General features: G+C 67.0%; 51 protein-coding genes and 1 pseudogene (2 of these 52 only partly in view). 21 read left to right on the top strand and 31 right to left on the bottom strand.

Annotated elements, in window-relative coordinates:
- The 6 genes in view from ACI2KI_RS04355 to ACI2KI_RS04330 are tightly spaced (at most 2 nt apart) and all read right to left on the bottom strand, a layout consistent with a single transcriptional unit that may run on beyond the window.
- On the bottom strand, nucleotides 1-505 hold the beginning of the coding sequence (locus ACI2KI_RS04355) for a methyltransferase domain-containing protein (RefSeq protein WP_404618049.1). 719 nt of this gene lie to the left of the window's left edge; only the first 505 of its 1,224 coding nucleotides appear in the window; the start codon lies at nucleotides 503-505; the stop codon falls past the left edge of the window.
- Nucleotides 502-1,647 carry a glycosyltransferase family 4 protein gene (locus ACI2KI_RS04350; protein ID WP_404618047.1) on the bottom strand — a complete coding sequence of 382 codons (1,146 nt, stop codon included), beginning with the start codon at nucleotides 1,645-1,647 and terminating at the stop codon, nucleotides 502-504. The genes ACI2KI_RS04355 and ACI2KI_RS04350 overlap by 4 nt, the downstream gene beginning before the upstream one ends.
- Entirely contained in the window at nucleotides 1,644-2,867 is a 1,224-nt protein-coding gene (locus ACI2KI_RS04345; RefSeq protein ID WP_404618045.1) for a DegT/DnrJ/EryC1/StrS family aminotransferase, read from the bottom strand. Before ACI2KI_RS04345 ends, ACI2KI_RS04350 begins: the two co-directional genes overlap by 4 nt.
- Nucleotides 2,864-3,664, bottom strand: coding sequence for a glucose-1-phosphate cytidylyltransferase (gene rfbF, locus ACI2KI_RS04340; RefSeq protein WP_404618043.1), 801 nt, complete (start codon nucleotides 3,662-3,664; stop codon nucleotides 2,864-2,866). The genes ACI2KI_RS04345 and rfbF overlap by 4 nt, the downstream gene beginning before the upstream one ends.
- The gene (rfbG, locus tag ACI2KI_RS04335) at nucleotides 3,661-4,806 is read right to left on the bottom strand and encodes a CDP-glucose 4,6-dehydratase (protein WP_404618041.1); all 1,146 of its coding nucleotides are present in this window, start codon (nucleotides 4,804-4,806) and stop codon (nucleotides 3,661-3,663) included. Before rfbG ends, rfbF begins: the two co-directional genes overlap by 4 nt.
- Before the next feature lie 2 nt (nucleotides 4,807-4,808).
- On the bottom strand, nucleotides 4,809-6,311 hold the full coding sequence (locus tag ACI2KI_RS04330) for a lipopolysaccharide biosynthesis protein (RefSeq protein WP_404618039.1): 1,503 nt from the start codon (nucleotides 6,309-6,311) through the stop codon (nucleotides 4,809-4,811).
- A gap of 244 nt (nucleotides 6,312-6,555) precedes the next feature.
- Here ACI2KI_RS04330 and ACI2KI_RS04325 point away from each other — a divergent pair, with 244 nt between their 5' ends.
- Genes ACI2KI_RS04325 through ACI2KI_RS04310 form a run of 4 tightly spaced genes read left to right on the top strand, consistent with a single transcriptional unit; the run spans nucleotide 6,556 to nucleotide 10,860 of the window.
- Nucleotides 6,556-7,914 (top strand): glycosyltransferase, encoded by a 1,359-nt coding sequence (locus ACI2KI_RS04325; protein WP_404618037.1) that lies wholly within the window; start codon nucleotides 6,556-6,558, stop codon nucleotides 7,912-7,914.
- Nucleotides 7,911-8,837, top strand: a complete 927-nt coding sequence (locus ACI2KI_RS04320) for a glycosyltransferase (RefSeq protein WP_404618035.1) — start codon at nucleotides 7,911-7,913, stop codon at nucleotides 8,835-8,837. The genes ACI2KI_RS04325 and ACI2KI_RS04320 overlap by 4 nt, the downstream gene beginning before the upstream one ends.
- 47 nt (nucleotides 8,838-8,884) lie before the next feature.
- Nucleotides 8,885-9,820 (top strand): class I SAM-dependent methyltransferase, encoded by a 936-nt coding sequence (locus ACI2KI_RS04315; RefSeq protein WP_404618033.1) that lies wholly within the window; start codon nucleotides 8,885-8,887, stop codon nucleotides 9,818-9,820.
- On the top strand, nucleotides 9,817-10,860 hold the full coding sequence (locus ACI2KI_RS04310; protein ID WP_404618031.1) for a Gfo/Idh/MocA family protein: 1,044 nt from the start codon (nucleotides 9,817-9,819) through the stop codon (nucleotides 10,858-10,860). The genes ACI2KI_RS04315 and ACI2KI_RS04310 overlap by 4 nt, the downstream gene beginning before the upstream one ends.
- 3 nt (nucleotides 10,861-10,863) lie before the next feature.
- Here the strand turns inward: ACI2KI_RS04310 and ACI2KI_RS04305 are convergent, their stop codons facing one another.
- The 9 genes from ACI2KI_RS04305 to ACI2KI_RS04265 form a co-directional block, all read right to left on the bottom strand.
- Entirely contained in the window at nucleotides 10,864-11,730 is an 867-nt protein-coding gene (locus tag ACI2KI_RS04305) for a hypothetical protein (protein WP_404618029.1), read from the bottom strand.
- Nucleotides 11,724-12,809, bottom strand: a complete 1,086-nt coding sequence (locus tag ACI2KI_RS04300) for a Gfo/Idh/MocA family protein (RefSeq protein WP_404618027.1) — start codon at nucleotides 12,807-12,809, stop codon at nucleotides 11,724-11,726. Before ACI2KI_RS04300 ends, ACI2KI_RS04305 begins: the two co-directional genes overlap by 7 nt.
- Nucleotides 12,809-13,531 carry a polysaccharide deacetylase family protein gene (locus ACI2KI_RS04295; protein ID WP_404618025.1) on the bottom strand — a complete coding sequence of 241 codons (723 nt, stop codon included), beginning with the start codon at nucleotides 13,529-13,531 and terminating at the stop codon, nucleotides 12,809-12,811. The genes ACI2KI_RS04300 and ACI2KI_RS04295 overlap by 1 nt, the downstream gene beginning before the upstream one ends.
- Nucleotides 13,528-14,745, bottom strand: a complete 1,218-nt coding sequence (locus ACI2KI_RS04290; protein ID WP_404618023.1) for a glycosyltransferase family 4 protein — start codon at nucleotides 14,743-14,745, stop codon at nucleotides 13,528-13,530. The genes ACI2KI_RS04295 and ACI2KI_RS04290 overlap by 4 nt, the downstream gene beginning before the upstream one ends.
- Complete coding sequence (locus ACI2KI_RS04285) at nucleotides 14,745-15,926, bottom strand: glycosyltransferase family 4 protein (protein ID WP_404618021.1); 1,182 nt, start codon at nucleotides 15,924-15,926, stop codon at nucleotides 14,745-14,747. The genes ACI2KI_RS04290 and ACI2KI_RS04285 overlap by 1 nt, the downstream gene beginning before the upstream one ends.
- A 4-nt stretch (nucleotides 15,927-15,930) precedes the next feature.
- Nucleotides 15,931-16,794 carry a hypothetical protein gene (locus ACI2KI_RS04280; RefSeq protein WP_404618019.1) on the bottom strand — a complete coding sequence of 288 codons (864 nt, stop codon included), beginning with the start codon at nucleotides 16,792-16,794 and terminating at the stop codon, nucleotides 15,931-15,933.
- Nucleotides 16,787-17,848, bottom strand: a complete 1,062-nt coding sequence (locus ACI2KI_RS04275; RefSeq protein ID WP_404618017.1) for a Gfo/Idh/MocA family protein — start codon at nucleotides 17,846-17,848, stop codon at nucleotides 16,787-16,789. Before ACI2KI_RS04275 ends, ACI2KI_RS04280 begins: the two co-directional genes overlap by 8 nt.
- Nucleotides 17,832-19,346, bottom strand: coding sequence for an NAD(P)/FAD-dependent oxidoreductase (locus tag ACI2KI_RS04270; RefSeq protein ID WP_404618015.1), 1,515 nt, complete (start codon nucleotides 19,344-19,346; stop codon nucleotides 17,832-17,834). Before ACI2KI_RS04270 ends, ACI2KI_RS04275 begins: the two co-directional genes overlap by 17 nt.
- A 78-nt stretch (nucleotides 19,347-19,424) precedes the next feature.
- Nucleotides 19,425-21,104: a hypothetical protein gene (locus tag ACI2KI_RS04265; protein ID WP_404618013.1), complete on the bottom strand. Its 1,680-nt coding sequence runs from the start codon at nucleotides 21,102-21,104 to the stop codon at nucleotides 19,425-19,427.
- Nucleotides 21,105-21,230: 126 nt separating this feature from the next.
- Here ACI2KI_RS04265 and ACI2KI_RS04260 point away from each other — a divergent pair, with 126 nt between their 5' ends.
- On the top strand, nucleotides 21,231-22,121 hold the full coding sequence (locus ACI2KI_RS04260) for a hypothetical protein (RefSeq protein WP_404618011.1): 891 nt from the start codon (nucleotides 21,231-21,233) through the stop codon (nucleotides 22,119-22,121).
- Between the two features lie 44 nt (nucleotides 22,122-22,165).
- Nucleotides 22,166-23,017 carry a class I SAM-dependent methyltransferase gene (locus ACI2KI_RS04255; protein ID WP_404618009.1) on the top strand — a complete coding sequence of 284 codons (852 nt, stop codon included), beginning with the start codon at nucleotides 22,166-22,168 and terminating at the stop codon, nucleotides 23,015-23,017.
- Here the strand turns inward: ACI2KI_RS04255 and ACI2KI_RS04250 are convergent.
- The 3 genes from ACI2KI_RS04250 to ACI2KI_RS04240 all read right to left on the bottom strand — a co-directional run bounded on the left by ACI2KI_RS04250 (nucleotide 23,011) and on the right by ACI2KI_RS04240 (nucleotide 27,051).
- On the bottom strand, nucleotides 23,011-23,703 hold the full coding sequence (locus tag ACI2KI_RS04250) for a sugar transferase (protein WP_404618007.1): 693 nt from the start codon (nucleotides 23,701-23,703) through the stop codon (nucleotides 23,011-23,013). The genes ACI2KI_RS04255 and ACI2KI_RS04250 overlap by 7 nt on opposite strands.
- A gap of 158 nt (nucleotides 23,704-23,861) precedes the next feature.
- Nucleotides 23,862-25,604: an amidohydrolase gene (locus ACI2KI_RS04245; RefSeq protein ID WP_404618005.1), complete on the bottom strand. Its 1,743-nt coding sequence runs from the start codon at nucleotides 25,602-25,604 to the stop codon at nucleotides 23,862-23,864.
- A 16-nt stretch (nucleotides 25,605-25,620) separates the two neighbouring features.
- Nucleotides 25,621-27,051, bottom strand: coding sequence for an alginate export family protein (locus ACI2KI_RS04240; RefSeq protein WP_404618003.1), 1,431 nt, complete (start codon nucleotides 27,049-27,051; stop codon nucleotides 25,621-25,623).
- Between the two features lie 329 nt (nucleotides 27,052-27,380).
- Between ACI2KI_RS04240 and ACI2KI_RS04235 the strand changes: the two genes are divergently transcribed.
- On the top strand, nucleotides 27,381-28,697 hold the full coding sequence (locus ACI2KI_RS04235) for a tyrosine-type recombinase/integrase (RefSeq protein WP_404618001.1): 1,317 nt from the start codon (nucleotides 27,381-27,383) through the stop codon (nucleotides 28,695-28,697).
- 38 nt (nucleotides 28,698-28,735) lie between these two features.
- Here ACI2KI_RS04235 and ACI2KI_RS04230 read toward each other — a convergent pair whose 3' ends face one another.
- The 6 genes from ACI2KI_RS04230 to ACI2KI_RS04205 form a co-directional block, all read right to left on the bottom strand.
- Nucleotides 28,736-29,497, bottom strand: a complete 762-nt coding sequence (locus ACI2KI_RS04230; protein ID WP_404617999.1) for a methyltransferase domain-containing protein — start codon at nucleotides 29,495-29,497, stop codon at nucleotides 28,736-28,738.
- Between the two features lie 619 nt (nucleotides 29,498-30,116).
- On the bottom strand, nucleotides 30,117-32,885 hold the full coding sequence (locus ACI2KI_RS04225) for a PAS domain-containing protein (RefSeq protein WP_404617997.1): 2,769 nt from the start codon (nucleotides 32,883-32,885) through the stop codon (nucleotides 30,117-30,119).
- A gap of 196 nt (nucleotides 32,886-33,081) precedes the next feature.
- On the bottom strand, nucleotides 33,082-35,652 hold the full coding sequence (locus ACI2KI_RS04220; RefSeq protein WP_404617995.1) for an HWE histidine kinase domain-containing protein: 2,571 nt from the start codon (nucleotides 35,650-35,652) through the stop codon (nucleotides 33,082-33,084).
- Nucleotides 35,652-36,128, bottom strand: coding sequence for a biliverdin-producing heme oxygenase (locus tag ACI2KI_RS04215; protein ID WP_404617993.1), 477 nt, complete (start codon nucleotides 36,126-36,128; stop codon nucleotides 35,652-35,654). Before ACI2KI_RS04215 ends, ACI2KI_RS04220 begins: the two co-directional genes overlap by 1 nt.
- 413 nt (nucleotides 36,129-36,541) lie before the next feature.
- Nucleotides 36,542-37,312 (bottom strand): metallophosphoesterase, encoded by a 771-nt coding sequence (locus ACI2KI_RS04210; RefSeq protein ID WP_404617991.1) that lies wholly within the window; start codon nucleotides 37,310-37,312, stop codon nucleotides 36,542-36,544.
- The gene (locus ACI2KI_RS04205; protein WP_404617989.1) at nucleotides 37,296-38,075 is read right to left on the bottom strand and encodes a hypothetical protein; all 780 of its coding nucleotides are present in this window, start codon (nucleotides 38,073-38,075) and stop codon (nucleotides 37,296-37,298) included. The genes ACI2KI_RS04210 and ACI2KI_RS04205 overlap by 17 nt, the downstream gene beginning before the upstream one ends.
- A 266-nt stretch (nucleotides 38,076-38,341) precedes the next feature.
- Between ACI2KI_RS04205 and ACI2KI_RS04200 the strand changes: the two genes are divergently transcribed.
- Genes ACI2KI_RS04200 through ACI2KI_RS04185 form a run of 4 tightly spaced genes read left to right on the top strand, consistent with a single transcriptional unit; the run spans nucleotide 38,342 to nucleotide 41,591 of the window.
- Nucleotides 38,342-38,764: a DUF2231 domain-containing protein gene (locus ACI2KI_RS04200; RefSeq protein ID WP_404617987.1), complete on the top strand. Its 423-nt coding sequence runs from the start codon at nucleotides 38,342-38,344 to the stop codon at nucleotides 38,762-38,764.
- On the top strand, nucleotides 38,764-40,071 hold the full coding sequence (locus ACI2KI_RS04195; RefSeq protein WP_404617985.1) for a PQQ-dependent sugar dehydrogenase: 1,308 nt from the start codon (nucleotides 38,764-38,766) through the stop codon (nucleotides 40,069-40,071). Before ACI2KI_RS04200 ends, ACI2KI_RS04195 begins: the two co-directional genes overlap by 1 nt.
- Before the next feature lie 57 nt (nucleotides 40,072-40,128).
- On the top strand, nucleotides 40,129-40,860 hold the full coding sequence (locus tag ACI2KI_RS04190) for a cytochrome c oxidase assembly protein (RefSeq protein ID WP_404617983.1): 732 nt from the start codon (nucleotides 40,129-40,131) through the stop codon (nucleotides 40,858-40,860).
- A complete protein-coding gene (locus ACI2KI_RS04185) occupies nucleotides 40,857-41,591 on the top strand; it encodes a cytochrome b (RefSeq protein WP_404617981.1) in 735 nt (244 codons plus the stop codon). Before ACI2KI_RS04190 ends, ACI2KI_RS04185 begins: the two co-directional genes overlap by 4 nt.
- Here the strand turns inward: ACI2KI_RS04185 and ACI2KI_RS04180 are convergent.
- Nucleotides 41,587-42,048, bottom strand: a pseudogene (locus tag ACI2KI_RS04180) (c-type cytochrome); the annotation flags it as partial. The gene ACI2KI_RS04185 and the pseudogene ACI2KI_RS04180 overlap by 5 nt on opposite strands.
- 235 nt (nucleotides 42,049-42,283) lie before the next feature.
- Here ACI2KI_RS04180 and ACI2KI_RS04175 point away from each other — a divergent pair.
- The 7 genes from ACI2KI_RS04175 (at nucleotide 42,284) to ACI2KI_RS04145 (ending at nucleotide 48,088) form a co-directional block, all read left to right on the top strand.
- Nucleotides 42,284-42,664 (top strand): c-type cytochrome, encoded by a 381-nt coding sequence (locus ACI2KI_RS04175; RefSeq protein WP_404617979.1) that lies wholly within the window; start codon nucleotides 42,284-42,286, stop codon nucleotides 42,662-42,664.
- Nucleotides 42,654-43,604 carry a c-type cytochrome gene (locus tag ACI2KI_RS04170; protein WP_404617977.1) on the top strand — a complete coding sequence of 317 codons (951 nt, stop codon included), beginning with the start codon at nucleotides 42,654-42,656 and terminating at the stop codon, nucleotides 43,602-43,604. Before ACI2KI_RS04175 ends, ACI2KI_RS04170 begins: the two co-directional genes overlap by 11 nt.
- The gene (locus tag ACI2KI_RS04165; protein ID WP_404617975.1) at nucleotides 43,601-46,147 is read left to right on the top strand and encodes a cbb3-type cytochrome c oxidase subunit I; all 2,547 of its coding nucleotides are present in this window, start codon (nucleotides 43,601-43,603) and stop codon (nucleotides 46,145-46,147) included. Before ACI2KI_RS04170 ends, ACI2KI_RS04165 begins: the two co-directional genes overlap by 4 nt.
- Entirely contained in the window at nucleotides 46,144-46,443 is a 300-nt protein-coding gene (locus tag ACI2KI_RS04160; RefSeq protein WP_404617973.1) for a hypothetical protein, read from the top strand. The genes ACI2KI_RS04165 and ACI2KI_RS04160 overlap by 4 nt, the downstream gene beginning before the upstream one ends.
- Nucleotides 46,444-47,053: 610 nt before the next feature.
- Nucleotides 47,054-47,317 (top strand): DksA/TraR family C4-type zinc finger protein, encoded by a 264-nt coding sequence (locus ACI2KI_RS04155; RefSeq protein ID WP_292083116.1) that lies wholly within the window; start codon nucleotides 47,054-47,056, stop codon nucleotides 47,315-47,317.
- A gap of 123 nt (nucleotides 47,318-47,440) precedes the next feature.
- Nucleotides 47,441-47,656 carry a DUF6894 family protein gene (locus ACI2KI_RS04150; RefSeq protein ID WP_404617970.1) on the top strand — a complete coding sequence of 72 codons (216 nt, stop codon included), beginning with the start codon at nucleotides 47,441-47,443 and terminating at the stop codon, nucleotides 47,654-47,656.
- A 243-nt stretch (nucleotides 47,657-47,899) separates the two neighbouring features.
- The gene (locus ACI2KI_RS04145; RefSeq protein WP_404617968.1) at nucleotides 47,900-48,088 is read left to right on the top strand and encodes a hypothetical protein; all 189 of its coding nucleotides are present in this window, start codon (nucleotides 47,900-47,902) and stop codon (nucleotides 48,086-48,088) included.
- Nucleotides 48,089-48,513: 425 nt separating this feature from the next.
- Here ACI2KI_RS04145 and ACI2KI_RS04140 read toward each other — a convergent pair whose 3' ends face one another.
- The gene (locus ACI2KI_RS04140) at nucleotides 48,514-49,302 is read right to left on the bottom strand and encodes a Crp/Fnr family transcriptional regulator (protein WP_404617966.1); all 789 of its coding nucleotides are present in this window, start codon (nucleotides 49,300-49,302) and stop codon (nucleotides 48,514-48,516) included.
- A gap of 181 nt (nucleotides 49,303-49,483) precedes the next feature.
- Between ACI2KI_RS04140 and ACI2KI_RS04135 the strand changes: the two genes are divergently transcribed.
- Together ACI2KI_RS04135 and ACI2KI_RS04130 are read left to right on the top strand one after the other, a co-directional pair.
- Entirely contained in the window at nucleotides 49,484-49,714 is a 231-nt protein-coding gene (locus ACI2KI_RS04135; RefSeq protein ID WP_404617964.1) for a hypothetical protein, read from the top strand.
- A 45-nt stretch (nucleotides 49,715-49,759) separates the two neighbouring features.
- Complete coding sequence (locus tag ACI2KI_RS04130) at nucleotides 49,760-50,512, top strand: Crp/Fnr family transcriptional regulator (RefSeq protein ID WP_404618928.1); 753 nt, start codon at nucleotides 49,760-49,762, stop codon at nucleotides 50,510-50,512.
- Here the strand turns inward: ACI2KI_RS04130 and ACI2KI_RS04125 are convergent.
- A complete protein-coding gene (locus ACI2KI_RS04125) occupies nucleotides 50,509-51,018 on the bottom strand; it encodes a hypothetical protein (RefSeq protein WP_404617962.1) in 510 nt (169 codons plus the stop codon). The genes ACI2KI_RS04130 and ACI2KI_RS04125 overlap by 4 nt on opposite strands.
- A 177-nt stretch (nucleotides 51,019-51,195) precedes the next feature.
- Here ACI2KI_RS04125 and ACI2KI_RS04120 point away from each other — a divergent pair, with 177 nt between their 5' ends.
- The gene (locus tag ACI2KI_RS04120) at nucleotides 51,196-52,467 is read left to right on the top strand and encodes an NAD(P)/FAD-dependent oxidoreductase (RefSeq protein ID WP_404617960.1); all 1,272 of its coding nucleotides are present in this window, start codon (nucleotides 51,196-51,198) and stop codon (nucleotides 52,465-52,467) included.
- Nucleotides 52,468-52,839: 372 nt separating this feature from the next.
- On the opposite strand, the gene ACI2KI_RS04115 is transcribed toward ACI2KI_RS04120, so the two are convergent.
- The 4 genes from ACI2KI_RS04115 to ACI2KI_RS04100 form a co-directional block, all read right to left on the bottom strand.
- Complete coding sequence (locus ACI2KI_RS04115; protein ID WP_404617958.1) at nucleotides 52,840-53,028, bottom strand: hypothetical protein; 189 nt, start codon at nucleotides 53,026-53,028, stop codon at nucleotides 52,840-52,842.
- A 66-nt stretch (nucleotides 53,029-53,094) separates the two neighbouring features.
- Nucleotides 53,095-53,850, bottom strand: a complete 756-nt coding sequence (locus ACI2KI_RS04110) for a Crp/Fnr family transcriptional regulator (RefSeq protein ID WP_404617956.1) — start codon at nucleotides 53,848-53,850, stop codon at nucleotides 53,095-53,097.
- 85 nt (nucleotides 53,851-53,935) lie between these two features.
- Nucleotides 53,936-54,541, bottom strand: a complete 606-nt coding sequence (locus tag ACI2KI_RS04105; protein WP_404617954.1) for a cysteine hydrolase family protein — start codon at nucleotides 54,539-54,541, stop codon at nucleotides 53,936-53,938.
- 6 nt (nucleotides 54,542-54,547) lie between these two features.
- Nucleotides 54,548-54,664: the end of a methyltransferase gene (locus ACI2KI_RS04100; RefSeq protein WP_404617952.1), read on the bottom strand. It continues 1,434 nt past the right edge of the window; 117 of the gene's 1,551 nt are visible here — the last part of the coding sequence; the start codon falls outside the window, past its right edge — the gene reads right to left on this strand; it ends in the stop codon at nucleotides 54,548-54,550.

Genomic DNA, 54,664 nt, shown 5'->3' with positions numbered 1-54,664 from the left:
TGACGATGACCTGGGCCGGTCCGTAGCGCGCCAGGATTTCATGGGCCGAATCCCGGGTGAAATAGGCGTTGAAGACCTCGATGCCCCTGTTTCTCGCCAGTTCTGCGATGTTGGCCGAAGGGTCCACGCCCAGAACCTTGAGGCCCTGATCCTGGCAGGCCGACAGCAGCAGGCCGTCGTTGCAGCCGATATCGACCACCAACTGGCCCGGCGCGGTGATCAGTTCGTCCCGGAATCGCCCGGCCAGAGCGGCGAAATGCTTCGGCATCGTCGCCGAGGCGGACGGGACATAGACGTAGTCCACATAGAAGTCGGACGGCAGTTGGTCCGGCACCTGGATCAGGCCGCACGCCAGACAGGCGTGGGTGTCCAGCGGATAGCGGCGATCCGGCTGATCCAGCTTCTCGGGTCTCAGGAAGTCGTTCGCGGCGGGATGGTCGCCCAGCGGCAGATAGCAGAAGAGGTTGTCGGCGCCGCAGGCGCGGCAGGCGGCCATCGTGCTCATCTCACTTCACCCTGTAAGGCCGAGCCCATTGCGACGCTTCGCAAGACATCCAGCGTCTGACGGGCGTTTTCGCTCCATCGCAGCGACCGTCCGCGCTCGCGGCCCCGCCGTTGCAGATCGCGTCGCAGGTCGTCGTCCTCCAGCACCCGGCCGACGGCGTCGCTTAGGGCGTCTCTTTCGGGCGTGACCATCAGGGCGTGGCCGCGCGCCACCTCGCCCAGGCCGCCCCGGTCGGCCGCCACCACGGCCACTCCGCAGGCCAGGGCCTCGATGGTCGTCATCGACCACCCCTCGTACTCGGACGGATGCACGAAGACGCTGGCCGCAGCATAGACGGGCACGATGTCGGTGTGGTGCTCGATGACGCCGTCGGTCTGGACGACGTGATCCGTGATGCCGAGCTTCTCGCACAGGTCCGACAGCGGCAGGTCGGGCGGGCAGGGGCCGAACAGCAGCAGGCCGTGGGGAATGGCCTTGGTCGCCCGCAGCCGCGCATAGGCCTCCAGCAGCATGGGAATATTGCGCCGCGCCGAGCACTTGCCGACGAACAGGATGTAGGGCCGGTCGTGGCCGAAAAAGCGGGTGCGGACCGCCGACAGGACGGCCTCGTCCTCGACGGGGGCGAAGGCGTCGTCCGTTCCCTGATGCACGATGGCGATGCGCTCAGGGCGGACGCCGTAATGCTCGACCACCAGATCCCGCGTCGATTGCGCCGGCACGATCACCGCATCCGCTCGCCGCGCGCAGGCCCGGTGCAGCCGCGAATGGGTCTGGCGATAGACCCAGGAATGGGCGGCCGACTGCACCTCGTTGACGCTGTGGGTGGCCACCACCATTCGCCCCGGATAGGCGAGCGGCGCGGTATAGGCCGGGCAGAACAGTACGTCCTGCGACGCCGCCGCGCCGCGCAGACGCAGGGTTTCCCACGGCAGGCCCGACATGCCGGACTCCAGCAGGACCGGCCGGATGCGCGGGCTGAGCGCGGCCAGGTCTTCGTCCAGCGGCCGGCGCACGAACAGGGAGACGGTCTCGTCGCCTTCAAGCTGGGTCGCCCAGTGGCGCAGCATGTATTCGATATAGCGGCCGACGCCGAACCGCTGTCCGGCCAGGCGTTGACCGTTGACCGCGATGCTCAGGCTCACCGATGGCTCTCGGCAAAGGCGCGGAACTGCTCGTGGACATAGTCGATCTGGATGGGCGTCAGGCCGTGGTGACAGGCCAGCAGCATCCCGCCGCGCATGACGCGGTCGGCGTTGGCGTAGCCCTCGGGCGTCTCGCGCCGCTGGATGTCCTTGAAGCCCGGCTGGCGCAGGATGTTGCCGGTGAAGACAGTTCGGGTCTGGATGCCGCGCGTCTCCAGATGGATCTGAAGATCGCGCCGGGTGAAGGGGGCGTCGTCGCGGACGATGATCGGATAAGCCAGCCAGCCGGTGACGGCGTCGGCCATCTGACGCGGCAGGATCAGCCAGTCCTCATAGGCGGCGAAGAAGGCCGCGTGCTGGGCGAAATGGCGGGCGCGGGCCGCGACATTGGCGTCCAGTCGGTCGAGTTGGACAAGGCCGAAGGCCGCGCCCATCTCCGACGGCTCCATGTTGTAGCCGATGTCCGAGAAAACGAACTTGGCGTCGTAGGGGATGCCGCCGACATCGACGTTGAAGCGGTTCTCTATGGCCTCGGAGTCGTCGAACAGCGAGGAGTTGCGGCCCCAACTGCGCAGCAGCCGCGCCCTGTCGCGCCAGTCGTCGCGGTTGACGCACAACATGCCGCCGTTGCCGGCGCAGTTGATCACGTGCGAGCCGTAGAAGCTGGTGGTGCTGATGTCCGACCGGGTGCCCGTGCTGACCCCGCGCAGGGTGGCCCCCAGGGTATCGGCGGAATCCTCGATGACCAGCAGGTCATGGGCGCGGGCGATGGCGGCGATGCGGTCCCAGTCGGGCAGGTTGCCGATCAGGGAAGGGATCATCATGGCCCGCGTGCGCGGCGTGATCGCGGCCTCGATGCGCTCGACGTCGATGTTGAAGGTGTCGGGCTCCACGTCCACGAAGGCCGGGATCAGCCTGTTCTTGACCAGCGGCGCGACGGTGGTGGCGAAGGTCAGGACCGGGGTGATGACCTCGGCCCCCTCGGGCAGACCCAGCAGCTCGACGGCCAGGTAGTTGGCGCTGGAGCCGGAGTTGACCATCACCCCGTGCGTCTTGTCGAACAGGTCGGCGACGCGCTGCTGGAACCGGCCGACATGGTCGCCCATCTGGGTCGAGCCGCGCAGAACCGCGACCACGGCGGCGATCTCGTCCTCGCCGTGAACGGTCTGGCCATAGGGGACGCGCATCGCCGCGCGGGGAGGGGCGTCGATCTGGGTCATACGGCGCTCCGCAGTTGGGGGCTTTCGACCGGCCGCCGCCGCCAGGGCGGGTTGCCGCTGCGCCACAGCTCCTCGAGCAGGTTCTTCTCGCGCAGGGTGTCCATGGGCTGGAAGTAGCCCTCGTGCCGATAGGCGACCATCTGGCCGTCTCGCGCGATCTGGTCGAGGGCGTCGCGTTCCAGCGACGACTGCGGCCCCTCGATATAGTCCAGCACCTCGGGCTCGAAGACGAAGAAGCCGCCGTTGATCCAGTCGTTCGCCGTCTGGGGCTTTTCGGAGAAGCGGGTGACGGTGTCGCCGTCCATCTCCATCAGACCGAACCGGGCCGGCGGATGCATGGCCGTCACCGTGGCCAGCTTGCCGTGGGCCTTGTGGAAGGCCACCACCTCGTCGATCGGCACGTCGCTGAGCCCGTCGCCATAGGTGCACAGGAATGTCCCGTCGCGCAGGTGGTTGCGCAAGGACAGCAGCCGCCCGCCGGTGAGGGTCTCCAGCCCCGTGTCGATACAGTGAACCCGCCAGTCCGGGGCCCCTTCGCCGATGAAGGTGCGCTCGCCGCTGCGCAGGTCCATGGCCCAGTCGGAGTGGTCGAAGTGCAGGTTGCCGAAATACTGCTTGATGACCTCGCCCTTGTAGCCGCAGGCGATGACGAACTCGCGGAAGCCATGATCGGCATAGGCCGACATGATGTGCCACAGGATCGGATGGCCGCCGATCTCGACCATGGGCTTGGGCCGCAGCGAGGTCTCCTCCGCCAGCCGCGTTCCTAGTCCGCCCGCGAGAAGCACGGTCTTCATCGGACCCACCCTGACGCTGCGCTGAGGGCGTGGGCTTCAATGCCGGCGAGGCGTGGACTGCTTGCGGTTCGTCCCGTCACATGACTCGCCAACGCCGCGTCCACGGCGGCGGTCGAGGAGACGACCATGTCGCGCCCCCCCAACCAGTCTGCGTACCAGGTCGCCGTCGCCTCGACGGCGGCGGGCGTATCCAGCCGCGGCCGCCACCCGAGGATCCGCGCGGCCTCGCGGGAGTCGAGCGCCAGGCGGCCAGCCTCGGGCATCGTTGGTTCGGGCGCCAGGCGCCAGTCGACGGCGTGACCGGTTGCGGCGCCCCATAGGTCGAGCAGGCGGCGCACGCTGATCTCGCCGTCGGCGGGACCGAAGTTGAGGGCGGCGGGCGCGGCCTCGGGCGTCGTCATCAGCCGCTCGGTCAGCAGCAGATAGCCCCGCAGCACGTCCAGCACGTGCTGGAACGGCCGCGTCGCCTCGGGCTGGCGCAGGCTCAGGGTCGCGCGGGACCGGATCGCCCGCACCAGGTCCGGGATCAGCCGCTCCTCGCCGAAGTCGCCGCCGCCGATGACATTGCCGGCCCTCGCCGTGGCCAGCGGCGGCAATTCGCCCGGGAAGGACGCCCGCCAGGACGCCACGGCGATCTCGCAGGCCGCCTTGGAGGCGCTGTAGGGATCGGCGCCGCCTAGCGCAGCCTGCTCGGTGAAGGGGCGGCCGGCGCCGTCGTTGCGGTAGACCTTGTCAGATGTCGCCACGAGCAGGGCTTGAACGCCCGTCACGCCTCGCAGCGCCTGCATCAGGTTGATGGTCCCGCCGACATTGGTCGCGAAGGTTGACGCCGGATCGCGATAGCCGCGCCCGACGAAGGCCTGCGCGGCCAGATGCAGCACGACATCCGGCTGCGTCGCCCGAACGAAGGCACAAAGCCGCTCGGCGTCGCGAATGTCGAGCTGTTCATCGCCGACGAGGAGGGCGGGCAGGGCCAGCGCCTGGTAGGCGGTCGGTCCGTCCTCCGGAGCCAGGGAAGCGCCGATCACCTCGGCGCCGAGGCGATGGAGCATCAGGCACAGCCAGGCGCCCTTGAAACCGGTATGCCCGGTGACCAGCACCCTGCGACCTTCCCAGAGGCCGGGCGTCAGCGATGCGTTCACACTCAAGCCCTCCGCCCGGTGAATCGTCTGACCAACGCCAGCGTGGCCGTGTCGTTCCTTAGAAAAATCAGCCAGGTCAGGGCCAGGCAGATAGTGGCGAACAGCGCCCTGGCGCCGAAGCCGGTCAGGCTGAACTCCGCCCCGCGCATGAACAGGACGCCGCCCGCTGCGATGACGACCATCATCCAGGCGACGCGGCCATGGATTTGCGGTGTCAGGCTGACCCCGTGCTTCCATTTCAGACGGACCAGAATGGCGCCGGCGTAGAGGGCCATGCCGAGAGTCATCGCCGCCGGCGCGCCGATCAGACCCATGCGCGGCAACAGCAGTTCGGTCAGCAGCGCCGACCCGCCAAAGCCGATCAGGGCAAGAACCGGCACGGAGACGAGATCGTCCAGGCCGATGAGAAGCTGCAGGCAGATGTAGGAAATCTGCGTCAGGCACTGCCACAGCACGAAGCTGAACAGGATGTAGGCGGCGGGCGTAAACTGGTCCGTATAGAGGATGCGGATGATGGTCTGAGGGAAGCAGAGGATCGGAATGACCGCCAGGATCATGACCGGCAGCAGGCTCATCATGAAGCGCTCGCAGGCCGCGACCTTGTCTGTCGTCGGGGCTCTGCGACTCAGGATCGGGATCAGGTAGAGGTTGATCAACGGCGTCAGCACGGCCCCGGCCGTCAGGGCGATGCTCATTCCGCTCTGGAAGAAACCCGCGGGCGCTTCGCCCATATGGGCCAGCACCAGGTAGCGGATCAGGAACAGGCTTCCCGCCGACAGGACCATGGTCAGGTAGAAGCCGGCCGAGGCCGGGAAGTGCCGCAGGGCCTCTGCGAGGCCGCCTTCGCCACGCCGTCCCATGACCCAGCGCACGCCGACGTCGCGGAACAGGAACAGGCCCGCGCCGACGGTGCTCAGCAGGCCCGCGATCGCCGTCCCGGCGTACAGACCGTTCAATCCGTCCAGGGCGACGCCGATCACCGCCCCGGCCGCCAGGGCGAAGGCGACGGCGAAATTCATCATGGCGGCGCCGACAGGCCGCTGCGCCGCCGCCAGGGTGTTGGCGGCCAGGATCGCCAGCATGGCGGCCGGAACGCACAGGGCGGCCACCTTCAGATAGGACAGATAGGGCGTCAGCTCCCGACCGATCCACTCGGGCCTGAACTGCAGGATCAGCAGGAGGATCAGGGTGCTGAGCAAGCCCGCCATCAGGATCGCCTTGGCGAACCCGGTGGCGACGCGCTGGAACTGCCCCTGACCCTCGCCATGGGCCTGGGCCATGTATTTCAGGCTGGCGAAAGGCATCCCCAACGCGCCCAGCTGGACCACGGTCATGATCAACTGGTCGATGGTGGCCGCCACGCCGAAGCCGGACGGCGACAGCATGACCGCCAGGATCTTGGCCCGGCCCAGCGCCACCAGGGTCATCAGAATCTGCAGGGCCGCGATCCATCCCAGCGGACTGCCCCAGCTTCGTCGGCCTCGCTCGTTCGACGCTGTCGTCATCGGCGTGACACCCCTCAATGGGTTCGGCGTTTCTCTCGCCGGACCTTCACTGAACGCCCGAAATTCGATGACTGCAACTAGACCGTAACTCAGGCGTATTGAGCATTGAGCGTGGAGTGGTGGCGGCAGGTACTTATTTTACAAATAATGAGCCGATGAATGCTCGGCGTCGCGATGATCGGCGTCTGATTTCGCCGGCGGATGGTCGAGACCGGTGGATAGTCATTCGGATGAAGAGGGACGAATGCACGCGGATCGCGGACTGTTCCGTGGCCGTGACGGCCTTGAGCGCGCAGGGATGGCCGTGCGGAAAGGACCGCGCGCCGTCCGACGCAAGAGCGCCCTGCCCATCGGTCTGTCCGACGCCCTGATCACGGCGGCTTTCGGCGTCGGCATTGTTGTTGTCTGGGTTCTGCTGGTCATTCGCCTGGGTTGGGTCGGCGGCTTCTTCGCGGGTTGGATCGTCGCGCCTGTGACGGGTGTGGCCTCGGCCCTGCTGATGGCGGTCTGGACGATCCCGCTGCGCAACGAGGACGTGCTGAGCTTCAAGCGGCGGCGCCGCCATTTCGAACCCGACGCCTCGGCGTCAGCCCGGCGCAAGAGCATCTCGGTCGTGATGCCGGTCTATAATGGCGAGCCCTACCTGAGGATCAGTCTGCCGCCGCTGATCGCCATGCTGGCCGACGGCGCCCTGGCCGAGGTTCTGCTCATCGACGACGGCTCGACCGACGCCTCGGCCGCCTACGCCAGGGAACTCGGCGCCACGGTGATCGGGTCTGGCGGACGCATGGGGCCGGGCGCAGCGCGCAATCTGGCCATCGCGAACGCGCGCGGCGAGATTCTGTGGTTCGTCGATGCCGACGTGGTAGTCCACCCCGGCAGCGCCCATTACATCCAAAGCGCCTTTTGCGCGCCCAATGTGGTCGCCGTCTTCGGCTCCTATGACGATCGGCCTGCGGCGCCCAATTTCGGATCCCAATACAAGAATCTGGTGCACCACCACTATCACCAGCACGCCGACATCGACGCCTCGACCTTCTGGTCCGGCTGTGGCGCGGTCGACAAGGCGGCCTTCGCCGAGGTCGGCGGGTTCGACGCCGAAACCTTCCGGATGCCGTCCGTCGAGGATGTCGACCTGGGTTACAAGCTGCGTCAGGCCGGGGGCGCCATTCGTCTCGACCGTCGCCTGTTGAGTACCCATCTCAAGGTCTGGTCGGTGACCGAACTGGTCAGGACCGACATCTTCCGCCGCGCCATCCCCTGGGCCCGGATGATGCTGAAGCGTTCGGAAATCCTCGACGATCTGAACGTCGGCACCTTCGAGCGGCTGCGGGCGCTGCTGGCGGCCTTGCTGATCTTTGTGACGATCGCGGCGGTCGCGGGCTGGATCAGCCCATGGTGGCTGGCGCCCATGCTGCTGACCATCCTGACGGCGAACTGGCACCTGTTCCGGCTTTTCTACCGCCGCCGCGGCCTGCTGTTCGCCGTCGCGGGACTGCTGTTCCATCAGGTCTATTATCTCTACAGCGCCGCCGCCTTCGTCGGGTGCTGGCTGGAGTTCAGGCTTTCCGGGCGCTCGGCGCGAACGGCGGAGGCCGCATGATTGCGCCGCATGACGCCGAGCCTGCGCCGCACGTCGCCGTGCTGATCGGTCTGGTCAGCACTGAGGACGGCGATCGCATCCTGGAAACGCTGGCCGCGCTGGCGAACGACGGCGACCATGCCTGCGAGGTGGTTCTGATCGACCGCCGCCGGGATCAGGTCAGCGTCGAGATCGCCCGACGGTTTCCCGGCGTCCTGCTGCTGCCTTGCCCCGCCGACGAAACCCTGCCGGCCATGCGGGCCATGGCCCTGTCGCATAGCCGGGCCGCCATCGTGGCGGTGACCGAGGATCATTGCGTGCCCTGCCAAGGCTGGCTTGGCCAGATCGTCGACGCCTTCGACGCCGACCCTGGTCTTACGGCCGTCGGCGGGCCCGTTCAGAACGGCGTCGTCGATACGGGGCTGGATTGGGCGACTTTTCTTTGTGAATACAGCTTCTTCTCGCTGCCTCTTGATGAAGGAGCGACGGCGGTCCTGCCGGGCATGAACGTCGCCTATCGCCGCGCGGCCCTGACGGCCTTGCCGGCCCAGGCCCTGACCGACGGCTTCTGGGAGACGACGGTTCACCCGCGCCTGCAGGAAGCGGGCGGGCGCTTTCAGCTGCGAAACCGCATGGTCATGTTCCACTGCAAGCGCTTTTCGGCGGGGCTCTTTCTGCGTCAGAGGTTCGTCTATTCGCGCTACTACGCCGGTTTGCGCTTCCCCGCCTGGCAGACGGCGAAGCGGGCCGCCGCCGCCGTGGCTTCGCTGGTCCTGCCGCCGGTCCTGCTGCTGCGTATCGTGCGCTCCTGTCTGGCCAAGGGGCTGCGCGGTCCGCTGCTGAGGGCCTTGCCGTCCCTGCTGCCCATGGTCTGCGTCTGGGCCGCCGGCGAGTCCTGGGGCTATGTCCGGGGTCCAGGGCGCGCCCTGGCCGAGATCGAATGACCGGGCGGATCGCGTTCTGTTGTCCCGCGTGTCGCGGGCCGGTGTCGATGCAGGCGGACGCCTATCGCTGCGACGCCTGCCGTCTCAGCTTTCCGATCCTGTACGGCGTTCCTGATTTTCGTCTGCGTTCCGACCGCTATCTGAGCCTAGAGCATGAGCGCTTGAAGGCCGCGCGGCTGGCTGACTTCGCGCGCACCCACAGCTTCACCGACCTGCTGACCTTCTACTATTCGATCACCGACGACGTGCCGCCCGAACTGGCGCGGCGGTATGCGGACTACGCCCGGGGCGGGCCAGAGCGCGCCGGTGCGGTCCTCGCCGATCTGGCCCCCCTGACTTCGCAGGACCGGCTTCTGGACGTGGGGTGCGGGGCGGGAGGCATGATGGTCGCCGCCGCGCGGCAGGGCGTCGAGGCGGTCGGCGTGGATATCGCCCTGCGCTGGCTGGTCATCGCCCGCAAGCATCTGGAAGGCTGCGGCCTGGAAGCGGCGCTGGTGTGCGCCGACGCCGAGGCCCTGCCGTTCGCGGATGGCGGCTTTACGCGGGTCGTCGCGGTCGACGTGGTCGAGCACGTCCGCGACCCCGAAGCCTTCGTCGCCGAATGCGGGCGGCAACTGACCGGGGCCGGGCGGTTGTGGATCAGCGCCACGAACAGGTTCTGGCCCGGCCCGCATCCGTCCGTGGGCCTGTGGGCTGCAGGCTGGCTTCCCGCGTCCGTTCGCAGCGCGAGGCTGCGCCGGCTGCGAGGCGTGGACTCGCTGCGGTTCGTCCACCTTCTGTCGCCCTTCCGCGTCATGCGGGCCTGCCGCGAACGCGGCCTTCGCATCCTCAGTCGTCGGCCCCGCGCGGCGCCGGGCGGGCAGGGCGTCGCGCGCCGTCTCTACGCCGCTCTGGCGCGCGCGCCGGGCTTCAGCGCCTTGCTGTTCGTCGCCGGCCCGGCCTTTCAGATGATCGCCGCCCGTCCTCAGGGAGACCGTCCATGAAGTTCGGATTGATCGGCGCCGGCGGCATAGGCGCCGTCAGGGCGGCGGCGCTGAAGGCGTCCAAGGCTTGCGATCTGACGGCGATCAGCGATCTGGACGAGCCGCGCGCCCGCGCCCTGGCTCCGCAGGCTCGGTTCCATGCCGTGCCTGACGCCCTGTTCGACGATCCGGCCGTCGAAGCAGTGGTGATCTCGACCCCGCCGCAGTTCCATGAGGCGCTGGCCGTCGCGGCGCTGGACGCGGGCAAGCACGTCCTGGTCGAAAAGCCCATGGCCCCGACGCTGGAGGCTTGCCAGAGCATGGTTGAGGCCGCCGAGCGCAACGGGCGGCTGCTGACCGTGGGCTTCAATCACCGCTATTTCGACGCGGTCAAACGGGTGCGCGAGGCCGTCGTCTCGGGCGCCATCGGAACCCTGACTCACGTCAAGGGCTTCACCGGCCACACCGGCCTGTCCGAGTTCAAGGCCGCCTGGATGTACGACCCCGCCGTCATGGGCGGCGGGGCCCTGGCCGACAACGGGGTGCATATGCTGGACCTGTGCCGTCACCTGATGGGCGAGGCGGTCGAGGTCTATGGTCACGCCTCCAGCAGCGTCTGGAACCTGGGCGCGGCTGAAGACAACGCCTTCGCCCTGATGCGGTCCGATGCGGGCGTGGTCGGCAGCCTCCACGCCAGCTGGAGCGAATGGAAGGGCTATCGTTTCCACATCGAGGCCTATGGCGATCGCGGCATGGCCCGCGCCTACTACGCCCCTATGATGTCCACCGTCATTCAACTGGACCGAACGGGCGGCAAGAGGCGGACCGAGCGCAACTTCTATCCCGCCGCCATCGTCCGCGAGCGCCTGTCGGGCTGGCAGAGCACGGTGATCCGCGCCTTCGTCGAGGAATTCGCCGACTTCGTCGAAGCCGCTGAGGGCCGCGCGGGCAGCGGGCGTCTGGCCACCGGCTTCGACGGTCTGCGCGCGGTCGAGATGGGCAAGGCGGTCTACGCCAGCGGCCCCAGCGGACGGGCGGTGGCGCTTTCGTCGCGCGGTTGACCTTCAGTCGATCAGGCTCTCGTCCCCGCCGCGCCCGGTCAGATAACCGACGAATTCGCCAGCCGACCAGCCTGCCTCGACCCACAGCAGATGCGGCCAGAAGCGCCAGAAGGCGCCGCGGCAGGTCTCGACGCGGCGGGCGTGGCGATGGATCCGCGTCAGCCTGAGGAAGGGAAGAATCGGCGTGAACAACGCCGCCGCCAGCCGGGGCGGGGCGCCGGGCTGCGTCAGCCGATGCGCGGCATAGGCTCGGCCATGCCGATACCGCCGACGGCGATAGGGGCCGAGCGCGAAGGTCTTGTGGTGGATGACCAGGCAGTCCGGGGCCAGTTCAGGCGTCATCCGCCCCAGCAGCGCGGTCTTGACGAAGCCATGGGCGGCCAGCTCCGTCGGGTCGCCTGTCGCGGTTCGGGGCAGGATCAGATTGGCCCCGGGCACCTCGGTAGTCGTCGTTATGATCTGGTGATGAAACTGAACATATTCAGTTAGATATCCTATTACTCTCACGTCTTGCGCGCTGTATGCCGGCTCGACGGGGCCGAAGAAGGCGGCAGGGCTGTCGTCCAGTCGATCCAGCACGGCGTCCAGCCAGCCCGGCGCCGGGACATACTGCGCGTCCAGAATGGCGACGTAGCGCGCCATCGTGCGGCCTATGCCCGTCTCCCACAGTCGAAACACCGAGAGCGTCTCGGCCGCCAGGTGCAGGCGCACTCCGTCGGGCGGCGGGGGATGGAGCCGGGTCGTGCCGTCGCCGAGGATGTGGACCTCGACCTCCGGCCGGTCCAGGACGCCCGACATCTCCAGCATGCGGTTCAGCGCCGCTGCATCGCAGACCCCCTTGGCGGCGAACAGCAACGCCAAGGTCACCATTCGCCGCACCGGATCGCGGCGCCGGGCTCGGCCTCATAACAGGCCAGCAGCAGCCGCAGCGTGTGGCGCGCGTCGTCCAGCGTATAGGGCGGCGGGCGTCCAGCGTTGATCGCCTCGATGCTCATGCCCAGCAGCCGGGCGGTGGCGTCGGCGAACAGGTCGAGCGGGGCCGTCGCGATCCGCTCGCAGGCCTCGCCGCGATAGAGCCTGGCCGTCCCGCCCATGGCCATGTCCAGTTCGACAAAGGGCCGACGCGTGCGGGGGCGCAGACCCGCCTTGACCTGCATCCGGCCGCCCAGACGGGTCTCGATGGCCGCCTCGGTCCCGTCCAACCGGATATCGAGGTAGCGATGCCGCCCGCGCGTCAGCCGGTCCAGGGTGATCTGGGCGAAGCGATCCTGAGAAAACTCCAGCTCCAGCAGGTTGAGATAGTCCGGCCCGCCGGACCGACCCGGACGCGGCATCCGCGCGCGCAAGGCCAGGGGGCGCTCGCCGTAGAAGAACTGGGCCAGGTCCAGAACATGGGTGCCGAACTCCTTCAGCGTCCGCTGCGGATCGGCCCCGCGCCAGCCTTCCTCGGTCTCGGGGGTGACGACGAAGCTCTGCTGGATCATGACAAACTGCAGGTCGCCGAAGCCCGGTTGAGCCATGCGCCGCTTCACCTCCCAGTGGATCGGCATGAAGGGGAACTCGCTGTTGACGACGACCTGCCGTCGCCGTTCAGCGGCCAGGGCGGCGATGGCGTCGGCGTCGTCCAGCGTTTCGGCCAGCGGCTTCTCACAGAAGACATGGCAGTCCGCCAGCAGAGCCCGGCGTGTCAGTTCGACGTGCGACGCTGGCGGCGTGGCGACCACCACCATGTCGGGGCGGGTCTCGGCCAGCATCTGATCGACCGACGAGAAGCCGGGCAGATCCAGGGCCTCGCCGCCGCCCTGGACGTCGTAGGCGCCGACGATCTGGACGTTCTTCAGCTTCTTGAGGGCGGGCAGGTGAATGGTTCGCCCCGCCTTGCCTAGGCCGATAATGGCGATCCGTTCTACGGCTTTCTCGACCAACTTATTGTTTTCAGAATAGGTCATTACGAGCGATTCCGAATCTGACGAATGAGGCGACGCAAGCCGATGTATCCGTGCCCGAAGGTGTGGTTCATCTGCCGTATCAGCCAGGGATGTCGGAGGTAGTGGCTGTCGAGGCGCGGCAACTGGGCCGCGTCGTCCTCATCCCCTAGATCGGCCAGTCGGGTGGTGAAGCTTGCCCGATAGCGTCGCCCGGCCTCCCCTCGAGCGGCCCCATTATGGAAGCCATAGGGGTAGGCGAAATAGCGCGGCCGTCGCCCCAGTTGGTCGGCGATGATCCGGTCGGCTGTCTCCATCTCCTCGGTGATCTGCGACAGCGACAGAGCGCGCAGGTCGGGATGGCGGTGGGTATGGCTCTCGATGCACACGCCGCCGTCGTGCAGAGCCTCGATCTGATCCCAGTTCATCATCGCATAGCGCGGCGCGGTCGCGGGCTGGCCCGGCCAGGCGTTGTCTTGGCCCACATAGGCGGTCGGCAGGAACAGGTGAGCGGGGGCGTCAAACGCTTTTAGGATGGGCAGGGCCGTCTCATGCACGCTGGCCAGTCCGTCGTCGAAGGTCAGGGCCACGCCTTCCTGCGTCGCCGGATCGAGCAGGGCGTCCAGCGTCAGGATCGGCGTCCCCATCTCTTGCAGGGTCTCTATCAGCGCCCGGAAGGCCTCGGGCGGATAGGACAGGGGCGAGCGCGCATGGTCGACGGCATGGAAGGTCAAGACGGCCTTCATGGGCGCGATCCTTCCGCCCGCTTACGTTCCAGAACACGCGCGATCAGCGCCTCATAGCCATCCAGATGCCGATCCAGCGTGTGATGGGCTTCGTATCCGGCGCGCGCCGCCGCGCTATGACGTTGACGCAGTTCCGGCTGGGTCGCCAGGTCGCGCAGCAAGACCTCCAGTTCGGCCTCATTGCGATAGACCAGCCCGCCGCCGGTCCGCTGGACCGTCTCGACCGCCCCGCCGGCGCTGGCCGCGACCAGGGTGGGCGTGCCGCAGGCGGCGGCTTCGACCACCCCCAGACCGAAGGTCTCGGGCGCCAGAGACGGCAGGATCAGGGCGGCGGCGCGGGCATAGTGCCGGGCCAGTTCGGCCTGGGGCAGGGGGCCGAGGAAGCGGATGTTGCGGCTGGCCGCATAGGCCTTCTCCAAGGCCGCGCGCTGGTCGCCGTCTCCGATCACCAGCAAGTCGAACTGCGGCAGGCGGGCGAAGACGCGCAGCAGCGGCTCCACCCCTTTTGAGGCCGTCACGCGGCCTACGATGATGAAGGTCGAGGGCGAGACCGGCGGGGCCTTGGCGAGGGTCGGAAAGGCGGAGAACAGCGGCAGAACCTCGATCACCCGTCCCAGTGCGGCGTGCTTTTCGGCCGTGAAGGCGCTGGGTGCGATCAACTGGTCGACATGGTCCAGAGCCTTGCTGATCAGCGGGCCGTAACGCCACAACTGCGGCGGCACGCGGGACTTGAGGCAGCAGCTCAGGCAGGTCGGCCCGTCGCAAGCGCGATTGCGCGCCTTCCAGAAGATGTGGGTGGGGCAGATCAGCCAGTGTTCGTGCAGGGTGTAGAGCGTGACCGGGGCGTGGCTATAGGCCAGGGCGCCGGGGCCGCCGACCAGCGAGATGTTGTGGAAGTTGACCACGTCGAAACGGCCCTCGCCGAGCAGGCGCTTCAAGGCGGCGGCCTTCAGCCCCGGCCGACCCGTCTGCTGGGTGATCAAGGGCGACAGCGGCCCCCCTCTACTACGCAGGCGGTGCACCCGCACGCCGGGATCCTCGATGATCGGTTCGTCGGGCCCCCGGCCGCCTAGCAGGTCATAGGCATCCTGACAGTGGATCACCTCGACTTCATGGCCCCGCGCGGCCAGTCCCCGCGACAGGTTGCGCACATAGGTGGCGTCGCCGCCGAAGCTGTAGGGAGGATAGAAGGTGGTGACCATGCCCAGGCGCATCAGCGGACCCGCCCGAACCGTTCCAGAACGTCGAGGGTGGCCGCCGCCGCCGCCGGCCAGCTGAGTTGCGCGGCGCGGATCAGGCTGGCGCGCCGCAGCTGATCCATCAGGGCTGCGTCGGTCGCGGTTCGGACGATGGCCTGCGCCATGTCGTCGACGTCCAGCGGATCGAAGAAGACCCCGGCCGCGCCGACCACTTCGGCCACGGCGCCGCCTGCCGTGGCGATGACCGGGGTGCCGCAGGTGATGGCCTCGGCGGCGGGCAGGCCGAACCCCTCGGACAGGGCGGGCATGGCGACCACATGGGCGGCGCTGTAGAGGCTGACCAGGTCCTCGTCCGGGACGAATCCGGTGAAATGGACGCGGTCCTTCAGGCGGGCGTCGCCGTCGATCAGGGCCTTCAGCTCCTCATGGTTGGAGTGGAAGCCGTCGCCGTTCGGGTCCCCGACGAAGACCAGGCAGAGGTCGTCCAGGGCCGGATCGGCCGCGGCTTTCGCAAAGGCCTGGGCCAGCCGCAAGAGGTTCTTGTGAGGAGCCAGACCGCCGACATAGACCAGCAGCCGATCATCCGGCGGCAGGGCCAGACGGGTCCGCATTTCGTTCAGGCGCGCCGGGTCGCAGGCGCGCGCGAAGATCGGGTCGGCGGCTTCCAACACCACCTCGATCTTGCCGCGCGGGATCTTCAGATAGCGCACGATCTCTTCGCGCGCGGCCTCAGATACAGTGGTGAAGCCCGCCGCCGTGCTACGCGCCAGCCAGGTCTTCAGGTTCCAGAAAAAGCGACCGACGCGGTCGGGAAAGACCAGGTCGGAATAGTGCTCGGCGATGGCGTCATGGAAGGTGATGACCGTCGGCGCGCCGCCCCTGGTCGGGAACCAGGAATAGACCGCCGGGAAGTAGAGAACGTCTAGCGGATGGGCCGATGTCGCACGCTGAAATTTCACCATATCCAATAACTTACGCCGACCTTCCGCCACGGCGGCCGAGGTGACGGTGGCGCTGGTTTCGACCCGGATCACATGGACCCCGGGCCGGATCATCTCGGGCGCGGGCTCGCGGTCGATGAACAGGTAGATCTCATGTCCCCGGCTGTCGGCGAGGATGGCGGTAATCAATTGTCTTGTGAAACGTCCGAAGCCCCGACGGTTCCACCAGCAGGTTGCGTCGATCCCGATCCGCATGGGATCAGGTCCAGCTTTCGGCGGCGTCGCCGACGCTGCCGGTCAGGTAGCCGGTGAACTCGCCTGCGGACCAGGCGGTGCTGAGCAGGCATAGCCATAGAACCGCGCCGGGCCAGACGTTCAGCCGCTGCGGACGATCACGCAGCGCCCGATGGATCATCGCCGCCGGCAGCAACAGGCAGCCGGCGGCATGGCCGAGGCGGCGAACCAGGAGCGCCTTGGGAAAGCGGCGTCCCGCGAACAGGCGTCCATGCTGGAATCGCGTCCGCAGACGCGCGCCCTGCTCATGTTCGGCGGCGTAACAGACCGACATGGCGTCGCTGGTCCGCACTGTCTTGCCGGTCTCTTTCAGGCGGCGGAACAGGTCGCCTTCGATAAGGCCGCCCGTCTGGTCGTCCAGCAGCGGCAGGACGGCGTCGCGCGCGACGGCGAAGGCCAGGCCAGGCAGGCCCGAGGCCGGGTCCTGCTTCATCTCGTTTGGAGAGAAGCGAGCATATTCGCTTAGGCCCAGAGCGAGGCCGCGGGAGGACAGGCTTGGCGAGATGGTGATCGGCCCTGCGACGGCGGCGGTCCCGTCCATGGCGAAGGCGGCGCTCAGGCCTCGACGCCAGTCCGCGCCCGGCACGGCCGTGTCCTCGATGAAGGCAACGTAGGGCGTCCGGGCCGCAACCAAGGCCTTCATTCTAAGCATGGGAACCGTGGTCTTGGCGTCGTCGGCCGTGTCCGAAGCGCCGCGACCGACGACGACGATCCGGTCTGCCTGACGGGCCAGCGCGGTCAGGCAGGCCTCAAGCGCAGCGCCGCCGACCAGAGAAACGACCACCACGGTCAGGTCGTCAGGCGAAGGGGCTTCGGGGCGCTCAAACATCGTACACCTCCGCCCCCGCGCGCCGCATGCCCGCCAGAACAGCGTCGCCCGCCACGGCGCAAGCCAGGGTCTCGTCCAGAGAGATCGGGCGCTGCCCAGGATCGGACAGGGCGTCGTAGAAGCGCCGCGTCAGTGTTCGCAGGCCTGGGTAGGCGAGATCGCGGCGCAGCACTCGACCCGTCAAGGCGGCGGTCGCGCCGGCCAGTCCCTTGGCCCCGCGCTCAAAGGGCGCGACGACCTTGGACGTTCGCGAGACGCGTCCGCTCAGAACGACGCCGTGACCGTGAAAGCCGTCGATCTCGATCAGGCCCTGATCGGTGTGGATGCGGGTCTGAAAACAGGTGGGGCGCGCGCTCAGGCTGATGGCGATGGTCGTCGTGGTCGCTCCCAACTGCCCGATGACGCTGACCTCGCCCGCCCGGGCGCGATGGACGATCCAGTCCACCGCGTCGATGGCTTCGTCGGGCAGCAGCCGTTGCAGGATGGACAGGGGGTGGGGCAGGATTTCAGCGGCGACCGCGTCGGCTCGGCCTTCGAACCGGCCGAACGCCCCCGCCGAGCAGAGGGTGAAATCGATCCGTCGCGCGCCCCCGGCCGCGGGGATCCGCGCTCTGGCCCGCTCGACGCCGGGCTGAAACGCGTACTGGTGCGTCGGGCATATGTAGAGGCCGCGCGCATCGGCCGTCTGGATCAGGGCGCGGGCGATATCGGCGCCCGGCGCCATCGGCTTTTCGATGAAGACGTGGGCCCCGCGTTTCAGCAAAGACGTCGCCAGGGCGGCGTGGCTCTGGACGGGGGTGCAGACATGGGCGGCGTCGATGCGCATGGCCTCTGGAACCAGCGTCAGGTCGGTCAGGGCGCATGCGCCAGGCGCCGACCGCGCAAGGGCGTTGGCCGCCGCTTTGTCCTGATCCACCACAGCCATGATGCGGGCGCCGGCCCGCCGGGCGGCGTCCATATGCCAGCGGCCCATCGGGCCGGCCCCCACGATCAGGGTCTGGGGCGCGCCGTCGGGGGGCGCGACGCGCGGCTGCGGCTCAGCGGTTGGCCTCACCCACCAACTCCCGTCTGACCCGCTGCGGCGTCAGCCGCACGCTGCTCAGGGCCTCCTGCGCGCCCGAGACGCCGGCTTCGGAATACTCGGCGTCCTCGTTGACACCCCAGACGTCATAGAGACGCTTGCCGGCCAGGATGTTCTGGACCGTCAGCATCGCCGTCATCATGGCGTGGTCCTGATTGTTGTACTTGTGCATCCCGTTGCGCCCGACCAGGTGAAGCGTCGGGTATTCGCGGTCATAGTCCTCGCGCACGGCGTCGACGGCCTGCTGATAGGTGTCGTCGTAGACAGGATAGGCGCGGGGCTGGCGAACCACGGTGCCGTCGATGACGTCGGCCGGATCGACCAGGCCGATCTGGCCGATCTCCCGCTTGGCCAGTTCGATCAGGTCGGCGTCGTCGGCGCTCCACAGGCCGTCGCCCTCGAAGCAGAAATACTCCAGCCCGACGCAGGCGAAACCCTCGGGCGCCATGTGCGGCGACCAGGACAGGAAGTTCTGCACCCGCCCCACCTTGAGGTCGGGATCGTGGATATAGACCCAGTTGTCGGGGAAGGTGGCCGAGGCCCGCGCAATCAGGGCCACGGTGAGGAAGTCGCGATAGCGCAGGGTCTGGGCCTGGGCGTCGCTGCGCGGCCGGGGGGAAATGGCGGCGGACAGTTCGGTCAGCGGGGCCGAGGAGACGATGTGCGCAGCGGTCAGGGTCTGTGGGGCGCCGTCGGCGGTGGTCACGGTCGCGGTCCAGTGCGCCCGGTCCGCATTCCACGACAGGCCGGTCAGGCTGCAGCCCATTCGGACCTCGCCGTCCTGCGCCCGCACCTTGTCGGCGGCGGTCTCCCACATCATGCCCGGCCCCTTGGCGGGATAGCGAAAGGACTCGATCAGGGTCTTGGCTCCACCCGATGCCTGTTTCAGGCCCAGCGAGCGATTGACGCCGTCAATGATGGCGGCGCCCAGGTCCAGCCCCTTGATCCTCTGCGCCGCCCAGTCGGCCGAGATCTCGTCGCACGACATGCCCCAGACCTTTTCCGTGTAGGTCTTGAAGAAGATCGAGAACAGGCGCTCGCCGAACTGGTTGCGCATCCACTGGTGGAAGGTCTGCGGGTCGGGAATAGGCTGCATCCGGGCGCCCAGATAGGACAGCATGCAGGCGCTGCTCTTTAGAACGCCGAGGTTGGTCAGCGCCTCGAAGGCCCGCAGCGGATAGCTGTAGAACTTGCCGTCGTAATAGATGCGCGACAACCGGGGCCGCTCGATCATGTCGTCGGGCAGGATCTCGTCCCACAGTTCTACGACCTCGCGGCTTTTGGAGAAGAAGCGATGCCCGCCGATGTCGAACAGGAAGTCGCCGTGGCTGACGGTGCGGCTGATGCCGCCGACATAGACGGGGTCACGCTCGACGATCACCACGTCGCGGCCGGCCTTGGTCAGCAGATAGCCGGCCGTCAGACCCGCCGGGCCGGCGCCGATGATAAGCGTCTCGGTATCCAATGACACGCGCCGCTCCTCCCATTCGCGAGCCGAGGCTCGCGAAGTCTCCCGAGGGCATAACTCGGAGTTTCAAAAAGCGTTGCCTTAGCTCTTGAAACGAGGCGACAGCGCCGCCTGCGCGCGGGCGGTGGTGCGCTCGGAGCGTTCGTATTCCGGCGCGCATCCGGGCAGGCTGGGGTCGGGGGCTTGCGGTGCTTCGCCCACGGCCGTCGGCGTCATCGTCGCAAGATAGAGCCAGACATTGGTGTCCTCGGCGGCCAGGTCGACCTTGGCGTCCAGGCCGCGCGCGCGCCACTCGACGTCGTTGCCCTGAATGTTCCATGGCTCCCGGCCATAGTCTGTGATCAGTATCCACAGCCGATGCTCGGGCGCGACGACAGGCAGTTCATCGATCACGCAGTTCCAGCGGCCCGACGTCAGTCCGCGCACCCATTGAACACCCGCCAACCCGGCCTCGCCCTGATAGGTCAGGAAGGCGGGGGCCGAGGTTCGGGTCACATAGACCACGTCGCCCGGTCGCGCCTCGCGAGCCAGGGTCTTCAGAACGGGCTGCATCTCCTGCATGGCGAAGGGCGGGCTTCGGCTCAGTTCGCCGGCCAGAGCCCAGGCGGACGGGCCGACGGCGGCGGCGAACAGCACCGCCCCTGCGGCCAGGCTGCGCATCCTCACCGCGATTTGCGAAAAGCCGATCCCCGCCAGCAGTATGGTGGTCGGCAGCAGGAAGAGGGTCAGCCGCTCGAACAGGGGATAGAGCTTCAGCCCCGATCCGATCACCGCCGCCGCGGCCGGCAGCAGCAACAGGAGCAGCAGCCAGGATTGTCGCCGAATGCCGTAGATCACGCCGGCCAGGATCAGGCCCGCCACCGCGAACTGCAGCCCGCCGAAGAAGTAGTAAAGCATCTCCTTGGGCGCGGTGACATACCAGGCCAGGGCCTTGAGCGAGGTCGGAGGCAGGGGGGCGAAGTAGTTGGTCTCGAAGAAGGCGCGCGATACACCCGACGTGACCGAGGTGCCGGCGGCCTGCGGGGCGGCGAAGACCACATAGGCGAAGGCGAAGGCGGCCAGCCACGCCACGCAGATCCCCGTCGTGGCCGCCGTCGCGCGCCAGTCCTTTTCGACGGCCTTTCTAATGAAAACTGCGGCTCCGGCGCCGAACAGGACATAGACAGTCGGGAAGGAGAAGAAGGGCGCGACGGCGCCCACGATCAGAAAGGCGGCCCAGGTCCACCAGCGCGCCGCGACGGTGGTCAGCAGATGATGGCCGATCGCCAGGATCAGGCAGGCGAACATCACGTCCAGGGCGTAGGGCTTGGCGTCGCCGGTGAAGCGCACGAAGACGACCGAACAGACGAACAGCGAGATGGCGCAGAGGAAACCCAGGCCCCGCGTGGTCCGCGCCGCCAGATGACGGAAGGCCACGAGCGCGGCGATCCCGGCCAACAGCGACAGCAGGCGCAGGTCGTACTCGTAGCGCCCCGTCAGTCCGTCCAGCAGCTTCTCGCCCAGCAACCATCCCACCGGCGCGACCTGGCCATAGTCCAGCGGCCCCAGCAGTTCCTGGGGCGACAGGTAGCGGATGTTGAGCGCGATGAAGGCCTCGTCCTGACGCAGCGACCGGGCGCCGAGGACATTGTAGATCTGGGCCAGGGCGCCGACGGCCACGATGATCCACGACAGCAGGGATAAGAGGCGGTCCTGCGGTGAACCCGCCAGCAGGCGCTCCCAGACCGTGTCTTGCCTCGTCGCTTCGCGAGCCTCAGTCATGGCCACCTCGCTCCGTCCGGGCATCTCGCCTGAAGTCCGGCGCAATGCGGTCGACGGAACACAGCTATACGGGAACGTTTTACTTGGGAAGCGCGGGGTGTAGCGTCCCGCTTCAAGGGAGGTCCGATGGACGCGATGATGACGGCTCCTGCGCTGACCGTGGTGATCGCCGTCAAGGGCGGGCAGGCCAATCTGTCCGCGATCCTGGACCGTCTGTCTGACGCCGACCCTCGCACGGTCGAGGTCCTGTTCTGCACGGCGGGGCCAGCCTCCGAGGCCCTGACGTCGCCCGGCGCGCGACACCGCGTCATCGAGGCGGAGGCGGCCGCGCTTGTTCCCCATCTGTGGCGCGACGGTCTCGTCGCCGCGCGGTCCGATCGCGTGGCCCTGACCACGGCCCAGTTCGTGCCGCCCGAGAGCTGGATTGCCGGGCTTCTGGCCGCCGACCTGGATCAATGGGCGGGCGTCGGCGGACCGATCGAGAACGACGCCGAGGTCAATACCGTGCGCTGGGCCGTCTATTTCCTGCGCTACTGGAAGTTTGCGCCGCCGCTGCCTCCGGGACCGGTCGAGGAGATCGCCGCCGACAACGCCGTCTATGATCGGCGCGAAGTGATCAAGCATCCCGACCTGCTGGCGCGGGGCTTCTGGGAGCCGTCGTTTCATGCTCGCTTTCGCGCCGACGGTCGGGGCCTGGGCCTGGATCCGCGCCTGCTCAGCCTCTATCGCGGCCATGACAGCGTGGGCGAGTTCTCGCGTCAGCGCTTCGCCCACGGCCGGACCTTCGCCGAGACGCGGGGGCGGGCGAGACCGCGCGCCAACGCCGTCGCCTACCTGCTGGCGACGCCGCTTTTGCCGCCGCTGCTGATCGGGCGGATCATGAACCGCGCCTTTCGCCGCCGACGGCTCGCGGTGCGCTTTTTTCAGGCGCTGCCGTGGCTGCTGGTCTTCGTTACGGCCTGGAGCGCCGGCGAGGCGGCGGGCTATCTGAAGGCGGCGTTCGGCGCGCGCGACTAGGGCGAATTGGAACCAAACAGCGGTCAAGGTTCTTGGCAGTTCGAATGGACATGACCCCGACCCAGGACGAGATCTACACCCCCGGCTACTACGACCGGATCGGGGCGCTGGAGCATACGCATTGGTGGCACCTGGGCGCGCAGAGGGTGGCCAAGACCCTGCTGGCCTCGGTGCGGGCGCCCAGCTTTCCTGCGGTTCTGGACGCGGGCTGCGGCGCCGGGGGGATGATGGCCTGGGCCCAGGCCGAACTGGGCGCAGTCTCGCTGTCGGGAGTGGATGTGTCGCCGGACGCGGTGCGGACCTGCGCCGGACGCGATCCCGACTGGTCAGTGCAGCTGGGGTCGGTCATGGACCTGCCGCTGCCCGATGCGGGGTTTGATCTGGTGATCTGCAACGACGTGATCCAGCACCTTCCCACCAACGGCGGCGACCTGAGCGCGCTCAAGGAAATCAGGCGGGTGCTGAAGCCGGGCGGGCTGCTGATCCTGCGCACCAACTCCCGTCAGGGCATGGGTCAGGACCCGGCCGCTCAGGATCATGACTACAAGCGCTACATCCGTCAGGAGGTCGTGGATCTGATGGTCCAGGCCGGGTTCGCTGTGCGCCGCGCTACCTATGTCAACGCCATCGGCGGAGCGCATGAAACCCTGCGGCGCTTGGTGCGCCCGCCGCGTCCTCAGCATCATCATCATCATCATCATGACGTCGCGACCGGCGATCAGCCTCAGCGCCACCTGTATGAAGGCCTGACCATGCGCGATACGGCGAAGGAGAAGCCGGCCCTGAATCGGATGCTGCTGGCTCTTTTCGGCGTCGAGGCGGCGATCCTCAAGGGGCAGGGGCGCAGCCTGCCGTTCGGCCATTCCATCGTGGTCGTCGGCGAAGCGCCTCAGTAGGAGCCGCGACCCGAGGTGACGGCGGGCAGGGTGGCCACGATGATCTTCAGGTCCGTGCGCAGCGACTTGTTGCGCGCGTAGAGGACATCGCAGGCCACCCGCCGACGATAGGTCATGTCGTTGCGCCCGCTGACCTGCCACAGGCCGGTGATGCCGGGTCGCACAGCGCAGTAGTATTGGAAATAGCCGCCGTAGCGCTCGATTTCGCCGACCACGATCGGGCGCGGGCCGACGATGCTCATGTCGCCCTGCAGCACGTTCAGCAGTTGCGGCAGTTCATCGAGGCTGGATTTGCGCAGGAACTTGCCTAGCCGGGTGACGCGCGGGTCGCGATGCAGCTTGTGGTCGCGTTCCCAGGACTCTCGAGCATTGGGGTTGGTCTTCAGCAGATCCGTCAGCACGGCGTCGGCGTTGCAGATCATGGATCGGAACTTCAGACAGCCGAAGATCTGCCCGTCCTTGCCGACCCGGGCGTGGCGAAAGATCGGCGCGCCGCCGTCGCTCAGATAGATGACGGCCGCGACGACCAGCAACAGGGGGGCCAGCAGCACCAGCGCCGCCGCCGCGACCATGATGTCCAGCAGTCGAACCCACTGTCCGTCGCTGATTGAGGGCGCGCGCAGGGGCGGGATCCGCCCTAGCGGACGAACACTGACACCTTGGCTTGCAGAAAGACCCAGATCCATGAGAACCCACCCAGCACGCGACGTTAATGAATTCTTAACGTCGCTTTACCGGCAAGGTTCAGATTGCATTAAATACCTGATTTTTATAAAATTTATGCCAAAATTCGCGAAGTCAATCGTGAATAAAATGGGGTATATGGCGCAGTCCTCAGGCCCCTCTAGCGGCGCCAGACCTCGCGGCCCTCCTTGAATGTGGCCTGGACCTTGATCGCAGCCAGCTTGTCGTGGTCGACGGTCATGGGGTCAGCATCCAGCAGGGTCATGTCGGCCAGCTTGCCGACGGCCAGCGAACCCTTCCTGTCGTCCTCATAGTGCTGCCAGGCTGCCCACAGGGTCATGGCCTTGAGGGCGATGTCGACCGGCACGCATTCGTCAGGGCCGAGGATGTCGCCCGAGCGGGTGCGGCGGGTGACGGTCGCCGACAGCACGCGCATGGCGTCGGGATTGGCCACCGGGGCGTCGTGGTGGCTGGTGAAGCGCATGCCGCGGCGCACGACCGAGGCGCAGGGCGAGATGAACTCGGCCCGACGGGGGCCCAGCACCGAGTCCCGGTGGAAGTCGCCCCAATAGAAGGTGTGCATGGGGAAAAGGGACGGCACGATGCCGAGCGTCTTCAACTCGTCCAACTGATCCATGCGGACGGTCTGGCCGTGAATCAGGACCGGGCGACGGTCCTTGGCGCCGTGCCGGCGGGCGGCGTCGCGCACCGCCCCGATCAACAGGTCGATGGCGGCGTCGCCGTTGGCGTGGACCTCGATCTGCCAGTCGTTTTTGAAGGCCAGCTCGATGGCGTCCAGGGCCTGTTGCTCGGTCACCGCCGGATAGCCGCGATAGGAGGCGGGCTTGCCGTCGGGCGGTATGTAGTAGGGCTGCGACAGCCAGGCGGTCTTGCCCTGGGGCGAGCCGTCCAGCGTCAGCTTGACCCCGCCGATGCGGAACTTGCCGACGTAGTTCTTGCGATAGAGCGGCGTGGCCATGACATCGGTCGAGGTCAGGATGTCGGGGAAGGACAGGATGTCGATCGGCAGTTCGCCGCGCTCGGCTATCTGGGCCATCAGCTGGCAAGAGCCGGTCGAGGAACGCCCGTCCTGGGCCGTGGTGTAGCCGAAGCTGGAATAGAAGCGCGCGCCTTCGCGGATCATCTCTATATTGGCCTGAACGTCGAGGCGCGTGAACAGGGCGCCCATGACGGCGAAGAGGGCGGTCTCCTCCATGACCCCGTTGGGCTCCTGCGAGCCGTCTTCGCGACGGAAGGCGCCGCCGTCGGGGTTGGAGGTCGAGGCGCTGATCCCGGCGGCCTTCAGGGCCGCGCTGTTGGCGGCGCCCAGGTGGCCGGACTGATGCAGGAAGAGGATCGGCACGCTGTGGGATATGGCGTCCAGCTCGGTCCGCGTCGGATGGCGGTGCTCCTTCAACTGGGAGTCGTCATAGCCGAATCCGATGACCAGCTGGGTGTCGCGCACCAGCTGTTCGTGGGCGTTCATCCAGTCGCGGGTGATGCGTTGCAGGGCGGGAATGTCGTCGCCCTGACCGTCCGGCGCGGGCAGCAGGTTGGCGTAGCGGGCCTGCAGCCCCACCATTGATACGTGGCCGTGGGGGTCGAAGAAGCCGGGCAGCAGGGTGCGGCCGTCCAGATTGACCACCTGGGCGTTGCGGCCAGCGGCGGCGCGGGCCGCGTCCAGCGAACCGACTGCGGCGATGACCCCATTGCGCACCGCTACGGCTTCGGCGGTCGGCATGGCGTCGTCGATGGTCAGGATGGGGCCGCCAGTGAAGATCGTGGCGGACGAGGCGCGCGATTGGGCCATGGCGGAGCGTCCCCCGATCAGGGTTGCGCCGGCCAGGGCGCCCGCGCAGACCAGCAGGCTTCGGCGGTCGGTCGGCGGTGCGAGCAGGGTCATGGGCGCCTCGTTCGGTTCAGTAGTTTGCGATCAGATTGACGTAGGCGCCGGCCCAGACGGGCGCGTCGTCCACAATGGACTTGATCCCCGCGCCGGGCACGGAGACGGAAAAGCCCGTCGTCAGGAACAGGTTAGGTGACACCACGCGGAAATACTCGACGTAGAGATCGTCGGAGAGATGGCGGCGGGTGACGCCGGTGATGGGCGAGTTCACGCCGTTCTGCTCCTCGATCCGCGTGGCCTGGCCGAACTGGACGGGGCTGCGCAACTGGTCAGCCTCGATCCGGTGCAGGCGCGCGGTGAAGGTGTCGCGCGGCGTCGGCGATATGCTGGCCGCGACCTGCCACGAGTTCACGTTGGAGTTGATGAAGACCATCGACGACTTGGTGCCCGTCGACCAGGCTGAGGGGTTGCCCTCGTAGTAGAGGGGGTCGAACCGCTCCAGCCGATCAGTGTCGGGGTCGTCGCCGGAGAAGGTCTGATAGCCCACGGTGAAGGTCGGTTTCCAGCGGCGCCCGGAGAAGGCGTAGCCGACCTGGGCGCGGCCTGCCCAGGCGCGCATGTCGATCCGGTTGCTGCGCTCGAACGCAAGGTCCGCCGCCATGAAGGCGTTGGGCGCGCCCATGAGGGGGGAGCGAATATAGAGGTTCACGAACTGAAGGCCGTCGCGGGCTCCGGGAATGATGGTCGGCACGCCGACCCCGCCGGGCGGGGCCTTGGGGTAGGGGGCTTCGGACCTGATCACCTTGCCCGCCGTCACGCCGATGACGGCGTTGGGGTTGGAGTCGTAGCGGAAGTCCACGCCCGCCAGCCGGTTGCGGCTGTCGTTGTCCGGCGATTCATTGGGGTCCAGATAGAAGGCCGTGCCCTTGAAGCCGGCGTGGCTGACCTCGCCGAGGGCGGCTAAAGCCCAGGCCTTGCGCGGGCCGAGCTTCAAGGCGCCGCGCGAAAATCCGCTGGACCCGCCGGCCTCGATCAGCATTCCGGTGCCGGCCTTGAAGGCGCGCGGGCCCACGGACAGATCAAAGCCCGTCTCGGCGCCCTGATAGCGCCAGCCCAGGTAGCCTTCCTCCACCGTGGCCCGCCCGGTGTCGCCCGCGTCAAAGGCGTCGGTGCCCACGGTCATGGAGGCCACGCCCGACAGGCCGCCGTACAAGGTCGCCTGATCGCTCATCCGGCGCTCGAACGTGACGCCCGGCTTCAGATAGGCCTCGAACCACTCGGCCTTGGGGTCGAAATCCTTGACCCCGGCCACGGTCTCGGCGAACCGCCAGAACAGGTTGTGTTCGGCGACCAGGTTCACCCCACCCTGAAAATGGCCGGTGACCGTCAGGTCGTCGCTCTTGTGCAGAATGAGAGACTCGGGCGCTTGGGCGAGCGCTGGAGACGCCGCTCCCAGAACAAGGATGCAGCCGATCAGATCAGCCCGGAGAACGCCTCGACGCATCGACAGCTCCTCTCCCCCGCAAGCACGCTACAGCGAAAGCAGTCGGCTCGATAGGCGCGTCGGACGCAGGACGTTCGGTGATAGCGCTTGGGATAAGAGAAGATGGTGGACGCGACAGGGATTGAACCTGTGACCCCCTCGGTGTGAATCCTATTTTAGCGGTTTCAGGCCGGTTCAGCCGGTTTCAGTTTTTGAAGCAAGATATTGTTTTTGCGTAATTTATCTGCAATTGATCATTTCAGGTGTTTTCAGGCAGTTTCGTATTGGGCGCCCCCCTAACGCCCCCCTTGGTGTAGTAATGAGGGGGTCAGAAGTGATTTGAGGGACAGATGCCTCGGGATCCCGTGCGTACAGATCGTCAGATCGCCGCCCTGAAGCCGCGCGATGCGCGGTATGAAATGGCCGTCGCGGACAGCCGCGGCCTGTACGTCCGCGTGTGGCCTACGGGGGCGAAAGGCTTCGAACTTCGATACACTGCCGAGAACGGCAAACGGCGTCGTCATGTGCTGGGCGCCTATCCGGACATCACCCTTGCCGAAGCTCGTCGTCTGGCCGCTACAGCCCGGGTTGCCGTCGCAGGCGGGACAGATCCGGCCGCTGCCCGCAGTGCGCGTCGGGAGGAAGCCAGGACGGGTGACACGCTCGAAGATCTGGCTGAGGCCTACTGGAGGGCTGCCGGAAAGGGACTGCACGGCGGACGACGACGTCCCAAGCAGGCGAGGACCATCGAGTCCGAACGTTCGCTTTTCCGCCGCTACATAAAGCCGGTTCTCGGCGACATGAAGTTCGCCGCCGTCAGGAGGACGGATATCCGCATCTTCATGCGGGACCTGGCGGCGGAAAGCGGCCTGGCCCCGGCCAGTCTCGCCTCGGTCGGGGGCGTCCTGATGAGCGTGCTGGGCTTTGCGGTCTACGAGGATCGCCTTGAAGCCAATCCGGCCTACGGACTGACCAGGCCCCTTGCGCTCACGCCCCGCGAGCGGATGTTCGATGACGAGGCGCTGCGGGTTCTGTGGAACGAGGCCTCGCTTGCGTCATCGCCCCGCGCGCCCGGCGAGAAGACGGCCGGCATGCATGCGCGTCTCGATGCGCCCACGGGCCTGGCGATCCAGTTCCTTATGACGACTCTGACGCGCCGGTCTGAAGTCGCCGAGGCGCTTTGGAGCGAGATCGATATGGCCAGCGCCGTCTGGACCATCCCTTCGCATCGCACCAAGGCTCGACATGTGCATGTGGTTCCCCTTCCAGACGAAGCCCTGGCCGTGTTGCAGCGAGCGCGTTCTCTGTATCCGAAGAGCGCTTGGGTCTTCCCGGCGCCGCGCAACAGGACTGGTCCTGTAGATCCCCGCGCTTTGACCAGGGCGGTCGTCCGCACCTGCAAGCGTCGCAACCTGCCCGCCGGTTCGCCACACGACGTGCGGCGGTCAGGCGCCACGACCCTTACCGGCAGGTATGGGGTAGGGCGTTTCATCGTCGGTCATCTTCTGGGGCACACCGTGCGGGACGGCGCCGCCGTCACGGCGGTCTATGATCGTTACAGCTACATGGCGGAGAAGCGGGCGGCCCTTCAGACCTGGGCCAGCCATCTCGCCAATCTGAAACCCTCCGCAGAGGCCGGTGGAGCGTGCAAGCCAAGCTGGGGTTAGAGCGTCACGCGCGCCGTGACGTCTCCGAGGGCGCCGGTCTAGGCCGGACGCCGGGCTTCGAAACTGATGATCTGGTCGTCCCGATCCGGCGCGCGACCCTGTTGATACCCGCCGCAGGCCGCCACGTCCGTGAAGCCTGCGGCCCTCAAGGCCAGTTCGAACTCATGGACGCCCCACCAGCGCAGCTTGAACAGGTCCAGCTCGGTGGCCGCCAGGACGCCGTCCCGCCAGTGTTCATAGCGAAGGTGGGACAGGGTGGTCTGGGCGATGTAGTCGGTGTCCACCCGGCGGGCGGTCAGGGTCAAAAGGTCGCCGGAGTCCGTCGTCCAGGACCGGACGGACTCGGAGCTGTCCAGAAAGCCGCCGATGGGGTCGAGGTCGAGGATCAATCGACCGCCTGGGGCGAGATGATCGTAAAATCGTCTCAGCACGGCGGTCGCCGACGCCGTACTGGTGATCAGTTGAAACGAACCGGCTGGAATGATGATCGCGGAAAAGCGGGTGGGCGAGACAAAGGTCTCAAACGACCGCTGCGTCAGCCGGGCGGAAAGCCCCCGCTTGCGGCACTCGTCCCGGCAATAGCCGAGCATTTCAGCCGAGGCGTCGAAGCCTTCCATCTCAAATCCCGCCTCGATCAGGGGAATGAAGAGGCGTCCGTTGCCGACCGCGGGCTCCAGCACGGGTCCGCTGTCGCACTCGAGCAGCCGCGCCCGATAGAACGCCTGATCTCCGAACGAATGCCCCACCGGCTTGTCCAGGTCATAGACCCAGGAGGCGAGTGTTCCGTATCGATTATGCATATTCAGGCTCCTGCGATCTGTCGTGGCGCGTGACCTGTATCGGGGTCAAGGGGCGCGCTGGACGAGGCAAGTCGCAGGCGCTGGTCCGCGCGCCGCTATTGAGCGGGAGAGTTTGGAGCGCACAGGTCTGATGCCAACGCCATTGATGCGACGGATGCACCCTTGCTTGCGGTTGCCTGATCTGATGCCGTTCCGACCTATCGGTACACGATATTGTTTCATGGTGTCGTGGAACATCGCGCTCATCCAAGGTCTCATTCGGACCGTATCCAGCGCCCGCCGCGGACTTGCTCCCGCGCGGGTGCAAGATTGCAGTTTCCGAGTTTGTTGATGACCCATGCGTCCCGCTTGACCGAACTTCGCCGCCTCCAGCTCAATGCGGAACAGATGGCGAGACTGTCGCCCTTCAAGGCCGACCGCGAGAAGTTCGGGCGGATCGCGGAGCGTTACAGGCAGGAGGCCGAGGCTCTTAAGGGAAGGGGCGGGCCGCCCGCGCCTTCCCGCAACAGATGAACGGCGGCTGCGGCGTCTCCACCGCCCTCGGCATCGCCGTCGGCGTTCAGGGATGCGTCTGAGTCAGGGAACGGGGTCAGGGAAAGGGCGCGGTGCGTTGATGCGGTCACGTCTCGATCATGGTCGTGACCTTCGACGCCAGGTCCGTCATCGCGAACGGCTTGGTCATGACCTCCATGCCCGGTTCCAGCAGTCCATTGCCCACGGCGGCGTTCTCCGCATAGCCCGTGATGAAGAGGACCTTGAGGTCCGGACGCCTCATGCGGGCGGCGTCGGCCACCTGTCGCCCGTTCAGGCCGCCAGGCAGACCGACATCTGTGATCAGGAGCTCGATCCGGTGCTCGCCTTCCAGAAGGCGCAAGCCTGAAGGCCCGTCGGCTGCTTCCAGCGTCGTGTACCCATGCTCACGCATAATCTCGACGACAAGGCTGCGCACAGACGCCTCGTCATCGATGACAAGGATGGTTTCGCCATGACCAGAGACGGGGTTCGGACCCGCCGCCACCGGGTCAGGCTCGGCCGGGGCGCCGTGATAGCGCGGCAGGTAGAGGCACATGGTGGTGCCCATTCCGGGTTCGGAATAGACGCGGATCTGACCGCCGGACTGCCTGACGAAGCCGTGGATCATGGATAGACCCAGCCCGGTGCCCTGTCCGATCGGCTTGGTGGTGAAAAAGGGTTCGAAGATCCTCTCGATGATCTCGGCGGACATTCCTGAGCCGGTATCGGTGACGCAGATGGAAATATATTGGCCAGGAGGCAGGTCGCGCTCGCGGGCGTGACGATCGTCGAGCCACTTGTTCGCGGTTTCTATCGTCAGACGGCCGCCTGCAGGCGCCATGGCGTCGCGTGCGTTGATGCACAGATTGAGCAAGGCGTTCTCAAGCTGCGATGGATCAATTTCACTCAGCCACAGACCGCCGGCGCCGACGACTTCAAGGTCGATATCAGGGCCGACCGTACGGCGGATCAGATCCTCCATCCCGCCGATCAGGCGGTTGGCATCCGTAGGGCGAGGGTCCAGGGTCTGGCGACGAGAAAAGGCCAGAAGGCGCTGGGTGAGGGTGGCCGCCCGCTGGGCAGCGCCCTGCGCCGCTTCAACATAGCGCCCGATTTCGGCACCGCGACCCTGCGCCATCCGTTTGGAGATCAACTCCAGGCTGCCGGAAATCCCTGCGAGGAGATTGTTGAAGTCGTGGGCTATGCCGCCCGTCAGTTGGCCGACAGCCTCCATCTTCTGGCTCTGACGCAAGGCGGCATGAGCGGTCTGCAGTTCTTCCGTCCGCTCCTCGACACGGGCTTCAAGCGAGGCGTTGAGATCCGCCAGAGCGCGTTCAGCCCGTTTCCTCGCCGTGAGATCCTGGAAGAGAACGGCCACCTGACGACCTCCGGCTGGTCCGACCTTGAAGGCGGCCAGTTCCAGCCATCGACCTGTGGCTTCCAATTCCTTTTCAAAGCGGATCGGCCGGCCTGTCTCGAGGACGCCCCTATAGAGCGAAACCCAGCTGTCGGCCTCGGCCGGCACCATGTCGCGGACCCGGCGGCCGACCACGTCGCCGATCCCGGCGTGTTCGGCGTAGGCGGCGTTGGCTTCGACATGGACGTAGTCGCTGAGAGGCCCGTCGGGCCCGTCTATGAACTCGATGACGCAAAACCCCTCGTCCATGGTGTCGAACAGGGTCTGGTAGCGTTGCTGGCTTTCGGAGCGCTCGGCCTCGGCGCGAAGCCGTTCCAGGACGTTGCGGGTTCGCGCCGCCACATCCTGCAGAAAATCCAGGTCGATCTGGCTCCATGCGCGGGAGCGGGCGTCCGTGACGAACAGCATGGCGACCAAGTGGTCGCGCTCCAGCAGGGGCACGGCGGCGAAGGCGTGTATGCCCGTCGCCGTCAGGCCGGCGGCCTTTCCGCGCATGAGGGCGTCCTGGGCGACGTCGGCCACAGCGACGGCGCGCCCCTGGGCCAGGATCTTGAAAATCTCGGGATGGTCTCGCGGCGACCAGGCCTGCTTCGGCGCCTTGCCGCCCTTGTCGAGCGAGACGTAGGCCGCCGCCAGGTCCAGGGTTTCGCCGACGATGCGGGCGGCGGCGGCCGAAATCAGTCCGGGGTCGTCCAGGGCTGTGAGCTCGTCATGCAGGCGGAGCAGGGCGGCTTGCCGGATTTCGACCTGCTTGCGCTCGCTGATGTCGAAGCTGACGCCGGGAAGACGGCGGAGTCGCCCCTCGGCGTCCAGCACGCACCGGCCCTCGGCGACGACCCACACCGTTCCTCCGTCGGACTGGACCAGACGGTATTCCGCGCTGAAGGCGGAGCGCATCTCAACGGCGCGCTCGATCGTCGCCCGGACCTCCGGGAGGTCCTGAGGATGGATGGCGCTGAAGAAGACCTCAAGCGGCGCGCCCTCGCGCGCGAAAACAGGATCTACGCCGTAGAGCCGGGCGAAGCGTTCATCGGCGCGCACGATATCCGTGGCGACGTCCCAGTCCCAGGCGCCGACGCCGCGACCGGCCGACAGCGCCATCTCGAGCCGTTCGACCGCCTCGGCCTTGTGAGCGGCGAGGCGGATTTGCTCGGTGATTTCGGAGACGAAAACCATGACGCCGGCGGGCTGGCCGGATTCGTCAGGAACCGGGGCGTAGTGAAGATCAAGCCAGGCCGATTCAGGGCCGGAGCCTCGATCCAGGACCAGTTCCTGGTGTTCAAGCGACCAGGACTGTCCGGCGAGCCCGCGACGAATATTGGCGTCGTTGAAATCGGCGATTTCAGGCCAGCCCTCACGCGCGCCCATGCCGAGCAGTTCGGGGTGGCGGGCGCCGGCGAAACGCGCATACCCGTCATTGTAGAGCAAAACGCCGGACGGCCCCCAGAGCAGAACCATAGGATTTGGCGCGGCGATCATCATGCCGACGACCGTCGTCAGACCTTGCGGCCAGGCTGACCGGGGACCGAGCGGCGTCCTTGACCAGTCGTGGTCTCTGATGAGCCGGGCCATTTCGCCCGGACCGTTCAGGAAGTTCCCGTCTGCGGCCGTCTGAATCACAAATCCCCCTGATCGCCATGCGATCGGCCGCTTTCTAAGTCGTTTCGCCGATGAGGCTGTCGAAGGCTCTGGCCACATTCTCCAGCGTGTAGGGCTTTTGAACGATCGGACGCCCCCTGTGTTCGATCGGCGGATTGGCCTGTTCGCCGTAGCCGGTCGCGAAGATGAAGGGAACGCCGACTTCCGCCAGTCGGTCGGCGATCGGATAGCTGTGACGATCGCCGAGATTGATATCCAGCATGGCGACCGTCGGACGGGCCGTCTCGATGAATTCGAGTGCGCCTTCCACCGTAGCGGCGGTGGTCACGGAAGCCGCCCCCAGCCTATGGGCAATGTCCTCGGCGTCCAGCGCGATGATGAGGCTGTCCTCGACCAGCAGAATGTCGTGGTTGGCCAGCACCGCGTCCGGTAGGGCCTGGGGGTGGCCTGGGGCGGGCCGCGGGTATCTGATCATCTTGCCGCCGTCCGTGGGCCGCGGTTCCGACAGATGTCGCGCCGGGATGCGGAAGACGGCGTGCACGCCGCCGGGCTCATAGGCGACGTCCGCCGATCCGCCGAGATCATAGGGGACCGAGCGGCTGATGATGGTGGTGCCGAAGCCCTGCCGCGTCGGCGGGGTCACCGGCGGTCCGCCGATCTCACGCCACTCCATGACCAGGTCACCCGCCGCATTGCGGCTCCAGCCGATCACCACCCGCCCGTCCTGGGTCGAAAGACTCCCGTACTTGTTGGAGTTTGTGACCAGCTCATGCAGCACCAGAGCCATGGTGGAGTAGGCGTTGGGGTTCAGGAGAACGGGTTCGCCCTGGAGCGTGATGCGTCCCCGCTCATCGACGAAGGCGGCTGCTTCCGCGTCGATCAGCGCCTGCAGGGGCGCGGGTCCCCAGTGGTCGTCGGTGATCTGGTTGTGGGCGCGCGCCAGGGCGTGGATGCGCCCGTCCACGACCTTGACGAAGTCGGCGATGCTGGCGCTGGTGGGTTCCGACTGGCGGATCAGGCCCCGTATCAGACCCAGGATGTTGCGCACCCGGTGATTGAGCTCCGCAATGAGAAGCTCCTGACGCGCGCTCGATTGCTGGCGCTCGGCGGAGGCTTCATCGGCGAGACGCAGGACGACCTCTATCAGGGTCGCCCGCAGTGTCTCCGCCACCCGGATTTCTGACGCCGTGAACGGTTGAGAGCGTCCCTCGACCAGCTCTTTCCATTCGGCAAAGCTCTCGCGCGGCGTCAGGCGAGGGCCGTTCGGGCCAAAACTCACCGGCTTGTGCGGGTCGCCGCCCCAGCGCACGGAATGGATCAACTCTCGACGAAACAGGATGACGTAATCGCGCGGGGAGCGAGAGATCGGAATGGCCAGAAGACCGGCCGCGGCCGAGGCGAAGGCGGCCGCTTCGGGGACCAGCGAGCCGATGTGATCCGTCGCGAACACGCGACCGGCGGCCGTGCCGTTCAGCGCGCGCACGATGCGACGGAAATCCTCCAGAGGGGGCGTCTCGCCGGAAAAGGCGTGATTGCCGCCAAGCCATACGCCGACACCATCGGCCGGTATGGCGTGGGTGAGGATGTCTGCGAGCCAGTCAGGATCCTTCAGCAGGGTTTCGTCCGACGCCACGGCCCCTAGCAGCTGATCGGAAATATCCCGAGCGCGACGTTCGTACTCGACGGTCTCCTTACGTTCGCGGCTTTCCAGGCGCATGGAGAACATCTGGGCGAACAACTCGCTGACCGATCGCCGCTCGAAGGTGGGGCGTCGCGCCGCGTAGTGATGGCAGGCGAAAAGACCCCAGAGCTTGCCGTCCACGATGATGGAAATCGACAGCGAGGCGCCGACGCCCATGTTCTTGAGATACTCGATGTGGATCGGTGAAACCGAGCGCAGCGTCGAAAGGGAAAGATCTAGGGGTTGGCCGGCCTCGTTGCGCGAAGGAATGACGGGAACCGGCACGGCGTTCACGTCCGTGATCAATCTCAGGAGATTGCGCCGGTAGAGTTCCCGCGCCTGGGCGGGGATGTCGGTCGCCGGATAGCGAAGCCCCATGAACCGGCCGATGCCGGAGCGCACCGCCTCGGCCACGACCTCGCCGGACCCGTCCTCGGCGAACCGATAGACCATGACTCGATCATAGCCGAGCAGGGCGCGAACCTGGCGGGCGCCTTCTCTATAGAAGGCCGGAAAATCCGCCGCCTGATCCAGCCGCGACATCATGGATCGGACAGCGCCGCTGGCGTCGCCGTGTTCGCCGGACGCCGGTTCGGCCTCAATGACGATCTCTCCGGCGGAGACATGAACGGCGATGTCGAAAGCCGGGCCGCCGTCCACGAGCACGCAACTGAACAGACGTTCGACGGAGTCACGTCCGCCCAGCATGGCGACGCGGTTGCGCAGATCGTGAACCGCCGTAGGGGTGAACAGGTCCTGGACCAGGGCTCCGATTACCTCCTCCGGCGACTGATGGAGGAAATCCTCGATGTTTGCGGAGGCGCGCGCCACCTGCCAATCGGCGGTCAGAGCGAGCAGGAAACCGATCGGTTGGATGGCTCCAGGGATGTGAATAGGTTCACGATCGCAATTGGTCAGATCGACCGAGGCGGCGGGGGTCGTCACTATCGGTCGGCTCCGGGGTAGGCGCGTGCGGCGTTTTCGAACACCGCGAACACTGAACAGGCGGCGCTTGCGGCCCTGTCGAAGCGGTCTGGCGAACTTAGCCGTTCATCAAGAACAGAGGCTAATGCGCGCCAGGCGGCCGGGTTCCCGGACGCGAGGAAAGATCTCGGGAAATCGTCAGGTACCGAGCGGATCAGAACGGCGGCGCCAAGCCGAGAGCCTTCAAGGACATAGATGGCGCCCAATACCTCCGCCTCTCCACGAAAAGGCGTGACCGAGGCGGGTTCGGGCAAGGCCAGATCCATCAGGCTCAGATCGGATCGCAGCGCCGCTGTGCGACGTCTTTCGGGCCAGTCCGGCAGATAAGCTCCCGCTTCGGCGCCATCCAAAGCGCCCTCGACGCCCATGAAGGCGCTCGCCTGGGCCTGGAGAAAGGCGGCGTAGTCGGCGTGACGAGTCAGATCATAGCCAGACATAAAGGCGTCCAGGCGCTCATGAGCTACGGAGGTGGCCGCCTTTAGCCTGAAGCGCGCGCTAATCGCGGCGGCCGGTCCAGAGAGATGGGGCAGGGCAGGTTCCTTGGGTTGGGCGAGGGTACGCGACGCGGACGCCTATTGCTTAAGCGTCTGGAGCTTTGTCAAACACATGACCGCAGCCTGGCCGTAACGCATTGACCTAGGTTAGGATCGGCCATGCGTAGATCGATGGATCAAAGCGCACGGGCGCGGAAATCGGACGCGGTTGAAACAACCTGAAATGCCGATTTAAGGGTGGCTTGCGCGGCCCCTACCGTCCGCCTTGACGCAGTGCGAAGGGGCAAAGGCAGGTCATGAAGCGAGCGAGAACATAGCTGCCGAGCGGGAGGCCGCCCCCGCCCAAGACCTAATTGTCAAACCTCGAATACGCGGTATGGGAGTTCACCCAAGGTTCGCAGAACAGGCAGGGCGACATTGTAGACGGGGACGCCTCGCGCCGTGCGGCCTTCAGGCGCGCCGCGGTGAGCATGCCCGTGGACAACAAGTTTGACGTTCTCGTAGCGATCCACGACCTCCCCCAGGCGAGAGGAGCCGAGGAAGGGGTGAATCTCCGGCGGCTCGCCGATCACCGTGTCTACGATAGGCGCGTAGTGCAGCAGCACCACGCTGCGTTCAGTGCGAAGGGTGCGGATGGAATTCTCGATGAGGTTGGCGTCCTCGACCGCCTCCTGGACGAAATGCTTGATCGAAGCCTCTCCGAACGAACTGAGCATGTAACGACCGAAGCCGCCGACAAAGCCCTTGCCGCCGGCGAAACCGACGCCCCCGATCTCATAGGACTCTCCGGTCAGCATTCGGACGCCCGCCTCGGACATCAGTCGGGCGACTTCGTCGGGCTGGCCGCATTCATGCTCATGATTGCCCAGCACCCCGACCATGGGGATGCGGCAGGCCCGCAGGTCTTCCAGCAGGTTGTCGACCTCGCCCGTCTTGCCGAAGTTGACCAGGTCGCCGCACAGGCACAAGACATCTGCGTCTTCGTGGACGCGGTCGAAAAGATCGCGGTAGAGGCGATGCGAAGTCTCGCCGACGTGCAGGTCCCCGACGGCGGCGATACGCAGCTTCCTTCCTGGTCCAGCCTCCATGCCGGGTTGAGGCGTCTGGATGTCAGGCGACGGGGTCATGTCGTTCCTCCAGGCCCTTGCCGACAACGTCGCCGAAGCCCCATTCGCTGATGTCGGCGATATAGTCGCGAGGGCTGAACAGACGGCCGCGACAGACCCTGACGCGCGGCGCAGGCAGATCGACCTGGGCCTGAAGCCGTTCCAGGAGCTCGGTCATCAGCCATGCCGGCACACGGCCGCGCTCTGTGGGATAGGCGAAGCGGAAGTTCAGGAGGTGAGCCATAAGGACCTCCCAATAGAGGTCCATCTGATCCAGCATGGACTTCCAGTCTATGGCGTCGGACTGCTTCAGGATGACGTGGTTCACGTCGGCGCCGTCGTATCGATACCGATCCTGGATGAAGACCTTGGACAGGATCAGGGCTGTCGGCGACGTGATCATGACCTCATGGCCGTAGACCGTGATCCGGTCCTCGCCAAACCAGCTGTCCGACACGGCGATGGTGCCGTTCGACATGGCGAAGATGACGTCGAAGAAGTGCTTGTCGTCCTTCCAGACCTTGGCGATCCAGCGCTCGTCCTCGACATCCGTCCGGTAACCGCGGGCCTGGAAGTAGGCGAGAATGCGAGGGTAATCCCCGGGCTTGCAGAAGACGTCCAGGTCCTTGGTTGGACGGCGGATGCCGGTGTAGGCCGTCACCGCATAGGTGCCGGAGAGCAGGAAGGGCACGCCGGATTCCTTCAGAAGCCGAAGGCTCTCCTCGTAGAAGGCCATGGCCTCGGGCGGCGGTTCGAAAGCGGGATCGACGACTGTGTCGGACATGTGGGCGTGGGCTCCTGAACAGGGCAGGGGAACGGAGCCATTTAGGCTTGGGTTCCGCCGCGTCTCCTTGGGAAGGGCCTCGAACAGGTCGACCGGCGCCTTGGGTCGAACTCGCTTTTCCTGGGGCTGCAAAGGGGGATCAGCCGGGCCCAGCGGGCGTCCGGGGCGCGGCCGTCCGATCGAAATGTCGCCGCAAGGGCGCACGACGCGTGAACCATCTCACGGCCAGGCGGTTAGCCTAAGCTAGGCATTAGAGAGAGGGTGGCATGAGCATCCATGAATTGTCGCGCGGATGGGTTCGACCGCTGCATCGTCTGCTGCTGGCGTTTCCGATCGGCCTGTTCACCTTCGCCCTGTTCACGGACATCGCCTATCTGAAGACCGCCGAGATCCAGTGGACGAACTTCTCGGCCTGGCTGATCACCGGCGCCCTGGTGTTCGGCGGCGTCGCCGGCGTCTTCTCAATCGTAGATTTCGCTCTTGGCGCCCGCCGCCATGGATCGCGCAGCGCCCTGGTCCATCTGGTCGCGCTCGCCCTGGCCTGGGTGCTGGGGCTGGTGAACGCCTTCAAGCACAGTCAGGACGCCTGGAGTTCGGTCGGCGCTTTCGGCCTGATCCTGTCCCTCCTATGCACCTTGCTGGTCTTCGTGGCCGGCTGGATCGCCTATTCCGCGCGGGAGACAATCTGATGGACAAGAACCTGCTTGCCGCCAGCGCCGCGACCCTTGCGATGGCGTTGACCGTGGCCTCCTGCGGAAACGCCAGCGATCCCAAGCTGAACCAGACGGGCGGCGCTCCCGACCTGCCAAGCATAAAAGAGACCCTGGTTCCGGCCATGAAGATCAGTCCGCCCGCTGGCTGGAACGGCGAGGCGCCCACCGTGCCCCAGGGCTTTACCGTCAGCGCCTTCGCGACCGACCTGAAGATTCCACGCCAGATGCTGGTCCTGCCGAACGGCGACGTGCTGGTGGCCGAGGGGCGCGGCGGTCATGCGCCGCCGCTGCGCCCCAAGGACGTGATCGCCGGTTTCATCAAGAAGCAGGGCAACACCAAGATCAGCGGAGGCGACCGCATCACCTTGCTGCGCGACGCCGATAACGACGGCGTCCCGGAACTGCGCGCCGTGCTGGTCGATAATCTGGATGCGCCATATGGTCTGGCCTATGTGGAGGGCTACCTCTACGTCGCCGAACAGGGCGCGCTGACCCGTTTCGCCTTCCAGCCGGGGCAGACCGGTATAGCGACGCGGGGGGAGCGGGTGACAGCACTGCCCTCCCGCATAAACCACCACTGGACCAAGTCCCTGACTGTCAGTGCGGACGGCACCAAGTTCTATGTCGGCATCGGCTCCAACTCCAATATCGGCGAACGCGGCCTGGCCGTGGAGGAAGAGCGGGCCGTGGTCTGGGAAATCGACCGCGCGACCGGCGCGCGTCGCACGATCGCCACCGGCATCCGCAACCCGACAGCCCTGGCGATCGAACCGACGACCGGTCTCCTGTGGTCGGTGGTGAATGAGCGTGACGAACTGGGCCCGCAACTGGTGCCCGACTATCTGACGCAGGTTCGCGACGGCGCCTTCTATGGCTGGCCTTACAGCTATTGGGGCCAGAACGTCGATCCGCGCGTGAGGCCGCAGAAGCCGGACATGGTCGTCAAGGCCGTGAAGCCCGACTACGCCCTGGGCTCGCACGTCGCGGCGCTTGGTCTTGATTTCGCGCGCGGCGGCGGCTTTGGCGGCCCGTACGCCGACGGCGCCTTCATCGGCATGCACGGCAGTTGGAACCGCGAGGATCCGTCCGGCTACAAGGTGGCTTGGGTGCCGTTCAGCGGCGGCCGCCCCGTGGGACAGCCCCTCGATTTCGCCACCGGCTTCCTCAAGGACGGCGAGGCCCGTGGCCGTCCCGTCGGCGTGGCCTTTGATCCTGCGAAAAGGATTCTTCTGGTCGCCGACGACCTGTCCAACACGGTCTGGCGGATCGCCCCATCGCGCTGAGGCGTCGTGGTCGCGAAGCATGATTGAACCGTCGCCGTTCCGGGTCGTTAGCCGACTATGACGATGACGCTCTGGACGCCCTATTGCGGACCCGCGCCGGATCCCGTGGATGTGCTGGGACGCTGGAACGGCGATCCGGTGCTTCTGGCGGCGCTGGGCCTTTTCATCGCGGCCGGTGTGTTCCTGACGATGAAGCGGCGCCCTGGATCGCCCTTCTTGCTGGGCGCGGCGGGGGTGCTGGTTCTCGTCTTCATCTCGCCGCTGTGCGCCCTGAGTTCAGCCCTGTTCACGGCCCGTACGCTGCACCACCTGTTGCTCCTGCTCGCTGCGGCGCCTTTGCTGGCTCTGGGGCCGCCCAGGCTCAGGGCGCCGCGACTGGCCTTGGCGACGGCTGTCCAGGCCGTCGTCTTCTGGGCGTGGCACGCGCCTGATCTCTATGCTGCGGCCCTGTCGAACGACCTGGTCTATTGGGTCATGCAGCTGACCATCCTGGGCAGCGCCGTCTGGTTCTGGGCGGCTGTGCGCGCGTCGAACGCCGCAGCGGCGGTGGCAGGACTGCTGGCGGCCATGCTGTTGATGGGCTTGCTGGGGGCGTTGATCGTATTTGCGGGTCACCCGCTCTATTCGCCTCACTTCGCCACGACCCTGGCCTGGGGCATGACCCCGCTGGAGGATCAGCAGGCGGCGGGCCTGATCATGTGGGCGCCCGCGGCGGCGGCCTATCTCCTGGTCGCGCTCTGGCGGATCAGCGACCTGTTCAGGAGCGGGGAGGCGGCGCGTACGGCATGATCGACCGGCTGATCGCAAAGGCGCTGGAATGGGCGGCGGGCCATCACGACGAAGGCCGCTATTCGCCGGTCGCCATCGTCTTTCACTGGACCATGGCGGGCCTGGTCTTCTTCCAGCTCGGGTGGGGCTGGTGGATGGGGCGGCTGCCGGTGGGCGGGGCCAAGGCGGCGGCCTATGACGTGCATTTCGCCATCGGCCTGCTGATGCTGCTGCTGGTCATCGGGCGGCTGTCCTGGCGGCTGGCGGCGCCCAATCTGATCAATGACGCGGATAAGCCGGGCTGGGAGAGCCTGGCGGCGCACATCACCCACTATGTCTTCTACATCTGCCTGTTCGGTCTGCCGCTGTCAGGATGGGCGATGATCTCCGCCACCGCGCGAGATACCCAGCTGGCTGCGGCGGGTTTTATCCCTTGGCCCTTGCTGCCGATGCAGGAGGTCTCCAACACCCAGCGATGGGCGATAGAGGCCGGCGCCGAATGGATGCATTGGGCCATGGTGGCGGCCTTGCTGCTGATGATCCCGATCCATGCGGGGGCAGCGCTCAAGCACCATCTGATCGATCGGGACGACGTGTTTCACGCGATGCTGCCGGTCGCGCCGCAGCTGCGGCCGAAACGGACGCGCTGGCAGAGGCGCTGGCGGGCGTTGGAGAAACGGATTGGCCGGACAGCCACTGGGCTATGGCGCGCGCTTCTGCGTCCGTCAGCCTCTGGACGGCGGCCGCCATGACGCCGCGTGGATCGTTGCGGCGCTTGCCGGATTTCCAGCGGTCGATCTGCTCCAGCGTATAAGCGACAGGCTGGCCGGCCACGATCGGCTGGCCTTCACCCGCGCCCTGTCCATTGGGGCCGTGACAGGATGAGCAGGCCGTGACGCCGCGAGAGACATCGCCCTTCCGCCAGACCGGGGGCGGCGTAGCGGAGGAAAGAGATGCGCTCGTTGACGTCGATGACGGCAAGCCGGCGTAGAAGGCCGCGACGGCGCGACGGCTGTCGGGATCTAGCCCCCTGGCGACGCGGCTCATCACGTCGTCCGGCCGCAGGCCGCTGGCGTAGTCCTCCATCTGTTTTTGCAGATAGCCGGCGTCCAGCCCGGCCAGGCGCGGCGTCGAGACGCCGTCGCCCTGACCCTGAAGTCCATGACAGGTGAAGCAGGCGTTCGCCGCTCCGCCCGCGCCGCCGCTCATGGCGATGATCTTTCCCGAAGACGAGAAGGCGCGGTCGGTCTCGCCGGGCGCGGCGTCGCACGCGACAAGTCCAGAGCCGGTCAGGATGAGGCCGAGAAGCGTAAGGGGAGTGAGAGCGCGCACCCTGTCCCAACACCGGCTTATGGTCTCGGTTCCGGGGCGGGAACCCCTCAGGCTGCGAAGGATTGGGTTCTGGTGAAGCTGGAGAGGGGCGGGATGCGATCATGTACGGACGATGCGGACCATAGGGGCCTTGCTGCTGGCGACGGGGCTGTGCGCCGCCGTGACGGCCTGCGCAGACAAGGCGAATGCGCCGCGCACCCTGGCCCAGGCCGATGCAGCAGAAGGGCTCAGACTGATCGAGCGTCATGGCTGCGCCGCCTGCCATGCCATACCGGGCGTTCGTTGGCCGCAAGGCCGCACCGGCGGGGATCTGACAGGGGTGGCGGCGCGACCGATGATCGCGGGGCGACTGCCCAACCAACCCGCGGTTATGGCGGCCTTCGTTCGGGACGCGCCGGCCCTGCTGCCCGATACGGGAATGCCGCCCATGCCTCTGACCGACGCCGAAGCCCGCGATGTGGCGGCCTATCTCTATACGCTCGATGACGATTGAGACGCCCGCCGTTCTGAGCGGCTGGCCGCCGCCTGTGCTGGATCCGGCTGGCCCCTTCGCCGGGCCGGTGGCCACCGTCGCCTGGGTCCTGTTCGTCATGGGCGCCGTGGTGCTGACCCTGGTGCTGATCGCGCTCGGCGTCGCCCTGTTCGGATCACCCAGATGGAGGCGTCGGGTCGCTGGCGAGAAGCTGGTCTGGATCGGCGGCCTGGCCTTTCCTGTCGTCGTGCTGACCGGCCTTCTGATCTACGGGCTGAGCGTGACAGCGCGCGTGGCTGACGCGCCGCGACCGGGCGAGATGCGGGTCCGCGTCACCGGCGAGATGTGGTGGTGGCGGGTGGCCTATCTCGATGATCAGGGCCGCGAACTCGTTCAGGACGCCAACGAAGTCCATATTCCCGCCGGTCGTCCGGTGGTTCTGGAACTGGAAAGCGCGGATGTGATCCACAGCGTCTGGATCCCGCGTCTGGGCGGCAAGACGGACATGATTCCCGGCCGGCGCAACTTCATGCGTCTGCAGGCAGACGCGCCGGGGGTCTATGCGGGCCAGTGCGCAGAATACTGCGGCGGACCCCACGCCCTGATGGGACTGGTGGTGGTGGCCCATTCGCCGGCTGATTTTGCGGCGTGGCGTCTCAGACAGGCTGCTCCAGCGGCGATGTCGGGCCTGCCCGGCGCCGCGGTTTTCACCGCCTCGGGCTGCGGCGCTTGCCACACGATCCGGGGGACGGAGGCCAATGGTCTGGCCGGGCCGGACCTGACCCATGTTGGGTCGCGGCAGACGCTGGGGGCGGGCATCCTGCCCAATAACCAGGGCACGATGGCGGGTTGGATCGCGGACAGCCAGGGCATCAAGCCCGGCAACCGCATGCCCTCCTATTCCGTCCTGGGCGGACAGGAGCTGCGTGACGTGTCCGCCTATCTGGAAAGCCTGAAATGACGTCGGAAACCGGCTTCGACGTCGACAGGTACGACCGCTTTCCGACCAAGGAGCCCCGGCCCGAGGGAGAGCTGGAGCAGCTGGAACAGGCCTGGTGCGGACCGCGGTCGCCGTGGGAATGGATCACGGCGACCAACAACAACATCATCGGCGTCTACTATGTCGGCGCGGCCATGCTCTTTTTCGTGCTGGCGGGGGTCCTGGCCCTGCTGATGCGGACCCAGCTGGCCCTGCCGATGACCGGCTTCCTCGCCCAGGAGACCTACAACCAGATTTTCACCATGCACGGCACGGTGATGATGTTCCTGTTCGCCGTCCCGGCGGTGGAGGCCCTCGGCGTCCTGCTCTTGCCGCAGATGCTGGGCGCGCGCGACCTGCCGTTCCCGCGCCTGGGGGCCTACGCCTTCTGGGCCTATCTGATCGGGGGACTGGCCTTTTTCTGCTCGCTTTTCTTCGGCCTGGCGCCGGACGGGGGCTGGTTCATGTATCCGCCCCTGACCAGCATGACCTATTCGCCCGGCATCAACGCGGACTTCTGGCTGCTGGGCATCGGCTTCATCGAGATCTCGGCCATCGCCGGCGCCATCGAGATCATTGTCGGGGTGCTGAAGACGCGCGCGCCCGGGATGACCCTCGACAAGCTGCCCGTCTTCGCCTGGGCCATGCTGATCTTCGCCTGCATGATCATCATCGCCTTCCCCTCCATCATCCTGGCCACCCTGCTGCTGGAGCTGGAAAGGGCGCTCGGATGGCCCTTCTTCGATCCGCTCAAGGGCGGCGACCCCATGCTGTGGCAGCACCTCTTCTGGTTCTTCGGACACCCGGAGGTCTACATCATCTTCCTGCCGGCGGCGGGGGCCATGTCGACCATCATTCCGGCCATGGCGCGCACGCCTCTGGTCGGACATCCCCTGGTGGTTATGGCCATGCTGGCGACGGGCTTCATCAGCTTCGGCGTTTGGGCCCACCACATGTTCACCACGGGCATGCCGCAGATCAGCATCAACTATTTCAGCGCGGCCTCCATGGCGGTCAGCGTGCCGGCCGGTGTTCAGGTCTTCGCCTGGATCGCGACCATGGCGGCGGGCAGGATGCGGTTTTCGACGCCGGGCCTGTTCGCCGTCGGCGGCATGGTCATCTTCGTCATGGGCGGGCTGACAGGCGTCATGGTGGCCATGGTGCCCTTCGACTGGCAGGCCCACGACAGCTACTTCATCGTCGCCCACCTGCATTACGTCCTGATCGGCGGAATGGTCTTCCCGCTGTTCGCGGCCATCTACTACTGGCTGCCCATGTCCAGCGCGCGGCCCCTGAGCGAACCTTGGGGGAAGTGGATCTTCTGGCTCATGTTCGCCGGGCACAACCTGGCCTTCATGCCCATGCACCTGACCGGGCTGATGGGCATGCCGAGGCGGGTCTACACCTACCTGCCGGGGAGAGGCTGGGATCTGCCCAACTTCATCTCGACCATCGGCGCCTTCATGTTCGGTCTGGCCGTCCTGCTCTGGGTCATCGACATGATCCGCAACTTCCGGCCCTTCGGTCCGCGCGAGGTCGGCAACATCCACGACGGCCCTGGCCTGGAGTGGCTGCCCAGCGGATTCTATTCGGTCCGGTCGATCCCGGTGGTGAAGAGCCTCTATCCCTTGTGGGACCAGAGGGGGCTGGCGAGGGACGTGGCGGCGGGCCGCTACCTCCTGCCGGGCGCGGCCCGGGGCGAGCGCCAGACCCTGGTCACCAGTCCGCTGAACGCCGAGCCGCAGTATGTGCTGCGGATTCCCAGACCATCGGCCTGGCACGTGTTCGGGGCGATCTTCACGGCGGGCTTCTTCCTGATCCTGACCATCCAGGCCTATGCGGCCGCCGTCGTCAGCGGCGTGCTGGCCGTCTACTGCATCATGCGCTGGTGCTGGTTCCTGGACGCGCCTCATGCCCGCAAGACGACTGACATCGGGGCGTCGATTCGCGTGCCCAACTATGTGTCAGGTCCGTCCAGCCACGGATGGTGGGCCATGGTGATCGTCCTGGTCGTCGGCGCCATGGTCTGCCTGCTGGCTGCATTCTCCTATGTCTTCCTGTGGAGCCGGCGGCCGGACCTGTGGCAGGCCCCGCCGGCCATCAGCTCGTTCATGACGTCCGTCGGCCTGCTGGTCGTGGCCGGGCTTTGCGCCGGCGCAGCGCCGCGGGCCGTGCGAATGGCGCGAGAAAGAGCGGTGACGGCCGCAGCCGGCTTGCTGGTGCTGGCCTCCGCCGCGGCGATCGCAGCGACGATCCTGGAGGGAAGGGCGTGGTGGGCGACCGGATTGCGGCCGGAGGCTTCCAGCCAAGGGGCTTCGGTCTACGCCCTGCTCAGCTGGGCCGGGACCTTCGCGGCCATCGGCGGCTTGATGGGGGTCTATGTCATGCTGAGGCGCCTGTTCGGCCGTCTGGCCGCTGAACGCCCCGCGACGGTGGACCTGATCAGCCTCTTCCTGGCCTTCACCGCAGCCCAGGCTATCGGGGTGATCCTCCTGGTCCGCCTCTTCCCGGGCGGTGCGACATGACCCGCTGGCTGAGGATGACCGGCGGCATGCTGATCTGGGCCGCGCACTTCGTCGGGGTCTATCTGATTTCCAGCGCCGCCGACGTCTGGTCGTCAAGCGAGGCCGGGAGCGCGCGCTGGATAGGGCTGGCCTTCAGCATGGGCTGTCTGGCCGCCATCATCGCCACGGCGGTGTGGCTCTGGAGAGGGCGAGGCGATGTCTCCGGTCCGGGGGCATGGGAACAGCGGGTGGGCCTGACGGGGGTTCTGGTCGCCGGGATCGGCGTTCTCTGGCAGACGGCGCCGCTGGCGTTCTGAAGCTCACGGCCACGGCGGCCCGTATCGACGGCCAACGGGCGCGCCGGCTGGACTGGCGCGTCTGGGCGCGGCCGGATCGGGGTGAGCGGGGAGGGAGAAAGGCTGTCGCCCTGCCGATGCTCCATCCCTCCTATGTCTTCGGACGGTTTGACCCAGAGGCGTGTCAGCGTAAGCGGGCGACCCTTGCGGAAGACATGCGGAGCTCAGGCGGCCGCGACCCCCGCATCCCGTCAGTCTCCTGCGCCCCCGGGCGCCCGTCCTGCGTATGGCAACGGGCAGAATAATACGGAGGGCATGCGTCTGGATCATGTGCGTACAGATCATCAGATATCGCCGCCTTCGGGTCGCGCGACGCGAGATCCGAGGCGCCTGTCGCGGACAGTCGAGGTCTCAATGTCCGCGTCTGCCTGCCGGCGCCAAGGGCTTCGAACCTTGCCACACCGCCGAGAACGGCAAACGGCGTCGTTATGTGGCGGGCGCCTGCCTGGACAAGCCGTCTCGCCAACCTGGAGCCGTCCGGATCGTACCGTGAAGATCGACCAGCCAAGCTGGGACTGGACGCGACCTGCCTATATCCCATCCTCAATCACCTAAACGGAGGCGATCATTCATGGCTGGCGGCTGGACCCGGGACGGCGCTGTCCTCGACCAGATTCACGACACCGTGGTCGACGGCGTCCTCACCGCTCGCGCGCGTATGCCCGCCGGACCCGGCAGGGCGTTCTGTCTTGAATGCGGCGACCCCATTCCTGAAGCTCGCCGGCGGGCCATGCCGGGCGCGGTGACCTGTATTTCCTGCCAGTCCGGTCGGGACGGGCGAATCGTGACTGGAGGCGTCAACCGGCGAGGAAGCAAGGACAGCCAGCTGCGCTAGGGTCGCTTGTCACGCCGTCAAGGCTCGGACAGCCGGGCGCCGGTGGCCGCTATGGGCGGTCGGCGGCTGTGTCCGGTATCGGCCACTTGCGACCGGGGCGGCCTTCCAGACGTAGATGCCTCCATGGCGACCTATGATTTCATCTTAAGCGGCGTGGACCCGGAGATGGCCCTTCAGGGCGCGGCGTCCACGGATGCTGAAGCCTGGCGGGAGGCCGTCCTCTTCCTTTCGGAGATCCTGCGCGAAAAGCCAGCCCGGGAGGGCGGCGTCTTCTCGCTCCAGGTCGTCGTTCGTCAGGAAGGGCGGGAAGTGTGCCGGGTCGGGGCGTCTTCCTATTGAAATCAGGCTGAGCGACGGCGGGAAGAAGACGGCCGGTTACGCCAAAGGGGGGCAATCACGAAGCCGGCCGTCTGCCGATCTTCCCGAGAAGAATCCGCATTCACACAACGTCGGCTTCGGGGAGCTCGCTCCTTCAGTCGGGTTCCGGACTTTGCGGCGCCGATCAAGGTGTCTGAAGGGCCGGACGGAGCGGGGCGAGGGGCGCGGCGTTGCTTCTGGGTTGCAAGGAGCAGGACCATGAGCATGCACGACCAGACCTTCCGGACCGTGGAACTCCCGGCGCTTCCCGGAAAGCTGGGCGAGATCGACGCCCTTCTGCAGGCGGCGAGATCGTCCGGCACGACAGGCGGCGAACGGGCCGTCCTGGATGAAATCTCCCGGATCATCGCCCGATCTTCCGAAGGCGAAATCTACCAGAAGCCGCTCGGCTGAGGTCGATGTTCCGCCTGCGCGGGCGGACGATTCAACCCGCGCGGCAAGCCCTGTATTCCGGCGCAGGTCCAGGCCTAGCCTGACGCTCGCCCGTCAGGAAAACCGCCGTCGCCGCGGGCCACCTGCGTCTCCCTTTGTCGACGATCGCCAGTGTCGTCCAGACGACAGTCTCGGCCACAACGCCGGTCGCGACGTTATGGGCTCTGAAAGGCTGGAGACATGGGCGTCGTCGTTTCTTTTCCCACCAAGGGCCGGGCAGTGGGCAGGCGTCGCGCCTGGACCCTGGCGGCGGCTGGGGGCAGGCGCGGTTTTCTTGTCTCCGGTCGGCGTCGTGCTGGCGAGCCAGGATCTTCTGCGCGACGCCCGGTCCGACCCGCCGCTCGAGGCGGGGGGACGTCTTTCAAGACCCGTCGCCGGGACCCTGATCAGGCGGCCGTATCCTGGAGGGGCGCGTCGCGTGCGATCCAGCTGGCGCACTCCGCCGGACGCAGTGAGGCGGTCGTCGCAACTGGGGCGGACGCTCCATGATCGCCGCAGCCGCAGGAAGCGGCCCGCAGTCCGGCGAGATTCAGTATCTGAACCTTTCCGCGACCGAAACGCACGAGACCCTGGGCCTGGAGCCGTCCCGCGGCGGCGTTGACGCTGGTCCTCTGGACGCCGAGCATGGCGCCGAAATCGGCCTGGGTCAGGCGGAGAGGCGCGCCGTTGGCCCCGCAATGCAGACGGACCAGCCATTTGGCCAGCCGCTCCTGAACCAGATGGGAGGCGTTGCAAGCCGCTTCGGCGGCCAGTCCGCTCAGGCGACCGGATGACTGCCGGGCGACCAGACGAGTCAGCCAGTCGCGGCCGAGGTTCTCGACAACGCAGTCCGCGGGCACGCGGCAAAGGGTGGTGTCGATCAGGGCGCGGGCCAGGGGGCGGTCGCCGTCGGGTTCCAGGGCCTGATCCCAACCGTGGACAGACCCGGCGACAATGGTCGCGACGCAGATGCCGTCGCCATTGGGGAAGAGACCCAGAACACCCGCCAGAACAAAGGAGAGAAAACCGTCTTCCTCCAGGGGCTGGCCGGCAGGCAGGCGCGTGAGGTTGCGCCGGGCCAGAGCGGCGGATTGAAAGCGGTCGGGAAGCGCCTGGAAGACAGGGTGGTCGTGCAGGTCCAGGTGCGGACGATGAAGACCGCAGCCTGTATTGGCGAGGCTGATCATAGTTTGCATGTCGGACTCCTGAGCACAATGTGACGCCTCGGGCGCGAACCGCACTTACATGGGTTAGGAAAAGCGAGAGGAGTCTGGAGAGACGCTTGCAGCCCGCGGCCTGTTTCCGGACAGAGTCCGGCTCTGTGCACAAGGAACGACAGGCGAGACGCCGAATTGAGCTTCGGGAACAGGAGGCGACATGGCCCTTTACACCGTCTGCTACAGCGCACGCGGGACAGGCGTGCTGAGAACCGAGACCGTCGTCGCCGATGAGGCGCAGGCGGCGGTCGCACAGGTGAAGCGCCGCCTCGGCGGGAGCCGGACATTCCAGGAGGCCCGGGTCTTCGAGGACGGGGAACTGCGCTTCAACGTCTCGTCGGACGCCAGGGGCGTCGCGACGGCGGGGGGAGAGATCAGCCCGAGACACTGAGAGACAGCCGATCCCGTCACGGAACGCGTCTCCCGCCCGGGGCTTATACAGGCGCGCCATGCACCGAGGAGACCGTCCCTGATCAGCCCCCTGATCCAGAAGCTGTCGCGTCGCGACGAACTCTCCGGGCGAGAGGAGGAGGTTCTGGAAGGGCTTCTCCAGCCTCCGATCGCCATACCGGCGGGGCGGGACATCGTCAGCCAGCATTCGTCGCCCGGGTTCAGCACCCTGGTTCTCGACGGCTTCGCCGCCCGCTATGTCATGCTGACGAACGGCGCAAGGCAGATCACGGAACTGAACGTGCCAGGCGACTTCGTCGATCTTCACAGTCTGATAATGAGCCCCATGGATCATGGAGTGGTCGCTCTCACGCGTTGTACAGTCGCGCAGTCTCCGCACGACGGCCTGCGTCGGCTGACGGAGAACGAACCCCATCTCACCCGCCTGCTCTGGCTGGACACCCTGATCGACGCCGCCGTGCACCGGCAATGGATCGCAGGCCTGGGGCGCCGGACCGCGGTGGCGCGGCTCGCCCATCTGCTGTGCGAACTCTACCTCCGCCTGGAGATCGTCCATCGCGCAGGAAACGGCAGAATGGAGCTGCCGCTCAGCCAGGCCGTGCTCGCGGACGTCCTCGGTCTGTCCGACGTCCACGTCAATCGGTCCATCGCCCAGCTTCGTAGTGCGGGACTGATCAGGTGGGCGGGACGCGTCGTCGAGATCGGCGACTGGGACGCCCTGGTCAGGCAGGCGGAGTTCGATCCTGCCTATCTGAGGCTGACAAGGGCGCTGGTTTAGGCCTGGTCGAGCTCGATGCCGTCGAGGACGAGACCCGAAGGGCGGCGATGGCTGCGGAGCTTCCACAGGGAAACCGGATCCGGAACCGGCACGTCCGAAAGACCGTCCAGCCCGGCCAGCCGTTCTTTCAGGTCGGTCTCGCAATACTCGTCGCGAGGGAGGGAGGCTAGCCGCTCAAGCGGGCCGTTCGGAGCCTCCTCGAGGGCGGCGTGGTCCCGCCATAGACGCCGCCATTGCCGGACCCAGGCGCGCGTCGCCAGAATCTCGGACGGCGTCGCGTTCTCCACCTCGCCTGCGATGACCCGCATCAAGTCCATGATCGCGATCAGGTCGTCCACGACCGAGCGGTCGATATCGACATAGCGGGGGTAAAGCAGTTCCTCGCGGATGATGGAGATCATGGCGAACAGCCGGCAGAGCTCGGCAGGGCGTGCCGCGCCAGTCTCTGACTCAAGGCGGTCCTTGAACCGACTGTCGAGATAGCGGAGCCCGGCGAGCATGATCAAACCTCCTTCTTTGCGGAGCAGGGACGGGACTGAAAGCCCGTCGTCCGGGCCGCGGCGCCCAGAGTCCGCTTTTGGTCACTGACGCGGGAAGGGATCAGGCGGACCCCATGGAGCCGGGCCGCCGGGCGGGGCGCCGGTCTTTTCGCAACCCCTGCAGGAGGCGGGGATTGTTTCGGGATGCAGAACCAGATCGTCATCGTGGGCGGCGGCGCGGGCGGCCTGGAGCTCGCCGCTCTCCTTGGGCGCCGGCTGGGCCCTCGCGAAGGGCCGCGGAGGGTGCTCCTCATAGACCGGGCGGTCTTCCATCTTTGGAAGCCCTCCCTTCATGAGGTCGCGGCGGGCTCGCTGGATTCGAGGCAGGAGGGCCTCGACTATCTGATGCTGGCGCGCCGAAACCACTTCAGGTTCGTGCTGGGCGAGCTTGAAGGTCTCGATCTCGCGGCGCACCGCCTTCACCTGGCCGAAACCCGGGACGCCGAGGGCGGCCTCCTGATCGGGGCGCGGTCGCTGGACTTCGAGCGCCTGGTCCTGGCGACGGGCGCCGGAAGCCATCTGTTCGACACGCCGGGCGCGGCGGAACACGCCTGTCTGCTGGAGGATGTGGCGGATGCGGAGGCCTTTCATCGTCGGCTCGCCGCGCTCTTCCTGTCATCGGCCTATGACGGTCGCCGCCTGCTCCGGATCGCCATTGTCGGCGCCGGGGCGACGGGGGTCGAACTCGCCACCGAGCTTCTGGAAGGACACGCGGTCCTGTCGGCGGCGCTCGACCCGACCGAGCGATTCACGCTCGAGGTGACGGTGGCGGAGGCCGCGCCGCGCATACTCGGCGGTCTTCCCGAGACGGTCGCCGACAAGGCGGCCCGGGCCTTGCGGGCGCGCGGCGTCCGGCTCGTCGTCGGGGCGCGGGTGACGCGCGTCCGGGCCGACGGGCTGGAGACCAGCGCCGGCGACATTCCGGCCGACCTGATCGTCTGGGCCGCCGGGGTCAAGGCGGCCGAGATCAACAGGCGGCTCGGCCTGGCCACGGGGCGCCTCAACCAGTTCATCGTGGACGATCGGCTCCGCGCCTCCTCGCCGGGCGTCTACGCCATGGGCGACTGCGCCGAGGCGCCCGGCCCCGACGGGCGCGCGGTGCCGGCAAGGGCCCAGGCCGCCTCGCAGGAGGCCGCCTATCTGGCAAGGGCGCTCACGCGACCGGGCGATCCCGGGCCCTATCATTACCGCGACAGGGGATCCCTCATCTCCCTCGGCCCAGGCCACGGGCTGGGCTCCCTCATGGGCGGACTCGCCGGGCCTGACTTCCTGATCGAGGGCCTTATCGCCCGTTGGGCCTATATGGCCCTGCACCTCCAGCACCACCACGTCGTCGTGGGCCTGCGCAGGACCGTCCTGCTGGCTCTGAGCCGATTGTTCCATCGCCGGGTTTCGGGACGGCTCAAGCTTCATTGACGACAGGACGACGGACTGAGAGGCGCTCAGCCGCGCCGGGTTGGAGCCGGTCGCCGGGGCGCCGCCTGACGCCGGGCCCCGCCCGAGCGTCGCATCAGCGGCGTACCGCCCAAGAAGAAGGCCAGCAACCGGCCAAGAAGGCCGCCGCGCCTTTTCGTTCCGGATCCCGCTCTGGACATGTAGCCATCCTGGCCCTGGGTGCAGGGGCGCCCAACAACATGGGTTAGGAAGACGGGTCTCCGTCAGCGCGGGGAGTCCACCCTTGCCGCAGGGAAAAAGCGAGCCCGCCCCGATGTCGCCAGTGTCCCACGATTTGGCCCGGGTGCGGAGGCGCCGCGCCGATGCATGGTCGGGGACCGCAGGCGGCGCAATCTAGGTTCGGGTCGAGGCCGCCGTGGAACGGGTGTCGCCGCCCGCGTTCTGTCCGGCGCGGAAGATCTTGATGGGCTTGTTTTCCTCCAGACCGTCGGTCCGTCCGTCGGTCCGGGCCGGCGCGGTTACCGTAGGGTCGGTGTTCTCCTCGGGGTCGGGTCGGGTCGGCTTGTCAGGGTTTCGGGTCATGGCGTCCTCGCGAGCGGGCTTGAGGTTCAACCTCTCCTCGACCGGCGGGTTCCCGCCGCGCGGGCCTCATACGGCCGAGGGAATGAGCGGCCCGCAGACCGCGCTGAGATTGGCCGCCTGGACGAGACCGGGCAGGTCCTGCAGCAGGGTGCGTCCCGTGCGATAGTCGACGAGGACGTCGCGCCGGAGTTGCTGGAGCGTGCGGTTCATGTGGACCGTGCTCAGGCCGAGGATGTCGGCGAGCACGTCCTGGGTCAGGGGAAGGTGGAGGGCGCCGCCGTGCGCCGTTCCCAGGCGCACCTGGCGTTCGTACAATTCCAGCAGCAGGTGGGCCGTGCGTTCGTAGGCGTTGAGCCGGCCGAGCCGGACGACCTGGCGCGCCATGCGCAGCCGCTCGGCCGTCCGGCAGCGCCGCCAGGCCTCGCTCAGGGAGGAGGCCTGGGCGCCGGGTTCGGAAAGCGTGTTCCAGAAGGCGGTGGCGTCCACCGTGACGACGTCGGTCAGGGCCCAGACCAGGAGATCGGCGTCTACCGATCCCGAGGCCACGATCACGTCGCCGGGGAGGCTGAGACCGATGATCTGGCGTCGCCCGTCGTTCAGCATGGCGCCGCGCGCGATCCAGCCGCTCGCCACCAGCCTGGCCTGGTCACGTTCGGGATCCATGAGAACGGCGGCGCCCGACGGCTGGTGCTGGGGCGCGCCGGTGAAGCTGCGACGGATCAGGTCCCTGCCTTCAACTCCTACCGGAGCGAAGCTGGCCAGCATAAGCTCCAGGGGGGCGGTGAGCCGCGCTTCAGGACCTGTATCCGACTGATTCTTCATGGCCTTCGACCAACAGCACGGCTTCGGCGTCCAGTTCTTCACATAGGTTGGTTTTCGCGCATTTCGCCCGAGCCCGTGGAGGAAATCAGGCGTGGTTCGAAGCGCCGCCGGTCCAGAAGGCGGCGTCGAGGTCGGCCGCGGGGCGGGTGTCGGCGCCCAGGCCTTCCGAAAGGATCTCCAGCGCCGGCGCCAGCCGTCCGGGACGGGAGGGCACCAGAGCGTCGCGAGGCGTCCAGAGGTCGTAGGACCGCATGTGGGCGTCGGCGGCCGTAAACAGGACGCAGAGATCCGCGGCGAGACCCACCAGGACCAGGCGGGCGGCGCCGAGGGAGGGCAGGAGCACCGGCAGACCTGTGCCGTAGAAGCCCGACTGCTGGGGTTTGATGACGAAGACATCGTCGTCGGCGGGGGCCAGCCGGCGGGAGATCGACGCCCCCCGCGCCCCGGCGCGGCAGGCCCGCTCGACGATCTGGCGGCGGTCTTCGGACCAGCGGTCGAAGTTGTCATTGACGTAGACGACGGGCGCGCCGCAGCGACGGGCGGTCGCACGAAGGTCGTGGATGACGAGGCTCGCGGCTTCGGCCTGGTCCAGGATCGCCGCGGCGCCGTCGAATTCCAGGTCGTTGATCATGTCTATGATCAGCAGGGCGGGACGGTCCCCCGCGGGATGTCCGCGATCCGTGGACGACATCAAGGGTCAGCCGCCCACATAGCGGTCGAACTCCTGGAGATAGCGCATCTTCAGTCGCTCCTGATCCCCGGCATGGGCCTTCAGATGGAGAAACCAGCCGTGCTCCTCCTCGTACATATGGGT

The sequence above is a fragment of the Brevundimonas sp. NPDC046655 genome (assembly GCF_044901625.1).
In the GTDB taxonomy this organism is placed as follows: domain Bacteria; phylum Pseudomonadota; class Alphaproteobacteria; order Caulobacterales; family Caulobacteraceae; genus Brevundimonas.
The sequence above is the reverse complement of the archived record's forward strand: the minus strand, read 5'-3'. Positions and strand labels throughout refer to the sequence as shown.

What these genes read in the sequence shown, in the direction of transcription:
- ACI2KI_RS04345 (WP_404618045.1), bottom strand. Translation starts at nt 2,867, where the DNA reads ATGACCCAGATCGACGCCCCTCCCCGCGCGGCGATGCGCGTCCCCTAT.
- rfbF (WP_404618043.1), bottom strand. Translation starts at nt 3,664, where the DNA reads ATGAAGACCGTGCTTCTCGCGGGCGGACTAGGAACGCGGCTGGCGGAG.
- ACI2KI_RS04330 (WP_404618039.1), bottom strand. Translation starts at nt 6,311, where the DNA reads ATGACGACAGCGTCGAACGAGCGAGGCCGACGAAGCTGGGGCAGTCCG.
- ACI2KI_RS04325 (WP_404618037.1), top strand. Translation starts at nt 6,556, where the DNA reads ATGCACGCGGATCGCGGACTGTTCCGTGGCCGTGACGGCCTTGAGCGC.
- ACI2KI_RS04320 (WP_404618035.1), top strand. Translation starts at nt 7,911, where the DNA reads ATGATTGCGCCGCATGACGCCGAGCCTGCGCCGCACGTCGCCGTGCTG.
- ACI2KI_RS04315 (WP_404618033.1), top strand. Translation starts at nt 8,885, where the DNA reads ATGCAGGCGGACGCCTATCGCTGCGACGCCTGCCGTCTCAGCTTTCCG.
- ACI2KI_RS04310 (WP_404618031.1), top strand. Translation starts at nt 9,817, where the DNA reads ATGAAGTTCGGATTGATCGGCGCCGGCGGCATAGGCGCCGTCAGGGCG.
- ACI2KI_RS04305 (WP_404618029.1), bottom strand. Translation starts at nt 11,730, where the DNA reads ATGGTGACCTTGGCGTTGCTGTTCGCCGCCAAGGGGGTCTGCGATGCA.
- ACI2KI_RS04300 (WP_404618027.1), bottom strand. Translation starts at nt 12,809, where the DNA reads ATGACCTATTCTGAAAACAATAAGTTGGTCGAGAAAGCCGTAGAACGG.
- ACI2KI_RS04295 (WP_404618025.1), bottom strand. Translation starts at nt 13,531, where the DNA reads ATGAAGGCCGTCTTGACCTTCCATGCCGTCGACCATGCGCGCTCGCCC.
- ACI2KI_RS04290 (WP_404618023.1), bottom strand. Translation starts at nt 14,745, where the DNA reads ATGCGCCTGGGCATGGTCACCACCTTCTATCCTCCCTACAGCTTCGGC.
- ACI2KI_RS04285 (WP_404618021.1), bottom strand. Translation starts at nt 15,926, where the DNA reads ATGCGGATCGGGATCGACGCAACCTGCTGGTGGAACCGTCGGGGCTTC.
- ACI2KI_RS04280 (WP_404618019.1), bottom strand. Translation starts at nt 16,794, where the DNA reads ATGTTTGAGCGCCCCGAAGCCCCTTCGCCTGACGACCTGACCGTGGTG.
- ACI2KI_RS04265 (WP_404618013.1), bottom strand. Translation starts at nt 21,104, where the DNA reads ATGACTGAGGCTCGCGAAGCGACGAGGCAAGACACGGTCTGGGAGCGC.
- ACI2KI_RS04260 (WP_404618011.1), top strand. Translation starts at nt 21,231, where the DNA reads ATGGACGCGATGATGACGGCTCCTGCGCTGACCGTGGTGATCGCCGTC.
- ACI2KI_RS04255 (WP_404618009.1), top strand. Translation starts at nt 22,166, where the DNA reads ATGGACATGACCCCGACCCAGGACGAGATCTACACCCCCGGCTACTAC.
- ACI2KI_RS04250 (WP_404618007.1), bottom strand. Translation starts at nt 23,703, where the DNA reads ATGGATCTGGGTCTTTCTGCAAGCCAAGGTGTCAGTGTTCGTCCGCTA.
- ACI2KI_RS04245 (WP_404618005.1), bottom strand. Translation starts at nt 25,604, where the DNA reads ATGACCCTGCTCGCACCGCCGACCGACCGCCGAAGCCTGCTGGTCTGC.
- ACI2KI_RS04240 (WP_404618003.1), bottom strand. Translation starts at nt 27,051, where the DNA reads ATGCGTCGAGGCGTTCTCCGGGCTGATCTGATCGGCTGCATCCTTGTT.
- ACI2KI_RS04235 (WP_404618001.1), top strand. Translation starts at nt 27,381, where the DNA reads ATGCCTCGGGATCCCGTGCGTACAGATCGTCAGATCGCCGCCCTGAAG.
- ACI2KI_RS04230 (WP_404617999.1), bottom strand. Translation starts at nt 29,497, where the DNA reads ATGCATAATCGATACGGAACACTCGCCTCCTGGGTCTATGACCTGGAC.
- ACI2KI_RS04225 (WP_404617997.1), bottom strand. Translation starts at nt 32,885, where the DNA reads ATGGTTCTGCTCTGGGGGCCGTCCGGCGTTTTGCTCTACAATGACGGG.
- ACI2KI_RS04215 (WP_404617993.1), bottom strand. Translation starts at nt 36,128, where the DNA reads ATGTCTGGCTATGATCTGACTCGTCACGCCGACTACGCCGCCTTTCTC.
- ACI2KI_RS04210 (WP_404617991.1), bottom strand. Translation starts at nt 37,312, where the DNA reads ATGACCCCGTCGCCTGACATCCAGACGCCTCAACCCGGCATGGAGGCT.
- ACI2KI_RS04205 (WP_404617989.1), bottom strand. Translation starts at nt 38,075, where the DNA reads ATGTCCGACACAGTCGTCGATCCCGCTTTCGAACCGCCGCCCGAGGCC.
- ACI2KI_RS04200 (WP_404617987.1), top strand. Translation starts at nt 38,342, where the DNA reads ATGAGCATCCATGAATTGTCGCGCGGATGGGTTCGACCGCTGCATCGT.
- ACI2KI_RS04195 (WP_404617985.1), top strand. Translation starts at nt 38,764, where the DNA reads ATGGACAAGAACCTGCTTGCCGCCAGCGCCGCGACCCTTGCGATGGCG.
- ACI2KI_RS04190 (WP_404617983.1), top strand. Translation starts at nt 40,129, where the DNA reads ATGACGATGACGCTCTGGACGCCCTATTGCGGACCCGCGCCGGATCCC.
- ACI2KI_RS04185 (WP_404617981.1), top strand. Translation starts at nt 40,857, where the DNA reads ATGATCGACCGGCTGATCGCAAAGGCGCTGGAATGGGCGGCGGGCCAT.
- ACI2KI_RS04175 (WP_404617979.1), top strand. Translation starts at nt 42,284, where the DNA reads ATGCGGACCATAGGGGCCTTGCTGCTGGCGACGGGGCTGTGCGCCGCC.
- ACI2KI_RS04170 (WP_404617977.1), top strand. Translation starts at nt 42,654, where the DNA reads ATGACGATTGAGACGCCCGCCGTTCTGAGCGGCTGGCCGCCGCCTGTG.
- ACI2KI_RS04165 (WP_404617975.1), top strand. Translation starts at nt 43,601, where the DNA reads ATGACGTCGGAAACCGGCTTCGACGTCGACAGGTACGACCGCTTTCCG.
- ACI2KI_RS04160 (WP_404617973.1), top strand. Translation starts at nt 46,144, where the DNA reads ATGACCCGCTGGCTGAGGATGACCGGCGGCATGCTGATCTGGGCCGCG.
- ACI2KI_RS04155 (WP_292083116.1), top strand. Translation starts at nt 47,054, where the DNA reads ATGGCTGGCGGCTGGACCCGGGACGGCGCTGTCCTCGACCAGATTCAC.
- ACI2KI_RS04150 (WP_404617970.1), top strand. Translation starts at nt 47,441, where the DNA reads ATGGCGACCTATGATTTCATCTTAAGCGGCGTGGACCCGGAGATGGCC.
- ACI2KI_RS04145 (WP_404617968.1), top strand. Translation starts at nt 47,900, where the DNA reads ATGCACGACCAGACCTTCCGGACCGTGGAACTCCCGGCGCTTCCCGGA.
- ACI2KI_RS04140 (WP_404617966.1), bottom strand. Translation starts at nt 49,302, where the DNA reads ATGCAAACTATGATCAGCCTCGCCAATACAGGCTGCGGTCTTCATCGT.
- ACI2KI_RS04135 (WP_404617964.1), top strand. Translation starts at nt 49,484, where the DNA reads ATGGCCCTTTACACCGTCTGCTACAGCGCACGCGGGACAGGCGTGCTG.
- ACI2KI_RS04120 (WP_404617960.1), top strand. Translation starts at nt 51,196, where the DNA reads ATGCAGAACCAGATCGTCATCGTGGGCGGCGGCGCGGGCGGCCTGGAG.
- ACI2KI_RS04115 (WP_404617958.1), bottom strand. Translation starts at nt 53,028, where the DNA reads ATGACCCGAAACCCTGACAAGCCGACCCGACCCGACCCCGAGGAGAAC.
- ACI2KI_RS04110 (WP_404617956.1), bottom strand. Translation starts at nt 53,850, where the DNA reads ATGAAGAATCAGTCGGATACAGGTCCTGAAGCGCGGCTCACCGCCCCC.
- ACI2KI_RS04105 (WP_404617954.1), bottom strand. Translation starts at nt 54,541, where the DNA reads ATGTCGTCCACGGATCGCGGACATCCCGCGGGGGACCGTCCCGCCCTG.